This is a genomic window from Vibrio sp. 10N.261.51.A3 (assembly GCF_041471965.1).
In the GTDB taxonomy this organism is placed as follows: Bacteria; Pseudomonadota; Gammaproteobacteria; order Enterobacterales; family Vibrionaceae; genus Vibrio; species Vibrio crassostreae_C.
Genome location: NZ_JBFRPK010000044.1, coordinates 1 through 57,671 on the forward strand (window position 1 = coordinate 1; position 57,671 = coordinate 57,671).

Genomic DNA, 57,671 nt, shown 5'->3' on the forward strand with positions numbered 1-57,671 from the left:
GGCCTCCTCCTACTCGATTCATTGAATAGTTTGTACCACAGGGTGTGGTGCAAACCTTTTAGGGGCACAAATGGATTTGTCGATTACTTCTTCTTTGGCGTTAATTGGACTCTTGTCTTTAGCTTGTCAGCAGCTCGGCTGGCGTTTACGTCTTCCCGCCATTCTCCCTCTCCTTATCGTTGGCCTATTGTTAGGTCCCGGCCTGAATATTCTAAATCCCGATGCCATTTTCGGTGATGTGCTGTTTCCTATGATCTCCTTAGGGGTTGCCATCATCTTGTTTGAAGGAGCATTGACCCTAAATTTCAAAGAAATCAGAGGCCATGGCCGGATGGTGACTCACCTCGTGAGTTTCGGCATGTTGATTACATGGGCGTGTATCGTGGTGGGGGCATACTACTTTGTGGACTTCAGTTGGCCGTTAGCCGCACTGTTTGGTGCATTAGTTGTGGTAACTGGCCCTACGGTAATCGTGCCCATGCTTCGCAGTATTCAGCCTAAATCTTCGTTAGGCAGTATCTTGCGATGGGAAGGGATAGTAATTGATCCGATTGGCGCTCTGTTTGCGGTTCTCGTCTACGAGTACATTGTTTCTTCTGCCGACCCTACCGGACACGTTCTGTCAGCTCTGGGCCTGACGTTAGTCATAGGTTTAGGCTTAGGGATCATCGGTGGCCATTTGATTGCCAAGATGCTGCAAGGGCATTGGGTACCGCACTATTTACGTAATGTGGCTGTGCTGACGCTAATGTTGGCGGCGTTCTCGTTTTCTAATGATCTGAGTGAAGAATCGGGTTTATTAACCGTGACCATCATGGGGATCTGGCTTGCCAACGTGAAGGGCTTGGATATCGAAGACATCATCGAATTCAAAGAAACCCTGACCGTGTTACTTATTTCTGCGTTGTTTATTCTGTTAGCCAGTCGACTCGATTCGGGGGCTTTCCTTTCGATAGGTTGGGGCGGTATTGGGTTGCTAGCGGTGGTTATGTTGGTGGCTCGCCCGTTAAGCGTGTGGATCAGCGGGATCGGTACGGATCTTAATTCGGCGGATAAATGGTTTTTGAGTTGGATGGCACCTCGCGGGATCGTAGCAGCCGCGGTTTCTTCTCTGTTTGCGATAAAACTGCAAGAGAAGCAATTGATTGAAGGCGCAGATCTGCTCGTGCCCATGGTGTTCTTAGTCATTATTGGTACGGTTGTGATTCAGAGCTTAACCGCGAGCTGGTGGGCGAGAAGGCTAGGGGTCACTCAAGAGAAAGCGCAAGGGGTTATCTTCTTTGGCGCCACTCACTTTGCAAGACAATTTGCCAAGGTGCTAGCCACACACAACATCAACAGTGTGCTTGCTGATACTAACTGGGAAAGCATTCGCTTAGCTCGTATGGATAACTTGAATGTTTACTTTGGTAACCCAGCTTCAAGCCACGCGGAAAACAATTTGGAACTCGATGGGATAGGGCGTGCGATGATCGTCTCGCCTTATCGTCAAACCAACCCGTTAGTCAGCATGCATTACCAAGACGAGTTTGGTGCCAATAAGGTGTTTGAGCTTGAATCGTCAGAGACTAAGCATGAAAGACATCAAGTGAGCCGCAATGGCAATCGAAGTCTGTTCTCGGAAGGGATTACCTATTCTAAGCTTAACTCACTGATGGCTCAGGGTAGCCAAATTAAAAGTACAGGTTTGACCGAGGCATTTGATTTAAAAGAGTTTAATGCTTTGTATCCTAAAGCCATTCCTCTTGGGGTGATCACTGGCGGTGATTTCCGTTTAATGACACAAGGATCTGAGTTGGAAAAACTCATATCAACGGAGTGTGAGCTTATTAGTTTATTACCGCCTTCTGAACAGACGGAAAAAGTCGAGAATCCAGATAAGTAGCGAATAGCAGTGCATCAAAAGCGAGTCGCCCTGTTTCAAAACGAATGTCTAAGTATCAAAAAAGCCGCAGCGTTCATCACGTTGCGGCTTTCTAATTTTATTTATATGCGCTGCGGATTACTTCGAGTGAAATTGCTCACAAGCGATCATGGTGTTCTCGATTAGGCTCGCCACCGTCATTGGACCAACACCACCCGGTACAGGCGTGATGAAGCTTGCGCTTTCTTTCGCTACGTCGTATTCAACGTCACCCACTAGTTTGCCAGATTCCAAACGGTTGATACCCACATCGACCACAACAGCGCCTTTCTTGATCCAAGCACCTGGAATGAAGTTTGGCTTACCTACTGCAACTACAACAACGTCTGCTTGACGCACGTGGCCTTCAAGGTCTTTGGTGAAGCGGTGACATGTTGTCGTTGTACAACCTGCTAGAAGGAGCTCTAGCGTCATTGGGCGACCTACGATGTTTGATGCGCCAACGACAACCGCGTGCTTACCACGTAAATCGATGTTGTAACGGTCAAGCAGCGTGATGATGCCTTTTGGCGTACAAGAGCGAAGCTTAGGCATACGCTGAGCCAAACGGCCGACATTGTATGGGTGGAAGCCATCAACGTCTTTTTCTGGCGTGATACGCTCAAGAACGTGAGTGCTATCAATACCAGCAGGTAGAGGCAGTTGAACCAGAATACCGTCGATCTCTGGATCGTCGTTCAGTTGGTCTACAAGTGTTAACAATTCGTCTTCTGTCGCAGTGGCTGGCAAGTCGTAAGATTTAGATACGAAGCCAACTTCTTCACACGCTTTACGCTTACTTCCAACGTAAACCTGAGAAGCAGGGTCTTCACCCACTAAAACAACCGCTAGGCCCGGAGCGCGTAATCCAGCTTCAGTACGAGCTTTTACACGTGCAGCAACTTCGGAGCGAACCGTTTGAGAAATTAGCTTTCCATCAATATTTTGAGCAGTCATGAATTTCCTTAGTATTGATATTCAAGTTAGTGGCTGATGTTTTTGGCGCATTATTCCAGAAAATCTTTTTGATTACCATTAAGCAAACGTTTGCTTTGCTCTATTTTCCAACACTTATATGTTTGTTGGCCTTTTTTTGCCCACTTAGATCAGAATGTTACATAAAGCCGTTGCTTTACTGATTCGAATTCGTATAATTCGTTCCTGTAGCGCGCCCTTAGCTCAGCTGGATAGAGCACCTCCCTTCTAAGGAGGTGGTCGAAGGTTCGAATCCTTCAGGGCGTGCCATTATTTAAAGAAACCCGATAACTCTCCGAGTTGTCGGGTTTTTTGCTTTCTTACCATAATAAAAATACTCTTCTCAAAGCGCACTCATTTCCCCGCGTTATTCATTTCATTCGGCTCATGTAATAGAAAGTTAAAATTGTTCGTTTTTTGGGGTTTACATCATTTGGTAATAAAGCCACTATGAATTCACGAAGAATAGACAAGTAAAGCTGTTAGCCAGTCGGTTTCGGAATCAAACCTTCTGCTCAATAGCTGATTTAGAGGAAGTAATGGCAGGAAACAGTATCGGACAACATTTCCGCGTGACCACGTTCGGAGAAAGTCACGGTATCGCACTAGGATGTATCGTAGATGGGTGCCCACCAGGATTAGAAATTACCGAAGCAGATCTTCAAAGAGATTTGGATCGTCGTCGCCCTGGTACTTCTCGTTATACAACGGCTCGCCGTGAAGCGGATGAAGTGAAAATCTTATCAGGTGTATTTGAAGGCCAAACTACGGGCACTTCTATTGGTCTATTAATTGAAAATACAGACCAACGCTCTAAAGACTATTCCGAAATTAAAGACAAGTTCCGCCCTGGACACGCTGACTATACGTACCATCAAAAGTACGGTGTGCGTGATTACCGTGGCGGTGGTCGTTCTTCAGCTCGTGAAACTGCAATGCGTGTAGCGGCAGGTGCAATTGCGAAGAAATACCTAAAACAAGAATTTGGTGTTGAAATCCAAGCTTACCTTTCTCAAATGGGTGATATCTCAATTGATAAAGTGGATTGGAACGAGATTGAAAACAACGCTTTCTTCTGCCCTGATGCCGACAAAGTACCGGAATTTGACCAACTGATTCGTGACTTGCTAAAAGAAGGCAACTCGATCGGTGCGAAGATTCAAGTGGTTGCGACTAAAGTGCCTGTAGGCCTTGGTGAGCCAATCTTTGATCGTCTAGATGCAGACATCGCGCACGCTCTAATGAGCATCAATGCGGTGAAAGGTGTTGAGATTGGTGATGGTTTTGATGTGGTTAATCAACGCGGTAGTGAACACCGTGATCCATTAACTCCAGAAGGTTTCAGCAGCAACCATGCTGGCGGTATCTTAGGTGGTATTTCTACTGGCCAAGATATTGTGGCAAGCATCGCGCTTAAACCAACCTCAAGCATTACCGTTCCTGGTGACACGATCACTAAAGACGGCGAAGCAACGCAGCTAATCACGAAAGGTCGTCACGATCCATGTGTTGGTATCCGTGCGGTGCCGATCGCAGAAGCAATGTTAGCGATTGTATTGCTTGATCACTTGCTACGTCACCGTGGTCAAAACTTTGGTGTGACAACTGAAACGCCAAAAATCTAATTCTGCTTCTTTTTATTTAGAATAGAATTGATAGAAACAAAAAAGGGTTGCTTCGTAATGAAGCAACCCTTTTTCACATTAGCAGGATTATTCGTCCGGTTAGCGACTATCGTCATTAAAGACAGCTAGCAGCTAAAGGCTCTTAATCTATTAATGCACAGAGCTTTCAGGATCAAACTGGAACGAAGGCAAACGCCATTTGAATCTTACAGCCGCCATGCGCAGCAAGTAACCAACTACAAGCGTCACAATTGTCGCCGTGACGTCGTTGATGCCAAGCTCAAGCAAACCTAGGTACAAACCTGAAGCGACAAGTGCGACAGAGGCATACAGCTCTTCATGTAACACCAATGGTGTTTGACGACAGATAAGGTCACGTAACAAACCACCAAAGACACCTGTCACTAATGCCGATACCATGCAAATCATCGGGTGCAGACCCATGGTCATCGCTACTTTGGTACCAATGATACTGAATACGATTAGGCCTAAGGCATCCAAGCGAATAAACAAACCTTTTAGCTTGATAACCCATTTCGCCAACCCGGTTGTAATAACACCTGCGATACAGGTGATGGCCAGATACTGAGGGTTTTCAACCCAACCTAAAGGGTAATGGCCAAGTAAGATATCGCGTACTGTACCGCCGCCAATTGCCGTTGCGCTTGCAACCAGCATTACACCAAACCAATCCATTTTTTGTTTGCCTGCACTGAGAGCGCCGGTCATGGCTTCTGCCGTGATGCCGATGATATACAAAACACTTAGTAGCATTGCTGTAGCTCTATAATTTAGGTCTATAAACTCGAGTCTTATAGGCCTTAGGGATATAAAATGAAGCGCGAGTGTAGTAGTAAAAATGCTTGTTGACGAATGAATATTTGTACCGTGAATGGGCGTTTCAGATTAGCTAAACTAATCATTCACCTTAAAGTGGTGTAATCTGGGAATGGCAATCGATTGTCACTGCAAAGTATAATGGCGAACCCGATGTCATTACGCTTGATAGGGCTTTACCGAGCGCTTAAAAAAAAGCAAAATGCCCCAGTTATTTTTACTTAAATTTGATTTTATGACACACCAATACTCAGACATTATCGATATCTTCAATCAGACCTTTTTTGAAAGCTTTAATACCAAACTAGAGCTAGGGGCTGATGAGCCGATCTATTTGCCGGCTGATGATACTATCCCACACCATCGAATCGTGTTCGCACGTGGCTTTTACGCCTCTGCACTCCATGAGATCGCACACTGGTGCGTTGCTGGGTCTGAGCGTCGTTTACTGGAAGATTTTGGCTATTGGTATGAACCTGACGGTCGAACGGAATCGGTTCAAGCTGAGTTTGAAAAAGTAGAAATTCGCCCACAAGCGTATGAATGGATCATTGCGATGAGCGCAGGCTTTCCTTTTAATGTCAGCTGTGACAATCTACACGGCGATTTTGAGCCAGATCGTTTGGCCTTTATGAATAAAGTACACAGTGAAGTTATGGGTATCTTTGAAGTAGGCTTTCCGCCTCGCGTGAAAATGCTCTCTGAAGCATTACGCAGCTTCTACGATGTAGAACCTTTATGTGCTAGCCAATTTATTGTGAAATAAGAGAATATTATGATTATCGAATTTGAAGAAAAACTACTTGAAGTAATTGATGCTCGCATTGAAAACGCATCAGACGATGAACTGTTTGCTGGTGGTTACTTACGTGGTCATATTTCTCTTTCAGTGGCTTCATGTGAAGAAGAAGGCATTGAAGATGTGGCTGAAGTAAAAGCTCGTATTGAACAGAGCCTAGACGACGCTCGCTCTGAACTAACACCAGCAGACCGCACTATCGTTAATGACCTTTGGGTTGAGCTACAAAACCAAGCTTAATCTCGATGTATTAATACTATCCGCTCAGTCCCTTCCTTTCCCATTTTGCTGAGCGAACTGGTTTATTTGAGACTCGTTCGAAATTTTTGAATGAGTCCGTTCATTTCTTGTGATGGTTACATTTTCTTACTACGTTATTCTAATCCCACTTAACGGAATTACAGAAAGGTCACATCATGAAAGTTATCGCATTTGGCGCAAGCACAAGTTCTACCTCAATCAACAAAACACTAGCAACTTACGCAGCAAACTTGATTGAAGGTGCTGAAGTAAAAGTCCTAGACATCAACGATTACAATGTTCCTATGTTCAGTGAAGACACTGAAAAAGAGATTGGCCAAGCGGAAGGTGCTCAAGCATTCCTACGCGACCTAGCTGAAGCTGATGCGTTTGTTATCTCGTTCGCAGAACACAATGGTCACTACCCAGCAGCGTATAAAAACCTATTTGACTGGGCGACACGTATTGAGCGTTCAGTGTTTGGCGAGAAGCCGGCGGTTTACCTAGCGACTTCACCGGGCCCTGGTGGCGCACAAACGGTACTTGGTGCAGCGACAGGTTCTGCACCTTACTTCGGTGGCAACGTGCAAGCGTCAGTTTCAGTACCAAGCTTCTACGATAACTTTGATTTTGAATCTGGTTCTATCAGCAACGAAGAGATTGCTCTACAGATTAAAGACGCGGTTGCTAAGCTGTAAATACTGCTCCATTTAGAACATCAGTTTAGATCAACACGAATAACAAAAAGCCCGAGCGACTTAACTTAGTCACGTAGGGCTTTTTAGCTTTTAACTTATTAGTTTCAGATATTCAGAAATTTCAGATGTTCAAAATAGCTGAACTAGAAACTACGGCTTTGATTTAGAATGCTTGTCAGCAACCCATCCAGCCGTTAATGCCTTACCTTTACGCAGTCTGCGTACCCACATTCGACTTGGGTGAATCGCCTCAAGCACATCAACAGGCAAGGGCAGCGGATCGCCACAGATCTGTGATGCTAATACTTCAGCCAATAATGGTGCAGAGCTCAAACCACGTGAACCCAGTCCGATAAAGCAATAAAGGTTAGGGAAGCTTGTTACCGTTTCTACATCCTCAACCGAGTCACGCTGCGGGTTGAAGTTGTGGAGATCTTGGTACTGCTCCTTAATGGCTTCAAAGTCACCAACGTTTCCGACAAACGGAAGGTGGTCACGGCTTACGCTTCGGATACCTTGGCGCGCTAAGTTGTCACTGGTATCGACATCTTTTGTCCATGCTTGGTCTGGTAGTGACCCATGTAGGCGCTCGCCATTGTGCTGCTGAACCTCAATATCAAATTCTTGGTCGATATTGGTTTTGTCGTAGTTCGCACCAATACAGTGATGACCATTGTTGGGGTTCTGTGGCGTCAAATAGCCATCAAAGCACAACACGGTTTTTAGCTGGCTGAGATTTTCCGTGGTCGGAATATGGCTCACTTGGCCTTTAACCGGAGTCAGTGGTACTGGCTGAGTTTGTTCAAACTGAGTGAACTTGTGTCCGTTTGCGACAACTACTTGGTCGTGCTTGGTTTGAATCTCACCTTGAGGTGTATCCATCGTCAGTATCCATTGTTGTTCAGCTTCGAGCCACTCAAGTTGCGTTACTTGATGTTGATAGTGCGCGCTTACTTGGTTGTTCTCTTCTAACTTGCTAATCAAGCCTTGAGTCAGTTGCAGAGGGCTTAGCCAACCACCCAGCGGAAAGTAAACACTCTCTTTATCGACGGGTAAGCCAATCTTTTCGTTGGCTTGCTCTGGCAATAAACGCTGAATCAGGTCGGTGTGGAAGTTGCCTTCCAACATGCGATTGAGCTTTTTAGTGGAGCCTTGATCCCACATCAAGATGTTCACGCCACACCAACTGTGATCAAATTGAATAGACTGAGCCGCTTGATTAATAAATTGACGAGCAAACAGTAATCCCGGGCCAAACACGCGAGACACGTTCGAGGTCGCTTCGCTTAATAGCGGGTAAATCGCACCTTGGTTGTTACCTGAGGCATTGCCCGCAGCTTGTGGATGTTCACAATAAAGGGTGATGTTTTTACCACGACGGCTTAGCGTTTTGGCTAATGCAGCACTGGCGACACCACCACCAATGATCGCAATGTCTTGGGATTCAGTGTGTTGAGCGAGGCCATACCAAGGTTTGATGTTGGTGTGAGCGTGCTTTTCGCCAAGTCGGCCGGCGATCATTTCTCGCTTAGTACCAAAGCCTTTGACCTTTTTCATTTCAAAGCCAGCTTCAATTAAGCCACGGCGAACAAAGCCAGCAGCGGTGAAGGTGGCGCAGCTACAATCTTGCTTAGCGAGCTTAGCCATGCCGTTGAATAGGTTTTGATTCCACATCTCTGGGTTCTTGCTCGGAGCAAAACCGTCTAAGAACCAAGCATCAACCAAACCTTCACGCGGGGTTGGTACGTTGGGCATGCAATCTTTAATATCGCCAAACCACAAATCAAGCGTGATTGCACCGTCGCCCAGCACAATGCGGTGACATTCAGGTAGAGCAATAGGGTAGTGTTCTTGGAGTTGCGTCGCATACTCGGCTAATTCTGGCCACGATTGGTGTGCTTTGATCAGATCCTCTTTATTTAAAGGATATTTTTCAAAACTGATGAAATGTAACTCTTTGGTCATCGCTTGTGGGTTATCTTTAAGAAAAGCATCGAACCATTGCCAAACTGCAAGAAAGTTCAAACCTGTGCCAAAGCCGGTTTCAGCAATCACAAAGCGGCGTTGTTCATGTTCAAGCCAACGCTCTGGAAGGTGGTTTTGCTTTAAAAAGACGTAGCGAGTTTCTTCTAAACCGTTAACATTGGAGAAGTAAACGTCGTCAAATTGGTCTGAAACTGGCGTGCCAGACTCATTCCATTCCAGTTCTGCATTAGTAATTGAAGTCATAAAATCTATCATTTTGTGATTTGAAGCGATATGTTGGTAGGGATTGTACGAATTTCTAGGAAAGCTGACCACTTTTGTTAGGCTTCTTAGTTATCATCTAGCTGAATTTAGAATTATAGGAATGTCACATGAAACGAGTCGTAATCACCGGTATGGGTATTGTTTCAAGTATCGGTAACAACGTCGAAGAAGTTTTAGCATCACTGAAAGAGGGTAAATCTGGTATTACCGCTTCAGAGCAGTTCAAGGAAAATGGCTTGCGCTCTCAAGTATGGGGTAACCTAAAAATGAACCCTGCTGACCATATCGATCGCAAAAAAATGCGCTTTATGGGTGATGCAGCGGCATTCGCTTATCTTTCAATGGAGCAAGCAATTGCTGATTCTGGCTTAACTGAAGATCAAGTATCTAATGACCGCACGGGTATCGTTGCGGGTTCAGGTGGTGCTTCATCTCTAAACCAAGTAAACGCGGTAGACATCATCCGTGAGAAAGGCGTGAAGCGCGTTGGTCCATACATGGTTCCACGTACAATGGCTTCTACGGTTTCTGCTTGTCTAGCAACTCCTTTCAAAATCCGTGGTGTGAACTACTCTATGAGCTCTGCATGTGCGACATCTGCACACTGTATTGGTCACGCAATGGAGCTTATCCAACTTGGTAAGCAAGACGTTGTATTCGCTGGTGGCGGTGAAGAACTGGATTGGTCTCTGACTATGATGTTCGACGCAATGGGCGCACTTTCTACTAAGTACAACGACACGCCAGAGCTGGCTTCTCGTACCTACGATGCAGACCGTGATGGTTTCGTTATCTCTGGTGGCGGCGGCATGTTAGTTATCGAAGAGCTTGAGCACGCTGTTGCTCGTGGCGCAAAAATCTACGGTGAAATCGTAGGCTACGGCGCAACTTCAGATGGCTACGACATGGTTGCTCCTTCTGGTGAAGGTGCGGTTCGTTGTATGAAGATGGCGATGCAAAACGTTGATGGCGTTGATTACGTGAACACTCACGGTACTTCAACTCCAGTTGGCGACGTTAAAGAGCTAGGCGCTATCCAAGAAGTTTTCTCTCAAGGCAATGGCGGTGGCAACAGCCCAGCAATCTCAGCAACTAAAGCGATGACAGGTCACGCTCTAGGTGCTGCTGGCGTACACGAAGCTATTTACTCAACGCTAATGCTAGATAACGGCTTTATCGCTCCAAGCATTAACGTTTCGAACCTAGACGAAGCTGCTGCTGGCCTAGACATCGTAACTGAAGCTCGTGATCAAGAGCTAACTACAGTTATGTCTAACAGTTTTGGTTTCGGCGGTACGAACGCAACGCTAGTAATCAAAAAGTACCAAGCTTAACTTAAGCTTGAGTTACAGAGACAAGGTTAATCGTTAAAGGGTTGCGCTAGTGCCGATTCAACACGCACAGGTCACCCAGTAATAATGACCATCAGAACAAAGTTTTTAGACGCAGGTTGGTAAACGTGTTTTTTGAACATAGTTTTTAAATCTGGGTTTAGAGATTGAAAGGTTTCCAGAGCTTGACCAGTACTGACTTTGGTTAGTACTGGTTGAACAGACGCAAGACTCTGTCTCCTGGAGAGCGAGATAGGATCCTTTTGTTCTGGATGTTTGCCCGATTGTTTATTCAATCGGGCATTTTTCGTTTTAGCCGTTTGATCTTGGGTGTTCACTCTGGTTTCGGTTCTTGTCTGCCAAGGTTAGGTGATTCAGCCCTTTATTTATAATGTATTCCAATTGCTACTCGACACCGTGTGTGGAATTTTGCACAATCATTTCAATTCACATTTAGGTCGATAGACCCCAACAAAAGTACTCGCCAAATGAAAATCTTAATCGACGAAAATATGCCTTACGCTGAAGCGCTTTTTAGCCAGCTAGGGGAAGTGACAATGAAGTCTGGTCGCACATTAACAGCTGACGACCTAGTTGACGTAGACGCATTGATGATTCGCTCTGTTACCAAGGTAAACGAGTCATTGATCAGCAAAGCCAATAAGCTGAAGTTTGTTGGTACTGCGACGGCTGGCATGGATCACGTTGACCAAGAGTTGATGAAAGAGCGTGGTATTTTCTTTACTGCGGCACCTGGTTGTAACAAGGTGGGTGTTGCTGAGTACGCGTTCAGTGCGATGATGGTGCTTGCGCAGCAACAAGGCTTTTCTGTTTTTGATAAAACGGTTGGTATTATCGGCTGTGGTCAAGTGGGCAGTTACTTAGCGAAGTGCCTTGAAGGTATTGGTATCAAAGTTCTGCTGAACGACCCTCTAAAACAGCAAGAGGGTGATACTCGCGAATTTACTGAGTTAGAGACTTTGCTTGAACAATCAGACGTTATTACATTACACACGCCAATCACTAAGACGGGTGAGTATCCAACGCATCACTTGATCAGTGAGCAAGTGCTGAACAACTTACGTGCTGATCAAATCCTGATTAATGCAGCTCGCGGTCCTGTGGTTGATAACCAAGCGCTAAAAGCTCGCCTGCAAAAAGCCGATGGTTTCACTGCAGTGCTTGATGTGTTTGAGTTTGAACCTGAAGTCGACTTTGAGCTTCTTCCGTTACTCGCTTTTGCAACGCCTCACGTAGCGGGCTACGGTTTAGAAGGTAAAGCGCGTGGTACCACGATGATCTTCAACAGTTATTGTGAATTTTTAGGTACTGAACAGCGTGCCTATGCAAGCGACTTATTGCCGACAGCGCCTGTACCTCAAATGAAATTAGATAGAGCTTGGGATGAAGCAACACTGCACAATTTGACTCAGTTGATCTATGATGTGCGCAAAGACGACGCCTTATTCCGTCGCAATATCGTTACGCCGGGTTCTTTTGACAAGATGCGTAAAGAATATTGGGACCGCAGAGAGTACAGTGCAGTCGAGTTAACGGGCGACGAATCTTGTAATTTAACGCCGTTATCTAAACTCGGTTTTATGGTAAAGCCAACTTTATAAAAGAGAGAAACAATGAGCCAAGAATTTAATATTGCTATTTTAGGTGCGACTGGTGCGGTTGGTGAAACCATTCTTGAAGTACTTAAAGAGCGTAAATTCCCTGTCGGTGAAATGCACTTACTAGCAAGTGAACGTAGTGAAGGCAAAACTTCCCGTTTTAACGGCAAAACAATACAAGTACAAAACGTAGAAGACTTCGATTGGTCTCAAGTACATATTGCGTTTTTCTCTGCAGGTAGCGAGCTTTCAGAGCGTTGGGCTCCAATTGCGGCTGATGAAGGTGTGGTTGTCATCGATAACACATCACGCTTCCGTTACGAATACGATGTTCCTCTGGTTGTGCCTGAAGTGAACCCTGAAGCGATTGCTGAGTTCCGTAACCGTAACATCATCGCGAACCCTAACTGCTCGACTATCCAAATGGTAGTAGCGCTAAAACCAATTCACGATGAAGTGGGCCTTGAGCGTATTAACGTTTCAACTTACCAATCTGTGTCTGGTGCAGGTAAGCCAGGTATCGATGAGCTAGCGGGTCAAACGGCTAAGCTTCTTAACGGTATGCCAGCTGAAAACTCAGCGTTCTCACAACAAATCGCTTTCAACTGTATTCCTCAAATCGATGAATTTACAGAGAACGGCTACACGCGTGAAGAGATGAAGATGGTTTGGGAAACTCAAAAAATCTTTGCTGACTCTTCAATCACAGTGAACCCGACTTGTGTCCGCGTACCAGTATTTTACGGTCACGCAGAATCTCTACACATTGAAACTCGCGCACCAATCGGTGCAGAGCAAGTGGTTCAGCTTCTAGAGAACACAGAAGGTGTTGAAGTATTCCAAGCGCTAGACTTCCCAACTCAAGTTCGTGATGCAGGTGGTAAAGACCACGTAATGGTTGGTCGTATTCGTAACGACATCAGCCATCACAGTGGCGTAAACATGTGGGTTGTCGCTGATAACGTTCGTAAAGGCGCAGCAACAAACGCAGTTCAAATCGCTGAAGTTCTGATTCGCGATTACTTCTAAGCTTTATTGCTTTGATAAAAAAGCCTCACTCTTTAGTGGGGCTTTTTTAATCGATTAAAAATATTGTTAGTCAAATTGTGTGAAATTGCTGCGAATATTGTTGCTGCAACACATTTTTTGTTTTCATCTCTATAGTTTTACGTCATTTATCCGATATATTTAATAGATCATCACTTTTCCGAATTTAAGCACCTAGCTGAGCCTTTTATGTTTCAAATTTTCAAGCCGTGGTTAATGCCTTTTGCCTTTATCATTGCGACTCAGATTTCCGTTGTTCGTGCAGATTCCATTCGAGTTTTAGGGCCTAATGGCCAGATACAATCAGCGCCTACGTTTTCAGAACCACTTCAAAGAGCGCAATCAAATAGCGCTGAGCCTTCACGTTTCTATGGTCCAACTCGCGGCTCAGAAACATTGTGGTCTATTGCCTCAAAGTTACGCCCTGATAACTCCGTTTCAGTCCAACAAACTCTGTTGGCTATTTATCGCTTAAACCCACAAGCGTTTGAAAACCAGAATATCCATAGCCTGCTGCCTGCGAGCAATCTACGCGTGCCTTCTTTAGATCAAGCACGTGCAAGCTCGACGCAGCAAGCTATCAACATCATGAACTCACATCTTGCTAAGCTTGATGCTCCTGCAAGTAAGCCTGTCGCTTCAAAACCCAAAGCGCCGAGTTCTGATGCAAAAAATGTTACTCCTGCTAAGCAAGTAAGCACTACTGAAACTGCTAAAAAGCCATTGTCTCCAACTCAATCATCTCTAGCTCAATCTGCACCAACCCAAGAGATGAACAAGTTAGAGAAGCAGCTAGAGCTTTCAGAAACTGAACTGCTGTCACTTGAAGAGAAAAATCACCAACTTCGTTTGATGTTATCGAATGTTCAATCGGAAGTGGATGAGCTAAAAACAGAGCTCAGTGATGAAGACCGCATTCGTAGCGAAGTGGAAAAGCTGCTTGATGAAGAGCGCAGAAAGAACGCCGAAATTGAAAAGATGGCACCAAGTGTCATGGACGAACTGTTATCGAATGGTTGGTTAGTGGCGGCTCTTGCGATTATTCCAGGTCTGCTCATTGGTTTGATCGTTGTGATGCTGTTAGGCCGTCGTTCTAAAAATGATGAGCAACAGCAGACGACTCAAGAACAACCGCTCCAGCCAGAACCAAGTACCGTTGCACCTATTACATTGGGCGACGAGATGGACGACCTTAACGAGCTGTCTTTAGATGATGACTTGTTTGGTACGGAAGATGACGCCAACAAGCTGTTTGACGATCAAGCGCTAGCCGAAGAGGATGATGTCTTTGCTGGTTTAAATGAATCTGATCTCGATTTCAATCTAGATGGTGAAGACGATGACCCATTTGCGAGCATTGGCGAAAACGGTGATTTAGACACCAACTTCGACGATCTAGATTTAGACAGCAGCAACGGCATTAGTGTTAATGGCGAAGAGAAAGCGCTTGGCCTTGAAGAGATGGAACGTGCGCTAGACAAAACAGCGGAAAGCGCCGTCGATACTGATGATGTCGACTTTGATCTTTCTGATGATAACGCAATGTCTGCTGATGACATTGAAGCTTTACTATCTCAAGAGTCTGAAACTGAAGATCTCGGTTCCAACGAGCTAGACCAATCTTTATTAGATGATCTGTTTGCTCTTGATGACGAAGATGACGACAGCTTCGATATTGATGCTCTGATTTCGGAAGAGCAAAGTGATTCGCCTTCTAGCACTGAAACACCAGCAAGCGATGATTTTGACATCGATGCGCTTATCTCTGAGCAACAAAGTGAGACTAAGCCTGTTGATTTGAGCAATGACGATTTTGATATTGATGCTCTAATCTCTGAACAACAGTCCCCTGAGCCAGCTTCACCGACAGCGAATGATGATATTGATGACATCTTTGCCCAAGTTGCTGCTCAGAACGATCAAGCGAATGACCCTTTCAACCTCGATAGCGACGATGAGATTGCCACTAACCTAAACAGTGGTTTGGCGTCTGATGATGATATCGAAAACATTCTGTCTCAGTTCGATAAGCCCATCGTAAATGAAGAACCTCAAGACAGCGTTGATCTGCTTGATGAGCAACTGGCAGGCGATGACGTAGACCTAAGTAACTCGACAGACCTTCTTGATGAGATGCTAGGGGACGATTCGGATGATGAGTCTGAAAGCGAACCTCTTGGCTTTGATTCTCTGTCTGAGCTTGAAGAGCTTTCTGGTTTATCGACCGATGATGACATCAACATCGCAGAAGACAGCACGGAAACCTTGGATGAATTAATAGGTGACTCTGACGACGATGATTTCGAACTCGACGCCGAAAGTACCGACTTATTGGATGATTTCCTTGATAGTGAATTGTCAGATGATGAGCTTTTAGCGGATGCATCAAAATCAGAATCTCTAGACCCATTTGATGACTTACTGACAAGTGGCATTGAAGACGAGCTTGAATCTGAAGATAAGACGTTTGATAAAGAGTTAGACGCAGCCTTTGGTTTGGACAACGCCAATGAGGAGCCTAAAAAGGACTCAGACGTTGAGCTTACTCCGTTAACCTCTGAAGGTGAGCCTGAGCAAGATCCGGACATTAGTGAAACACTACAACCTGAAGTCGTTACTGATGAATCGTTAGATTCGGAACTGATTCAAGACAGCGCTGACGTTAAGCCAGAAAATGATGAAGCCTTTAATCGTGATGGTTTTATCGATGATTTGTTCGGTGTTGCACCAGCAACGGATGCTTTGCTTGATGACTCGCTAGAAACAACAGACGAAGCGTTGATTGATGAGTTAATGACTTCTGATGACAATGATTTGTTGTCAGCAATAGAAGAGCCTGTTGAACCATCAATTGAAAATACGGTTGAATCAGAGCAAGCGCCTCTTTCAAACAGCAACGAAGTATCAGCGCAAGAAACCGCATCATCGGTGGAGGATGATAAATTGGATATCGACTCGCTGTTATCTGAGAATTCTGATTTTGATAAACCAGATTTTGAAGAGCGAGTTCAAGAAGAAAGCGCACAACAAGAATCTGAGCCGAAAGGAACCGACGTCCAAGAACAGCGTGAAGACATTGCTGCTAGCTCTGAAGAGCAAGCTTCGCCATCCTCTTTAAATGATATCTCTGAAGATGATGAAGAGACGGTTGAAGACTGGCTAGCTGAGGCTATCGACGATGTAGAGTCGCCAGCTAACGTTACCTCTGATTTTGACTTTGAACCGAAAATCCAAGGTAGCGATCAGCTTGAAGATGTCGTTGAATCCTTGCCAGAGCCAGAGCCAGAGCCAGAGCCAGAGCCAGAGCCAGAGCCAGAGCCAGAGCCAGTTCGTGCTGCAAACATGCCAGAGATCATTCCAAATGAATTTGGTGTGCCAGAAGACGATGATTGGCTGATTGAAGATGAGGCGTCTGAACCAGAAGCATTAGCGGAAACTGACGTAACACCAGAGCTAGTGACACCTGTCGCTGAACCGAAAGTTGAAGCTACACCACAAGCGGAAGTAGCAGAACAAGCTGAAGTTCTAGGACAAGAAGGCGAAGAAGAATTCTCGTTTGATGACTTCGAATTGCCAGAGTTTAATGAAGAAGATGCACTAGCGGAAGCTGATGCTGAATCAACACCAGAACCAGTAACGCCAGCTATTGATGCTCAACCAAGTGTTGAGCCTCAAACTGAAGCCCAAGTTATAGCTCAGGCGCAAGACGACGAAGAGTTTTCGTTTGATGATTTCGACTTACCAGAGTTTAGTGAAGAAGACGCACTAGCGGAAGCTGATGCTGAATCAACAACAGAGCCAGCAACGCCTGCTATAGACTCTCAATCAAGTGTTGAATCGCAACCTACCGCTGAGCCTCAGTTAGATGCTGCACCACAAGTTGAAACTGCGAAACCAGAAAGCGAAGAAGAATTCTCGCTTGATGACTTCGAACTACCAGAGTTTGGTGAAGACGATGCGTTAGCGGAAGTGGTGAGTGAACCAGATGAAGCACAGTTAGAGCAAGACTTAGCGCCTGACACAGAGAAGTTCGAGTTCGATGACCTTGATCTTCCGGAGTACGATGAAGAAAGCGCAAAAGCAGACTCTGTTTTAGATGATATTGAGCAAAGCAATGCCGAGCCGGTGGCGGAAGCCCAAGGCGTAGAGTTCGATGAGTTTGATTTACCGGAATATGGTGAAGATGAAGCCATCTCTGATGCGTTTGCTGAGAAGCCAACACCACTGACTTCTTTCAGCCCACAAGGCGAAGAGCAAGATGCGTTGCATGATCTGTTCTCAAATCCGCAGAGCTATAGTCAGGCTGATGATTTCTCGAATGCTGAAGACTCTGAACCGGCTGGTTTTGCACAGCCAGAACAATCACTGAGCGCGGCTTCAGAGCCAAACTCAACGCCTGCAGCGATTCAAGACGAGCCACTAGAAGGCTTTGATGACTTTGATGAGACAGCATTAGCTGAGTTGCTTTCTGAAGATGTTCAAGACTCTGTCGACAACATGTTCGATAAGCCATTGGACGCAACTTCGATTGATAGCGCAGGGTTAGATATTGACGCCATGCTTGAAGTCGGCGGCGAAGACTGGAAAGGCTTTAACCTAGCGCCAGAACAACAATCGAGCATGCATAATGATGTGCCTGATGACCAACAAGAGATTTGGGCATCGGCTGAACAGCAAGCTGAACCGAAAATCAAAGAAGAGAATTGGGCTGAACAAGACAATTTAACCGAATCAGGCAACAGTCGTGATAAGCAGTACATGACGATTGATGAGCTAATGGCTCAAGTCGAGCAAGAAGGTGAAGAAGTCATTAATCCAGACGATGAAGAGCTTAAACTGGATGTGGGTCTTAACGAATTCCCTGATGTTATCGGTGATATTGGCAATTATGATGTCGACAGCAATGCAGAAGCTGCGGGTAAGCTTGATTTGGCCAAAATCTACATCGAGATGAGTGACTCGCAAGGGGCAATTAAGCTTCTAGAAGAGGCAATCGTTGACGGCAGCGATGATATTCGTCGAGAGGCAAAAAATCTTATCGATACGTTAAACGGTCGATAAATTTACAAATCAGAAAGGGTAGCGTTGGCTACCCTTTATTTTAAGGCGATACAGAGCGCTATCGTTTCATTTGGTTTTTCAACAGCATCGTCTCGGTCGATGCTGATTGTTTATTGAAGTTTTAGCCCCATCCTATTTGGGCTAGCACTGATTTCCGTATATACTTCTCGCCCATTTTCAAAGAGAACAAGAACATGAAAATTGCTTTAGGTATTGAATATAACGGTACCCACTACTTTGGTTGGCAGCGCCAACGAGACGTGAAAAGTGTCCAAGAAGAATTGGAAAAGGCTCTTTCAGTTGTCGCGAATCACCCTGTAGAAGTTATGTGCGCAGGTCGTACAGATGCCGGTGTTCACGGTACGGGACAAGTCGTTCACTTTGAAACTAATGTCGATCGTAAAATGGTGGCATGGACAATGGGCGCGAATGCCAACATGCCAAAAGATATTGCGGTTCGTTGGGCGACAGAAGTGAATGAGGATTTCCATGCTCGTTTCTCGGCTACTGCCCGCCGTTATCGCTACATTATCTTTAACCATGCACTACGCCCAGGCATTTTGAATTCAGGTGTGAGCCATTATCATGGTCATCTTGATGAGAAAAAAATGCATGAAGCGGGTCAGTACTTACTTGGTGAGAATGACTTCACTTCGTTCAGGGCAACACACTGTCAATCTCGTAGCCCATGGAGAAACATGATTCACTTGAACGTGACTCGTCATGGACACTACATTGTGATCGATATTAAAGCGAATGCGTTTGTTCACCACATGGTGAGGAATATTACGGGTAGCCTTATTGCCGTAGGTAAAGGTGAGCAGAAACCAGAGTGGATCCAGTGGCTTTTAGAAGCTAAAGATCGAAAAGTAGCCGGCGCAACTGCAAAAGCGGAAGGTTTGTATCTGGTGGATGTTGATTATCCTGAACATTTTGAGCTACCACGAGAGCCAATTGGTCCTCTATTTTTACCGGATAATTTGAACTAAATGTGAGACTTAGGTTCAAAAATTATTACGGTTTAGTGCGTAAGATAGTCCCAGGAAATAGGTACAACCAGTTTTTTATCTACAGTCGCTGTTTTATGTGCTTTAATTCCCACGCATAATTCCCAAATTTATTTCTTTCGCAATCAAGCGGAAGAATCGAAACAAAAAGGTCTTCCATGAGTTGGCTTGAAAAGATTTTAGAAAAAAGCAACATCGTAACATCTCGTAAAGCGTCTATCCCTGAGGGTGTTTGGACGAAATGTACTTCTTGTGAGCAGGTTCTGTACCATGCTGAACTAGAGCGTAACCTAGAAGTATGTCCAAAATGTGACCATCACATGCGCATGAAAGCACGTCGTCGTCTGGATACATTCCTAGACAAAGGTGAGCGTGTTGAACTAGGTGCTGATCTTGAGCCACAAGACAAGCTGAAGTTTAAAGACTCTAAGCGTTACAAAGAACGTATCTCTGCTGCTCAAAAGAACAGTGGTGAAACAGACGCATTAGTTGCAATGAAAGGCGAACTATTGGGTTTACCTATCGTAGCGTGTGCTTTTGAATTCTCATTCATGGGCGGCTCAATGGGTTCTGTTGTTGGTGCTCGTTTCGTGAAAGCGGTAGATGCTGCTATCGAGAACAACTGTGGTTTAGTGTGTTTCTCTGCAAGTGGTGGTGCTCGTATGCAAGAGGCATTGATGTCTCTAATGCAAATGGCGAAAACCAGTGCTGCGCTTGAGCGTTTATCTGCGAAAGGCCTACCGTTTGTTTCAGTTATGACTGATCCAACAATGGGTGGTGTTTCTGCAAGTTTGGCAATGCTTGGCGATATCAATATTGGTGAACCAAAAGCACTGATCGGTTTTGCTGGACGTCGTGTAATCGAACAAACGGTACGTGAAGACCTTCCTGAAGGTTTCCAACGCAGTGAGTTCCTACTAGACCACGGTGCTATCGACATGATTGTTGACCGTCGTGAGATGCGTCAGCGCGTTGCAAGCCTTGTTGCTAAAATGACCAACCAGCCTTCACCATTAGTAGTTTCTGTGAACGATTCACCGAATGAAGCTACTTATGAAGTACCAGAAGCGCCAGAAAAAGGGTAAAGTACCTTCTAACAAACCAACTTAATTATGGTTATGAGTTAGATGAGTCAACAACCTATTCCTCAAGCCACATCCTCTTTGGAGATGTGGCTTGATTATTTATTAAACATCCACACAAGCGCTATTGATCTTGGATTAGACCGAGTTCAGGCCGTCGCCTCTAAGGCAAACCTCACCAAACCTGCTCAACATGTTATTACTGTTGCCGGAACCAATGGCAAAGGCTCAACATGTGCACTGATGGAAGCGATTCTATTGGACGCTGGTTACTCAGTTGGTGTCTACAGCTCTCCTCACTTAATTCGCTATAACGAACGTGTTCGTATCAACGGCCAAGATCTATCTGATGAAAAGATGGTTCAGTCTTTCGATTTCATTGAGAAAGAGCGTGGCGAAATCAGCCTGAGTTTTTTCGAATATGGCACTTTAGCGGCGTTACGTGCATTTCAAACTGAAGCGGTTGATGTTGTGCTTTTAGAAGTGGGTTTAGGCGGGCGTTTAGACGCGACCAATATCGTTGAGCATGATGTTTCTGTGATTACTAGTTTGGCTGTCGACCATGTTGACTGGCTAGGTGATGACATCAATGTGATTGGTTTTGAGAAAGCGGGCATTTATCGTAGCGGTAAACCCGCTATCTGTGGTCAACCCAAGCCACCGGCTACGGTTGCAGCGCACGCTGATGACATTAAGGCTGAGTTCTACCAAGTCGGTATTCAATACACTTATGATGTTGACGGTGATACGTGGAACTGGCGCAGTGGTGCATTCCAACTAGAATCACTACCTATTCCAAGCCTGCCGTTACCTAACGCTGCAACAGCGTTGATGGCATTGGGCACATCAGAGCTTAGTATTAGCGACGTGAACGTGGTTAACGGCATGAAGAATGCGCAGCTTCCAGGTCGTATGCAGCAAATTAGCGAACAACCCGTGATTGTGCTTGATGTGGCGCACAACCCGCATTCTGCTGAGTACTTTGCGCAGCAAGTCGCGAAGAAGTATGCAGGCAAAAATTTACACGTTGTAGTCGCCATGCTTCATGACAAAGATATCCCCGCGACATTGGAAGTATTAGCGCCAATCACAACTCATTGGTATCCAGCTTCATTGCAAGGGCCACGCGCAGCGACAGCTGCTGAATTGTGTCAAGGCCTACCCGAAGGCGTAGAGCAGCATTCAAACCCTGTCACAGCTTTTGAAGCGGCTTTAGCTTCTGTTAAAGGTGACGATGTTGTGTTGGTTGTCGGTTCTTTCCATACAGTGGGTGAAGTGTTGGAGCATTGGCAGAAAAAAGGAAACTAAATGGCAAGTAAATTCCAAAGCCGGTTAGTCGGCACCATCATTTTAGTGGCCATTGGCGTGATTGTATTGCCCGATGTACTAGATGGTAAGAAGCTCCACTACAAAGAAGAGTTTGCAAGCATTCCAATTAAGCCTGAGCTTGATAGTAATGTTGAAGTGTTTGAAGTACTCGATCCCGTTGAAGATCAGATAGCGCTACCGGATTCTCCGGTTGAGCAAGTGGTTGAAAGTGGTCGTACTGATAATTCAAACACGCAAACCGCGTCTTCTTCTAATGATAAAGAAGCAGACAAAGTGGCAGTTGTGGTTAAGCCGGTACCTGAAAAAAATGAATACCAAGACAGTGCTTGGATTATTCAATTGATGGCTTTGAAGAATGCTGACAACGCAAAAAACGTTGTTAAGGATCTGCAAAAGCGCGGTTATCAGGCTCACACCAAGCAAGAAAAAACTTTTACGCGAGTAATTATTGGCCCGGATGTCTCTAAATCCAAACTTGAGCGACAAATTAAGGAATTAGAAAAAATTACGGGTTCAAAAGGCCAGTTGCTCAAATTTAAACCGTTAAATCCATAAGAAAACGTTTGCGTCAGCATTTTTTCTGTTAAAATGCGCGCCAACTTAAGATGAAGAATTCATGAATTGGTTAGATTTTGTCATTTTAGGCGTGATCGGCTTCTCTGCCGTGATCAGTTTAGTTCGTGGTTTCGCTAAAGAAGCCTTGTCACTCGTTATTTGGTTTGGAGCATTTTTTATTGCTAGCCAGTACTACGCTAAATTAGCGATGTACTTCACCAATATCGAAGATGAGATGTTTCGAAACGGAACTGCGATAGCAGCATTGTTTGTTGCAACGTTAGTTGTGGGTGCCTTAGTTAACTATGTCATCGGTCAACTAGTTCAGAAAACAGGCCTGTCAGGTACAGACAGAATCCTCGGTGTCGTCTTTGGTGGCTTACGTGGTGTTCTGATTGTGTCAGCAGTGTTGTTTTTCATGGATGCGTTTACTGCATTCCCAAGTTCTGAGTGGTGGAAGAATTCGCAATTGGTTCCAGAATTTAGTCGAATCATTGCGCCGTTCTTCGAGCATTTACAAGCAACATCTAGTTTCTTATCTGGCGCGCTCTAGCGCCAGTTAATGTCGAAAAATCGAGGATTAGGACATGTGTGGTATTGTTGGAATCGTGGGTTCAACACCTGTAAACCAGTCTATTTATGACGCTTTAACGGTATTGCAGCATCGTGGCCAAGATGCCGCTGGTATTTGTACCATAGAAAGCAATCGTTTCCGTCTGCGTAAGGCGAACGGTTTAGTAAAAGATGTTTTTGAAGCAAAACACATGCAGCGCCTACAAGGTGAAGTTGGTATTGGCCATGTTCGTTATCCTACTGCGGGTAGTTCAAGTGCGTCTGAAGCTCAGCCTTTCTACGTAAACTCTCCTTTTGGCATTACGTTGGCGCACAACGGTAACCTGACGAACGCAAACGAAGTTCGTGAGAAGTTGTTCGAAAAAGACCGTCGTCATGTAAACACAACCTCTGACTCTGAAGTTCTACTGAACGTATTAGCTCATGAGATCGATACTGTTAAAGGTAACGTAACTTCAGATGACGTTTTCCGCGCTGTGGCAAATGTGCATCGTACAATTCGTGGTGCTTACGCCGTAACGGCGATGATCATCGGCCACGGTATGATCGCATTCCGTGACCCACATGGTATTCGTCCATTGTGTCTTGGTAAGCGTGAAGTTCAAGGTAAAACAGAGTACATGGTTGCGTCTGAATCGGTAGCACTCGATGCTGTTGGTTTCGACTTCATGCGCGACGTAGCACCAGGTGAAGCTATCTACGCAACGTTTGACGGTGAGCTTTTCACTAAGCAATGTGCAGACAACCCACAACTAAACCCATGTATCTTTGAGTTTGTATACTTTGCACGCCCAGATTCATTCATCGACAAAATCTCGGTTTACAGCGCACGCGTTGAGATGGGTGAGATGCTTGGTATGCGTATTAAAGAAGAGTACGCAGACTTAGACATTGATGTAGTTATTCCAATCCCTGAAACATCAAACGATATTGCGCTACGAATCGCTCAAGCGATCAATAAGCCATACCGTCAAGGTTTCGTGAAAAACCGCTATGTTGGCCGCACATTCATCATGCCAGGTCAGCAACAACGTAAGAAGTCGGTTCGCCGTAAGCTCAACGCAATTCGCTCTGAGTTTAAAGGTAAGAACGTTCTTCTGGTTGACGATTCTATCGTTCGCGGCACAACATCAGAGCAGATCATTGAGATGGCTCGTGATTCTGGCGCAAATAAGGTCTTCATGGTTTCAGCTGCTCCAGAGGTTCGCTTCCCTAACGTTTACGGCATTGATATGCCGAGCGCGACAGAGTTGATTGCTCATGGTCGTGATAACGAAACGATTTGTAAGCAGATTGGCGCAGACGCCTTGATTTTCCAAACGCTACCAGATCTGATTTCTGCAGTGGGCATGGGCAATCAAGACATCTCTCGTTTTGATACTTCTGTATTTAACGGCGAGTATGTAACGGGCGATATCGACCAAGTGTACCTAGATTTCCTAGACTCTTTGCGTAATGACGACTCAAAGGTTCAGCGTGAGATTCAACAAGATCTTGCTAACTTAGAGTTACACAACGAAGGCGCTTAACTAGCGTTTCGTTAGTCATACAGAGTTTCGCTAGCGATAGAGAAAATAAAAAACCAGAGCATCGGCTCTGGTTTTTTGTTTATAGAGAAGGGGATTGACCTTAATGAATGTGGTATGCGATCACAAAATCAATAAACAATCTCACTTTCTCTGGTAGATGGTCTTTGTGGTTATAAAGCATGTAAATATCACGAGGGTTAGCGCTCCAGTCTTCTAAGACTTGCACTAAGCTGCCATCTTCAATGTATTCACGAATCATCACGTCAGGCATCAGGGTGATACCTAGGCCTTCTGAGCACGCTTGTCTTACGACATTAAGCGCATTGGCGTTGAAACGGCCTTTCTCGCTATTCACCACCGTCTCTTCATTCGAATTACTCAGCTGCCACTTAATCAGCGGGTAGCCTTTGAGTAGCGAATGGTTCGCTAGCTCTTCAGCATGGCTTGGAGCTGGGTTCTTCGCTAAGTACTCAGGGCTCGCGATAAGAATATCTTTGACTTCACTGATTTTTCGAGCGATTAGGCTTGAATCACGCTGAGGGCCGACTCGGAAAATTACGTCCCACTCCGTTGGATCCAGCTGATCCGCTTGGTTGTTCATCATCAGCTCAATATTGATATCAGGGTATTGAATCATGAATTCACTGAACATTGGCATCATCATGCGCTTGGTCAGGTTTGAGGGTGCCGTAATACGAATCTTACCGGAAGCGCCTTTGCACACGTCAGTTAACTCTTCTGCAGTAGAAGAGAGACGTTGCAACAGCGGAGAGCATTCATTGAAGAAACGTTCGCCTGCCTCTGTTAAAGAAAGTTTACGCGCGTGTCTATTGAGAAGCCTAAGGTTCAAAGAATCTTCTAAGGCTTGGATGCGTCGTGTGATGGTCGCAACCGGAATCATAGTCTTGCGCGATGTTGCGGTGTAGCTCCCATTTTCAACGACGAGTCGAAAGAGGTTTAAATCATCTAATTTCATAAATCCAGACACATTTGTTTACAATCTCATCTAATTTATACGTAACAGTGAGATCAATGTTTGCGTTACGTCAACTCGTTGCACTATTTACAAGTATTCCAACCCTCGTCACGAATTACCAGTAAAGAGTGCAAATTTGTGTATTTAGCATTTTATTACTAAGTTTTATATTAGTTCTTAGAACAGATAACAATAATAATTCGACTTAGTTTTGTGAGGTTATAGATTATGTACAAAACTCACAGTCAGCCAGTAATGACCTCGGCTCAGGAAGTAATTAACCAAAAATGCGTGATGTTGGTTGATGATGATCCTATTTTTCGCCGTATAACCAGCGCGTACCTAGACAAGGTCGGTTATAAAGTGGTTGAGGCTGAAAATGGACTGGACGCTTTGCAGAAACTTAGAGACTCAGCGCCAGATTTAATTGTGTTTGACTTATCAATGCCAATACTTGATGGCATAGAGCTTGTGGAAGAGCTCAGTTTAGAGTACCCGTCACTGCCTATGATCGTTGTGTCTGGCACTGATGACATGTCTGACGTGGCGAAAGCCTTGCGATTTGGTATTAAAGACTTCTTGGCGAAGCCGTTAGAGGATCACCGTCACCTAGGAAGTGCGATTGCGAATACATTGACAGATTCGTTCGATAACATTTCAGACCAACGAGATTTTTCGAGCCAATGGTTCTGTGTGGATGATGGGGGAGAGATCCCTGAAGACCAAGAACTGCATTGGCACCTGAATTACCTTCAAGATAACCCAAGCGCAGCAAAAGACTTACTGCATGCGCTGCTTCCAGAGAAAGATACGCGACAAGGCTCATGGCGTTGCAGTTACCGGTTACTGCAATCAACAGAGATGATGCCACTTGTGTTTGACTATGCGTGGATGATGAACGGGCAGTTTGCTTTTTACCTCGTCGATTCATCGTCGTCTGATAATGGCGGCTCCGCGACAACATTGTTAGTGAGAGCGCTGTTCCACGATTACATAAGAAACAGAAAAGATTTTAATGTTGATCTCAAAGATATTGCTGAAATCTTAGAGAAGGGGATTCGTTGCTCTAAATGCTCCACCCCAGTGAATGCCTTGTTTGGTGTTGCTGACCTTGCCGAGGGAACCATCTCCATTTTGCCTGCGGGTCTAGACGGGCAATGGTCGAATGGTTAATTGAATCAATATATTGCAGCAGGTGAGCGCTTGGGTGAGAACTGCAAGAAGAACTTTATTACGCGGGACCTTCCGATCGAACAGGGCTGCCAACTGTCGTTGAGCCTACTTGGAGCGGCAAGTTTTAGTTTAGACATACACCAAGGGTCTACTGATTAACCCTATATTTCCTCGGTTTTTGTGAATAATTGATTAAGGTATAGTTGCGCAAATGGTGTGGCTATGCCTTTTTTGTTAAATGTCGATTTAGCAAAGCGGGTTTGGTTCGCCGGATACTTACCTTCACTAACAAAAACAAGAAGCAATCATGGCAGATAACAAAGACTTTCAAGACCCGTTTAATGTATTCTACTTTTTAGGATTTTTAGCCGCATTTTTAATGATTCCATTGCTACCAGCAACACTTACGTTGATCCGTGTATTCAATGGTTACGCAACATTCTAGTTAAGCTGTCGTCGCCGATTGGTGATAGCTAACTCAAGGAGGCCACAATTAGCGTTCGAGTTTTAAGCCTCAATATTGCTGGTGGCCTTTGTATATTTCTCGCAGTTCTAGGGATAGTTTTGCCCGTTCTGCCAACCACTCCTTTTCTCCTTCTTGCCAGCGCATGCTTCATGCGAAGCAATCCGAAAGTTCATAAATGGATGCATGAGCACAAAACGCTGGGTCCTTTGCTGAACAATTGGTATCAACACGGTGCCGTCACCAAACAAGTTAAAACGCGTGGCGTATTCTTTATCTTGTTGAGTTTTGCGTTATCCATCTACTTTGCCCCTATCATTTGGGTCAAGGCTTTCCTAATTTGTGTACTTGTTATTCTTCTCACATGGTTTATGCGACTTCCAACCCATGAGTTGGTTGCTGACAGCAAAGAAAATCACTACCATTAAGCCAGTGTGCCTGCTTGTATAGCGGGCGTTTATTATTTCAGCAATCAGAGTTATGACTCTCGTTGCAATGAATACCAATCGTACCTTTCCTTAATTCCGAGCGTTGATGTTTGATTCGTTAACGAGAGTTTGGAAAGCGGCCTAATGAAGTGCATAAGATTATGAACACAGAAAAAATCTCTCTGATCAAAGCAAGCATCAAAAGCATTCCTGATTACCCTAAAGCGGGTATTTTGTTCCGTGACGTAACAAGCTTGATGGAAGATCCAGTAGCTTACAAAGCGACTATCGACCTGCTAGCGGAAACATACAAGGACATGGGCTTTACTAAGATCGTTGGTACTGAAGCTCGTGGTTTCCTATTTGGTGCGCCTTTGGCACTTGAGCTAGGTGTTGGCTTCATTCCTGTTCGTAAGCCGGGCAAGCTGCCTCGTCAAACTGTGGCACAATCTTATGAGCTTGAGTACGGCACCGACACTCTAGAAATCCATACTGATGCTATCGTTGAAGGCGATAAAGTGCTTATGGTTGATGACTTGCTAGCAACGGGCGGTACGATTGAAGCAACAACAAAGTTGATTCGTCAGCTTGGTGGTGTGGTAGAACACGCTGCATTTGTTATTAACCTTCCAGAAATCGGTGGTGACAAGCGCTTACAAGGCTTAGGTCTAGAAGTGTTTAGCATCTGCGAATTCGACGGTCACTAATCCTTTTCGGAATTATTCATGAGCTATCTTGCGTTAGCGCGAAAATGGCGACCAACCAAATTCAAAGAAGTGGTTGGTCAAGCCCATGTTTTAACAGCATTAGAGAATGCCCTTAGCCAAAATAGGTTGCATCACGCTTACCTATTCAGCGGTACACGAGGTGTCGGTAAAACGACCATCGGCCGTTTGTTTGCTAAGGGACTCAACTGTGAAACAGGCATTACTTCAACCCCTTGTGGTGAGTGTGCAACCTGCAAAGAGATCGATGAAGGTCGTTTTGTTGACCTGCTCGAGATCGATGCTGCCTCACGTACTAAGGTAGAAGATACCCGCGAGCTTCTGGACAATGTTCAGTACAAGCCTGCACGTGGTCGCTTCAAGGTTTACCTAATCGATGAAGTACACATGCTGTCTAGGCACAGTTTTAACGCGCTTCTAAAGACCTTAGAAGAGCCGCCTGAGTATGTGAAGTTCTTGCTCGCAACAACGGATCCGCAAAAGCTTCCTGTGACGATATTGTCGCGTTGTCTGCAATTCCATCTTAAGCCGATTAGCGTTGATAATATCCACGAGCAACTCGATCATATTCTTGAACAAGAAAATGTGACGTCTGAATCTCGTGCGCTTGGAATGATTGCTCATGCCGCTGATGGCAGTATGCGTGATGCGCTAAGCCTTACAGACCAAGCTATCGCATTGGGTAATGGCAATGTCGTAACAGATACTGTTGCTCACATGCTCGGAACACTGGATACCGACCAAGCTATCCACTTGCTTGAAGCGATTAGCAGTAAGCAGCCACAGCAAGCGATGGCGTGTATCCAAAGCCTTGCTGAGAACGGTGTTGAGTGGGATGGTTTGCTGAATCAGCTTGCGGCCCAACTGCATCGTCTTGCGATGTTCCAAGCTTTGCCATCTACATTAGATAAGGCACAGCCTGACGCTGAGAAGCTTGAACTACTGAGCAAAGCGCTTAGCCCACAAGACATTCAACTCTATTACCAGATCGTGTTGAAAGGTCGTGAAGACTTACCATTGTCGCCAACCGCTCGCGTTGGTATTGAGATGGTGGTTCTGCGTATGTTGGCATTCAGACCTGCTGAGCAAACTGTTGCTACGGCTATCTCGACTGAGTCGACTAGCCCAGCGCCTGCTCCTGCAGCTCAGAATCCGGTTCAGAACGTTGCTCAGTCAGTGAGTCAACCTGCGCCAATGGCAGCTCCGAGACAGCCTCAGATGCAACAACAGGCGCCTCAACAGCAAGCTATGCAGCAGCCACCCGTGCAACAGACTCCAGCACAGTATTCAGATTCGCAAGGTTACGCTGAACATTCAGGCAACCAAGGTTATCCTGAGCAGGATTACCCGCATAGCCAGTATGACGCGCCTCCTGCTTATGATGAGCGTCCAAGCTACGGTGCAGAGCAGCCTCAGCAGCAACAAACGAATTATCAAAACCAGAGTCCGGTTCAACAGCCAAGCGTTGCACCTTCTGCTCCGCAAGAGCAGCCAGCGCGTGCAACTTCGCCTGTGAGTGGTTTACGCCACCAATTACGTTCTCAACGTAGAGGCAGCGCGGCAACAGAAAACAAAGGCTCGGCGCCAAAAAAGGCTAAAGCGACACCAGCTAAAACTTCAGTTCTTGATCGAGTTGCTCAGCAACACGGTGGTTCTGAGCGGGTGTCGCCAGCTTCTTTATCAGCCTCTTCGACAGAAAATGTGACCAACGATAATGAACCTTATCGCTGGAAACCGTCTAAACCTGTAGTGAAAGAGGTGAGCAAAGAGCTTACACCTACTCAGATCAAGCGTGCGTTAGAGCATATTAAGACACCAGAAATGGTCGACAAATTGCTTCAAGAGTCGATTGCTCAAGATGAATGGTCCGCCACGATTCAAAAGCTAGAGACAGCCAAGCTTGTTGAACAGTTAGCATTGAACTCAGTGTTTGCTAAAAACGACACATCAATCACTTTAACGTTAAGAGCGAGCCAAGCTCACTTGAATACGGACCGTGCACAGAGTGAATTATTGCAGTCTCTCAATACTGTGCTTGGAGAAGAGTGTCATTTGAGTGTTGAAATCGGTGATGGTGGAGAAACGCCGCTAGAATTACGAGAAAGGTTGTACCAAGGTAAGTTGAAAGACGCGTTTACCGCTTTAGAAAACGATGCCAACGTACAGTTCATTGAAAGACGTTTTGCCGCTGAACTCGACAGAGACAGCGTTCGTCCTATCTAGAACGTTTTCTTGTTTAGTGACCGGCATATCATCCCAGATAAGCAAATCTGAGAACTGAACATCGAGGGGTTGAATCACACTGTTTTAACCCCCATTTAAGCTCGTATAGCTTAATTAATTTTAATAAACCAATTAGACCAGAGAGTATTAACATGTTTGGTAAAGGCGGTATGGGCAACATGATGAAGCAAGCCCAGCAAATGCAAGAGCGCATGCAAAAGCTTCAAGAAGAAATCGCAAATATGGAAGTTACAGGTGAGTCAGGTGCTGGCCTTGTAAAAGTAACGATCACTGGTAGCCACAGCGTTCGCCGTGTTGATATCGATGAAAGCCTAATGGAAGACGATAAAGAGATGCTTGAAGATCTTATCGCTGCTGCTTTCAACGATGCGGCTCGTCGCGTTGAAGAAACTCAAAAAGAGAAAATGGCTAGCGTAACTGGCGGAATGCAACTTCCACCAGGTATGAAGATGCCTTTCTAAGTAACTTATTCTTAAAGGTTAATTCAGGTGGTGGTTTGTGTTGAACAGGCTATTACTTGAACATTAGAACGGTTAAATATGCGTACCAGTCATATGCTGGAGCATTTGATGGAGGCCTTACGTTGTCTACCTGGGGTTGGCCCCAAGTCGGCGCAGCGTATGGCCTTTCATTTGTTACAGCGCGATAGAAAAGGCGGCCTACAATTGGCTGAAGCTCTTAGCCAAGCAATGACCGAAATTGGTCACTGTAATGAGTGCCGTACTTTTACTGAAGAAGATACTTGCCACATTTGTACCAATCCTAAACGTCAGGAAAATGGTCAAATCTGTGTAGTAGAAAGCCCTGCAGACATTGCAGCAATAGAAGCGACTGGCCAATATTCAGGCCGTTACTTTGTATTGATGGGCCACCTTTCACCACTTGATGGTATTGGTCCAAGTGACATCGGTCTCGATGTTTTGGACTACCGCCTGCGTCGTGGTGATATCTCTGAAGTAATCCTAGCGACTAACCCAACAGTTGAAGGGGAAGCGACAGCGCACTACATTGCTGAGCTATGTAATGCCCATGAAGTGAACGCTAGCCGTATCGCTCATGGTGTTCCCGTTGGTGGTGAGCTAGAGCTGGTGGATGGCACCACGCTTTCGCACTCCTTACTCGGTCGTCATAAGATCTAAAAAAGCCGCTTGGTGAAGCATCACTAAGCGGCTTTTTCTTTTATTGCTTTAGACGTTTTTCAGCGCTTAATCTGAACCTCTTACCGCTTTGTATATCATCGCGCCAATCACGGCACCAATAATCGGTGCAACCCAGAATAGCCATAATTGCGAAACGGCCCAGTCACCGACAAATACAGCCACGCCGGTACTTCGAGCAGGGTTCACAGAAGTATTGGTTACGGGAATACTGATAAGGTGAATCAAGGTCAAACAGAGACCAATTGCGATCGGTGCAAACCCAGCAGGGGCTTTCGAATCAGTCGCGCCCATGATCACGAACAGGAACACCATGGTCATGACCACTTCACAGACCAGTGCAGCGGTAAGTGAATAGCCGCCCGGTGAGTGTTCACCGTAACCATTTGAAGCAAAGCCAGATGCCGCAGCGTCAAAGCCTGCTTGGCCTGAAGCAATCACGAATAACACACCACCCGCGATAATACCGCCAATGACCTGGGCAATAATATAAGGTGCGACGTCTTTGGCATCAAAGCGACCACCGCTCCAAAGACCTATTGTAACAGCAGGGTTGAGATGACAGCCGGATATATGGCCAATAGCAAAAGCCATGGTGAGTACGGTTAAACCAAACGCGAGGGAAACCCCGAGTAAGCCGATACCTACATCGGGAAAAGCAGCGGCCAAGACGGCACTACCACAACCCCCTAACACCAACCAAAATGTACCGAACATTTCTGCAATATACCTATTCATAACGATCCTTATTAATCTGTACCAGTATCAACAAGATAGTTTAGATTTCGCAGAAGTGTGAAATCTTGTGTATATAGTTGAAAGAAAGAACAGAGAATCTTATGTAATCACTTCGAACTCGCACTAAAGATCGTTAAGGTCAGTCGTATTCTATCGCTATTTTAGCAAGTAAGAGTGACCTGATAATTAGCCGTATTTGTGTCAGTATTCTTTTTATTTAAACTACGATGAGTTGATAAAAATTAAGTAAGTTCTACTTCTACCAACACCCCAAAGTGATCTGATACAACCGGATAAAAATCGTGATTAAAAATCACCTTATGCTGCTTTACCACTACAGGCTGATTACTAAGTACTAAATCAATGCGTAACGCTTGGCTATTTTGCTCCCAACCATCAATGTTTTTAATGACAGTGGTTCCATCATCTTTGATTTCAGCAACTTCATAACAATCCATCAAACCGCGTTGTAATACGTAATCATAGCCTTCATTACGTATATGGCTTGGGTTGTTGAAATCGCCTAATAGAAAGCTCAACTCTGTTGGTAAAGTTGCCTTGATTCGGTCGAACTGCTCCTCAAATGAGTTCTCTGAGTCATTCCACCAGCCACAATGACAATTATAAAGATTAAAATCACCCTGTTGAGAGGTCACTTTAATACGCACTGCTCGCCGATGTTTCCAAAAGCTCACATCATAGTTATCACTTAAATCAATGACCTCATGTTCGACAATCGGTAGTCGCGTTAAAAATGAGAGCCCCTCTTGATATACTTCATAACTTTGATGAACGAAATCCCACGTAAGTTGGTAGTGATGGCCGTATTCCATGAGTTTTTTCTGTAATAAATAACCATAGTTATTCGCCAACACAGTGTGATTGGTTAATATATTGGCATCAACGGCCGGACTATCTTGATGTTGATTCACTTCCTGTAATGCAACCACATCGCACCCTTGCTCGATAATGGCTTGCGCGACCACATCTAACTTTTCTAGCTGTTTTTCTTCTTGCCAACTGTGGGTATTTAGTGTCATTAACTTCATTATTATTCACTTATTTATTCTAGTGAGATAAAACGCAGCGCAAGGCTGCGTTTCTCGAGGTTATTTGATCTAAAAAGAATTACGCAGGTTGTGCTGAATATTTCTCTATTAACTTAGATTTAATAACATCCACCCCAGGGCCATAAATAACTTGTACACCCTGTTCTTTAATCACAGCACCAAGAGCCCCTGTCGGCTTCCATGACGCATATTCAGCAACCAACTTCGGATCATTAACTGTAATACGCAAGCGAGTCATACAAGCATCAATCTCAGCAATATTGGCACGGCCACCTAAATTCTGAATAATAATGTTCATCTTCTCATCTTCTGACATCGATTCTGAGCTTTCATCCAGGTAGTTACCCATACGACCCGGTGTTGGTAACTTCAATTTCACGATTAGGAAGCGGAACAATCCATAGTTAATCACAAAGAAAATAATAGAAACTAATGCAAAGCGAACCAGATCACCACCGATGCCCGCTGAAACCATCATAGGTATACGAGTGAGTAACTCAATCAAACCAAAGGCATGTACACGTAGGTCCATCACATCGACCAACGCAAATGCAACTCCTGTTAACACAGCATGTGCAACATACAAAACGGGAGCGATAAACATAAACATGAATTCAATAGGCTCAGTCACACCGGTTAATAACACAGCAAGACAGGCAGATAAGAACATTGGCTTATATTGTGCGCGCTTATCACTATCAACACAGTGATACATCGCAAGTCCAATACCAATCAATGAAGAGGCTGCGATAATAACTTGGCCTGCTTTAAAGCGTGCTGGGTGCACCGTATCTAACAGGTGTTGGTAAGTTGTCGGATCGCTTAATTTAAGATTATTTAAATCGCTGACCCAAGCAAGCCATAATGGATCTTGACCATAAACACTTGAGCCCGCATTCATCCCAGTCAAAAGCTCATAAGTACCACCCAACTCGGTGTAATTCATTGGAATAGTTAAAGTGTGGTGTAAACCAAATGGCAGTAATAAACGCTCTAACGTACCATACAAGAAAGGAGCAGTGATCGGCGCAGTGTCTTTAGAGGTAGCAATCCATTGACCAAAATCATTAAGCGCACCTTGAATTAAAGGCCATATTACAGATAAACCAAACGCAATAATCAGCGAATAGAAAATAACAACAAAAGGTACAAAACGCTTACCGTTGAAAAATGCTAATGCCTGAGGTAAGCGAGCGAAGTCATGATAGCGGTTAAATAAGTTGGCACCTAAATAGCCAGACATAATACCGATAAACACACCCATATTTAGGGCAGGAGCACCCAAAATATTCGTGAAGAATTGAGAGACAGGTAACTCAGAACCAAATAGGCTCATCACAACCGCTTCTGGGTCACTGAGCATAGCGTTATCCACGCCCAATATAACCCCAGTGATACGGTTGATTAAGATGAAGGCAATTAGCGCGGCAAATGCGCCACCTGCACGCTCTTTTGCCCACGAGCCACCAATCGCGACCGCAAATAATAGGTGAAGGTTAACAATGATCCCCCAACCTATGTTTTCCATTATAGCGCCTAGTGTTTCAATGGCACCAAACCCACCCGCATACATTGCGACCACTTTACCTAGTGATATCATGATACCAGCGGCAGGCATCACCGCGATAACAACGATAAGGGACTTCCCAAATCGTTGCCAAAAATCAAACGATAGTAACTTACTCATAAATAGTTCCTTGATTTAAATACAGGCTAACGTTATCAGCGCCTAGCCATAAATATAATTTAGTGCTTTCTTGCAAATATATACGCGGCATAAGCGGGGGCTATTTGCGTTGTTATAAAATCTGAGCGAACGTGTTCATTGTTAATATTCTGATTATCAAGCATTAACTCGCCTAATTGGGTGCAGTCGATATCAACAACGCTCTCTTGTGGACTTAAATTGGTAATAATGGTCCATGTCATATCTTGAGCAACACGTTGATAAACATAGATATTAGGATCGTTAGCTAGCAGTAATTGATAACGGCCAACCACTAAGCTTTCATGTGACTTACGCAAAGCAATCAACTGCTTATAGAAACCTAAGATCGAATTTGGATCTTGCTGTTGTTGCTCAACATTGATATCTGCATACTGTTGATTCACCGAGAACCAAGGTTGCACCTCAGAAAAACCGGCAAAATCCTGGTCATTCCATTGCATTGGCAAGCGACTGTGGTCGCGGGATACTTGATTTAACAAGGCTAAGATATCGGCATCGCTCTGACCTTGTTGCGATAGCTTTTGAATTAAATTTCTCGCAGACACATCGTTAAATTCGTCAAGAGAAGTAAACTGATGATTTACCATACCAATCTCTTGGCCCTGATAAATAAATGGAGTTCCTTTCATCAAGAAATAACAACTCGCTAACGCGGTAGCACTGGCATACCTAGAGTTAGGATCGGCAAAAGTATCAATACTACGAGCTTGATCGTGGTTTTCTAAATAAAGCGCATTCCAGCCTTTACCTTCTAAGGCATCTTGCCAACGCGATAAAATGCGTTTGAACGCCACGAGATCGAAATTCTCGTTGCTTTGTTCTTCCGACCATAGCTTCATGTGTTCAAACTGAAAAATCATGTTAAAAACACCACCTTGATCGTGCTCGGTCGCTTCAGCAACCCAAGGCAATGCGTTGTCGGCCGTCACCCCATTGGCCTCACCAACGGTCACGATATCAAAAGGCGAAAACGCCTGCTCTTTTAACTCATACAGATGTTTTTCAATCCCAGCCACATTCATATGATAATCGAATGAAGAGACATAGTTTTCACCCTTTGGATTGGGTAAAGAGGGTAAACCAGCTTGTTTTTGAATATGGCTAATTGCATCGACACGGAAACCATCAATACCTCGTTCCAACCACCAATGAATCATTTTAAATAGTGCTTGTTTAACTTCAGGGTTTTCCCAATTAAGATCTGGCTGTTTTTTAGAAAATAGGTGCAAATAATATTGTGCAGTTTTGTCATCATATTCCCATGCACTACCATGAAAAATACTTTCCCAGTTATTTGGTTCGCAAGTCGGCTTTTCAGCTGTAGGCTCACAACCATCACGCCAAATATACCAATCACGCTTAGGGCTATCTTTGTTATCTCGCGATTCGATGAACCATGGATGCTCATCGCTAGTGTGGTTTATCACTAAATCCATAATAATGCGAATGCCACGTTCATGAGCAGCAGTGATTAATTTATCCACATCCTCAAGGGTTCCAAAGTCAGGATGAATCGCTTGATAGTCACTGATATCGTAACCGTTATCATCATTCGGTGATGCGTAGAATGGACAGATCCATATTAAATCAATGCCCAAATCAGCAAGATAATCTAGCTTAGCAATGATCCCATTGATGTCACCAATACCGTCCTGGTTTGTATCATAAAAACTACGGGGATAAATTTGGTAGGCAGTTGCTTTCTTCCACCACGCGAGTGGTTTTGAGTGTAGATTATTAGCGAGTGTCATCGGTTATACTATGTGTGTTATCGTTAACACATAGTGTTAAATGGAACCTATTTGGACTCAATACAATTTCAGAGAAACTGTGAACTTTCTCTCATTCTTATGTCGAATGTGCCTTCAACGGAACTGAAATCGCGCTTGAGCAATTTTTTGACAGCTTGGTAGCCCACTTGATAGTAGTTAAAAGCGACAGTAGTCAGGCTTGGGACTAACAAATCGCTGTAGTCATAGTCACCCATGCCTACAATCCATAAGTTATGACCAATCTTGAGTTGCTGTTCTTTGGCGCGACGATATAAACGAATAGCAATATTATCGGTGGCACAAAAGTAGACATGATTAGGCTGTAATTGAATTGCCTGGTAGCCGGCTTTGTCCTCCGAGTTGGCTAGAGCTTGTAGTGAAAAATTCAACTCAGGGACGGTGTCAGTAATGGTGGCTTGCATCAACTTAGTACGGCTGGAAAGCATACGCTCATCATAAATATAATGTACGGCTGCCAGCGGTGCCTGCTGTTGTTTTAACTGAGTGATGGTTTGGGAAACGAGTGCTTTAATTGCAGCATGGTCGGGGTAATATAAACAGCAATGGTGGGGGGTGTTTTTACCAATAAATAACACATTGTCTAAGGTTTGATAAAACGTCTCTTCGACACTGTGCTTTGAAGCAATAATAATAGTGCCCAATGCATTTAAGCCATTAAACTCTCTCACAGCTTGGCATTCTGACTCATGGTTAAACCCTGAGGCATGAAAAAGCATTCGTACTTGTGATTCATTGGCAGCCGCCAGTGCCCCTTTGATTACTAAACTAGTTGTATATGACTCAATGCGAGGAGCAACGAAACCAATAATATTAGATTGGCTACGAATGGAACGAGCAAATATATTAGGGGTATAATGATTTTCTTTGACGATAGCATCAATTTTAAGGCGATTTTCAGCCGAGACATAACCGTCATTAAAGTAACGTGACACGGTCATTGTTGAAATTCCAAGCTGTCTTGAAATCTCCGCCATGGTCATTTTTTTACTCATCACATTTTCCTTCCATAATGTATTATTGCCATATTATCCAATATATTGGCTGACAACAAAGTAAATAAAAACGCTACCTGATGATATACACATAGTACTTCAAGTTTATAAGATATTGTCCACTTCTTGACCTGAACTGAATACCCGTAGTTACGGCCTTGCTCGCTCAGGTCTTCAGTGCAACGACTGCTAATTTAAAAATGGGCAGGAGATATCACCGACGTAGCTACAAACAAATATTGGCTATAATTAGTTGCCATTATTGACCTTTATTCAAGGCAAGTTATTGGTTGGTTTATGGGTACGAGAATAAAGGCCTCATTGATCTGTGATGTCTTATCGATGGCTTTATTTCGCCGAGAGTTTCCTGAAACGGTTATTACTCATAGCGAGGTAGTCAGTATTGTTTGAAAGACTATTGAGGCCTCATAAGCACCTATAACCTAAAGCAAAGTATGAGTAGGAAAAGAAATTGCTGGGATATAGAAAAGGGCTAATACGCTTAGGTAATAGCTTCTAACTCGATCAGGTTATCAAGGGCTTCTTGGTCGGTTTTACCACAAATGACAGGGCAAGCTTTGAATTGGTGACATACCTTCGGGCGTGAAGGTTGACCAAATAATTTGCAGAGATCTTGCTCATTTAATTGGATGCAGCGTACCCCAGCAGGCTTACCATTAGGCATTCCAGGAATAGCAGATGTAATACTTGGAGCGATACAGCATGCTCCACAACCTAGGCGACATTCCATCAAATTAAACTCACTAAATAACAGGGTGCGCGATAGTAGCAAAAAATGATGAGAGTGACAGCTGTTGATTGAATCAAAGAATGAACAATTATTATCCTTGAACTTTTTATGGGCTAGCGGTATAACACGCACCCCAGTAAAAGAGTAAGAAGTAATCCTATGACGAATCCATTTTGGCAAGAAAAGACACTAGAACAGATGACCGAGAATGAGTGGGAATCACTTTGCGACGGTTGTGGTAAGTGCTGCCTACATAAACTAATGGATGAAGATAGCGATGAAGTTTACTACACCAATGTGGCGTGTAGCTGGTTAAACGACAAAACATGTTCGTGTAAAGATTACCCGAACCGCTTCACTTCAGGTGAAGAGTGTTTGAAGCTGACTCGTGACAAGATCGATGAGTTTCACTGGCTACCAGACACTTGTGCTTACCGCCTTTTATCAGAATCTAAGCCGATTCCTGAATGGCACCCGTTGATCACCGGATCAAAAACAGAGATGCATGCAGCAGGTGAAAGCGTTCGTAACAAAGTGGTATACGAAATCGATGTTGTCGATTGGGAAGATCACATTTTGAACCACCCGAACCGCTAGTTAACGAAGACTAGTCAATCACCCGAATAAAAAAAAGGCTCACATTTCTGTGAGCCTTTGTCGTATTTAGGAGGGTCCAAATCAATGGACTGTGTCATGGCTAATGTCAAGCAAGCGGTAAGTCTGCAACCACCTGATTGAACGTGATACGAGCATTCTGAGCTTGCTCAGATAACTCGATCTTTTTCGCTTGTGCGGCACTAAGATTACTCTCGGCCTGCTCAAGTGCTTGTTGTAGGTTCTCTGGTAACTCGTGAGTTTCCATTTGTGAACCTTGTTCTAACACATAAGCGCGAATTTCTTTCTTCACTGCGGCAAGTTCTGTGTAAGCAACACGCTCAAGTTCTGCGGCTTCTTGTGCTGCATCTCTTTCTTTCTCAAACTGAGCCAACGCCATACCTTCAGCAGACCAAGGGTCCATGTCTGGCAGTTCTTCGATGTTGATCGTTGGCTCGATATACGCATCTTGATGGCGTAGGTCGAGGTTAGTCGCACGAACCGCTGAAATCATCAGCATCACAGAGATAGCAAGCAGTGGTAAGCCACCAACAATCGCCGCCGTTTGTAGCGTACTTAGACCGCCTAAGAACATTAGAATCGTTGGTAAGAACGACAGAGTAAATGCCCAGAACATACGGTTCCAGCGCATTGGCTCTTCGGTCACGTTATTTTGTACAACAGACGCTAGGATGTATGAGATAGAGTCAAATGTTGTTGCCGTGAAAATGATACACAGCATTGTAAATACAGCGATAACCAGCGTGCTCATTGGCAATTGTGCAAGCATCGAGAAGATAGCTTTGGTTGCGCCTTCCGCATTCAAAATGGCAACGACATCTAGCTCACCAGAAAGCTGCAGTGATAGGCCGTAGTTACCTAAGATCATGAAGAACAGGAAACAACCTAGAGAACCAAAGAAGATCGACCCTGACACCATTTGTTTGATGGTTCTGCCGCGAGAGATACGCGCAACAAACAGACCCATACTCGGTGCAAATACTAGCCACCATGCCCAGTAGAAAATCGTCCAGTCTTGTGGGAAGTGAGTGTTTTCGAATGTACCGTAACCACCAAATGGTTCAGCCCACGTTGCCATCACGAAGAAGTTAGACAGTAGACGACCAATTGAGTCTAAGCCTGTTTCTAACATGAAGATTGTTGGACCCGCGATCAGAACGAAAGCCAGTAGACCCATCGCACCCCAGAAGTTGATGTTACTTAGGATCTTGATGCCTTTTTCCAATCCAGCATAAGATGAGTAAGCAAAAATCGCAGTACACACTAAAAGCACCATCACTTGCGTTAGGTTATTTTTAGGTAGACCAAATAGGTGATTTAGACCTTCAGTGATCAGAGGAGCGGCTAAACCTAATGTTGTTGCAGCGCCGCCTAATAGACCGAAAATGAATAGGATATCAACGATCTTTCCTGGTACGCCTTTACTACGGTGTTCACCAAGAACAGGCATTAATGCGCTTGAAATCTTTAGAACAGGTTGTTTACGTACGTAGAAGAAGTAAGCGATAGGAATTGCCGGGATTAGGTAGATAGACCATGCGATTGGTCCCCAGTGGAATAGGCCGTAGGTCGCAGCCCAGCGTACTGCTTCTTCACTGCCAGGTTCTAGTTGGAAAGGCGGTGATTGGTAGTAGTAAGCCCACTCAATACAGCCCCAATACAAGATACTTGCACCGATACCGCCACAAAATAGCATGGCAGCCCATGATGCAGTTTTAAACTCAGGCTCTTCATCAGCTTCGCCCAGTTTAATTTGTCCCATATCACTGAATACTACGTACAACATAAATGCACAGGCTGCGAGACCTAGAGCAAGATACAGGAATCCGAGTTGATCAGTCATGAATGTTTTCGCAACCGCAATCCAGTCTGCGCCCTGTGCAGGGAACAAAATGAGCGGGAAAACTATCGTGAGTAGGAGTGCTATAGCACCAAAAAAGGTTGGCTTATCGATAAGCTCAAAAGTGTTTTTCACGAGTATTATTCCATTAAAATGAGAGCGGAATTATGGAATGAACTCGTTTTTTAGACCTAATCGGGTCTATTGTCGTAACGATAAATCGCTTTTATTCTAGAGAATGCGATAGGTTGGCAAGGCTAAATGAGTGCGAGAAGAATACCGCCTACGGTTGCCGCTGCGGACAGGTATTGCCCCGCTGAATAAGAACCATCATCTTCTTCTTCAATCTTATCTGGGTGATCCATACCCAAGGCACCATGAGCGAATGACTCAACTTTATCGGTAACTGTCGCGTTTTCTGCTTCGACTTTCTTCGCTTCTTTATCAATTTCTTTTAGGGCAGATAAGAGTGCTTTGCCTTCATCAGAAAGCTTAACCGTATTTTGCTCAACCTTAAGCGGTGTAGGCTTTTCAGCTTCGTTAGCTGAACTCTTAGCGTTCATCTGCGAAGGCGAATACAGCTGAGTATTACTCGTTCCTACTGGCGTCATATAGCTCTCCTTACCTATCCTTAAATATAGTATCGGCAGAGGTGTGAAAAACTTGTGCAATTAATCATCGATAGTGATGTTTTTTATTCGCACATTACATTTTCGTCTGCTTGGTTAAATCGTCTATTTACTAAGCAAGTCTTGTGCCGATAAGAATGTTTGATTTTAGATAGAGTTAGGATGAATGACGGGAACGTGATCAAGTTGTGACGATGGGCTAATTATCTAGGATTAGCCCATCGACTCTTTAGCTTAGAAGAGTGGATCAACAGATCCTACTCACACTCTAGGCTAGCGCTACGTTTTGACAGATGCTTGTATGCCTTCATTCGGTTCTCTTTCTTTACAAAGCGAGCCGGCGGCGAAAGCACTTCAAGCTGATAATCACCGCTATCCGATGAGATCGCTTCAACCGGGCTGATGATGGCGATTTTTAAATCAGGGTTACGACGTAGAATTGATGCCGCCGTCCCTAAACCACCCTCGGTGTGGAACTTGCCAGCCACGTGAATCACTTGTTTATCAGGGTTTGATGCTAGGTAATCCACAATCGACTCAGCCATGGTTTCGTCCCAGGTAACCTGAGCGGCAAACTGCTTTTCTGTTTGCTCTGGCGTACCGTGATGCATAGAAGCCATGAACTTTTCTTTGTAAGGGCTATCGCCAGTATCCACTTCGGCAGCAATCCATTGGCGTTGCTCGGTCGATAATTGGTCTAGGTAAGGCAATCCTTTACGGCCAATACACTGCACGAATGGCTTTGGTGCATTTGCCGCAATAACATCGACGTCGTTGGCTTTTGCGAACTCAACTAACGCGCGGTAATCACTTTCGTAATTTGGCCAAGCTGCCGCTTGAGACATGAGAATTTGTTCGCCAATTTCGCCGTTTAAGTATTGGTCAAGTGTGGCTTGGTGCTCTCGAGTGAACTGTTCCATTGAAAGCGCAATGTTTGATGTTGCGTTGCGGCGCGCTTTTAAGAAGTCGGTTTGGAAGCGGTGAATGGCAGAATGCGTGTGCCATTCGCCAATTAGAACCACATCAGCGTCAATCAGCTGCTCGGGTAATGCATCGAGAGAAAGTGTTTCGCCTTGTGGAGAAGCGAACTGGTAGTCATAGAATGTGGAAACGGATTCCGTTTGAGCCACTTTTTGAGAAGTGTCTTTTGCAGGTTGACTAGCACAAGCCGTGAGAAGAGTAGCTAATCCGATAAGAATAATACGTTGCATGAAATGCCTCCTTGAAGAACACGCATACTAAAGGAGGCAAGATAAGATTTCAATGCAAACGATAATCAATATCAATTAAATTTGTTTGCGGTACACTCGCAGCATAAAGTCAGCTTCACAGTTGAATTGCTCTGCCTCGGTGAGTTGTAGTTTAAACTCTTCACTCGCCTTCCAAGCAAACGGCGTCATCTGTAGCAGGTCGAATGCATCTGACCCCGATAGTTCCATCATATAGTTTAGTTGCTCTTGATGCTCAAGCGTAAAACCTTCGATCACTTCTGGATCTTCGTCGTGCAAGCGAACGCCATCATAAATTGCATCACGCAGTTGATACAGGTGTCGGCTAGCTGGTGTCACGGTGATCACCACACCATTATCTTTGATGGTGCGTTGTAACTCTTCAGCCTTGCAAGGCGCGTAAATGCGTAGAATTCCGTCTAAGCTGTTTTCAGCAAAGGGTAGGCGATGGCTTGATGCAACTGAGAAGTCGACAGTAGGGTAGCGTTTAGCGGCGTATTTGATAGCAATCTTAGAAATGTCTAGGCCAAAAGTAGCCCCTTTCTTTTCTTGAAGATTCACAGCAATTTCGTTGGTGTAATAACCTTCGCCACAACCAATATCCAATAGGCTAGGCGTCTCTTCTGGTAGATAGCGAGAACACAACGTCACCACCGCTTGGCGCATTGGGTCATAGTGGTTACCTTCAAGGAAGCGACGACGTGCCTGCATCATCTCTTTGTTGTCACCTGGATCTTTTGAGCGTTTGTGGTGCGCAGGCATCAAATTGACGTAGCCTTCTTTCGCTAGGTCGAACTGATGGTTCTTTTCACACTTAAACGTACGATCGTTTTGAGATAAAGGTTGGTGACACAAAGGGCATTGGTAAGTCATGGAGACCTCTAAAGGAGAATAGACAGCGCAAGTGTAACGAGCTAAAACCAAAAAGTAAAAGAGCGACATAAAGCCGCTCAAAAATCGTTTTTTATAACTGTATTTATACGGTTATTGGGCACTAATCACAGTGATCAGTTGGTGGTTTTCACCCGGCCGGAGCGTTTTACCGGCTTCTAGGCTTGGTGCGTGCAGTGTTGATTCAACACATAGCATGGTTAGGTAACCGTCGTCTTGCATGTCGCCCATACTTGCAGCGCCTTCTGCCCACGGGTTCCACAGTACTGCAGAGTTATGACCGTGGTTTTCAACTGTTAGCGTGCGATCCAGCTTCTTGTCAGCAACAAAGATTTGCGCTTCTGGTTGCGTGTAAACGCGGTCAATCGTGTCGGTCAGTACCAGTTCAGATCCACCTTGGCAGATCTTGCCACCTTGCAGGCTATCAATGTACTCAGCACCCATACCAGTGGTGGTTGTGTTGTGGATATCGCCAACGTTTAGGTAAGTGTGTAGTGCACCAGAGAAAGTCCATGGCTGAGAATCAGTGTTCTTCACGTCCAGCGTTACTTTTAGTTGTTCGCCGATCTCAACATTCAAGCGAGCATCAAACTGATGAGGCCATACTGCTAGCGTCTCTTCGCTTGGCTTCAGACCTAAGCTAACAATCACGCCAGCTTCGCTTTCACGGTGTTCAACCAATTGCCATTCACTTGAACGGGCAAAACCATGTGCTGGTGCTGCAATGCGACCAAACCAAGGCCAACATACTGGAATACCACCACGCAGAGCCGTTTTACCATCGAACTTAGCTTGTTGGCTCATCCAAATTAGGTCTTCTTGACCTTGCGGTTGGAATGACACCACATGGCCGCCAAACAGTGAAATCGCTGCGTTTGCTTTATCGTGGATAACGCGAACCAGTTTTACACCTTCGTGTTCAACGATAGTGACGTTGTCAGAAAGTACCGCCAGTGCAGGTAGAGTAGATAAATCCATTACATGATCCTTCTAAGGAAATTGAATTCAAATGCTGACTAGAGTGATGCTTGTGTTTTCATGAGTAACAAGCAGAGTCAGTATTAGAATTGAATTTTGCGTTTGGGCTATCTTGATGAGCTTAGACAGACGCGGTTTAAAAGATAGCAGGCATTAAAAAGGCGACACTAAGGTCGCCTTTTTCAAAGTCTGCTCAAAACAGTCTTCGCTAATGCTTATCTAAAGCGATTTCTAAAAAGAAATTACTTAGAGATGTGAGCGATTAGGTCTAGAACTTTGTTTGAGTAACCGATTTCGTTGTCGTACCAAGATACAACTTTAACGAATTTGTCAGTTAGAGCAACACCAGCTTTAGCATCGAATACTGAAGTTTGAACTTCACCGATGAAATCTTGTGATACTACTTGGTCTTCAGTGTAACCAAGAACGCCAGCCATTTCGCCTTCAGAAGCTTCTTTCATTGCAGCACAAATTTCTTCGTAAGATGCAGCTTCTTTTAGGTTAACTGTTAGGTCAACTACAGATACGTTAGCAGTTGGTACACGGAAAGCCATACCAGTTAGAAGGCCGTTTAGTTCTGGAAGAACAACGCCTACAGCTTTAGCAGCACCAGTTGAAGATGGGATGATGTTTTGAGAAGCACCACGGCCACCGCGCCAGTCTTTAGCAGAAGGGCCATCTACAGTTTTTTGAGTTGCTGTAGTAGCGTGAACTGTAGTCATAAGACCAGACTCAATGCCCCACTTATCGTTAAGTACTTTAGCGATAGGTGCAAGACAGTTAGTAGTACAAGAAGCGTTAGAAACGATGTCTTGACCAGCGTAAGATGCTTGGTTAACGCCCATTACGAACATTGGAGTTGCATCTTTAGAAGGACCAGTAAGAACTACTTTCTTAGCGCCAGCAGTGATGTGCTTACGTGCAGTCTCGTCAGTTAGGAAAAGACCAGTTGCTTCAGCAACTACGTCTACGTCGATAGCATCCCACTTAAGGTCTTCTGGGTTACGCTCAGCTGTAACACGTACAGTTTTACCGTTAACGATTAGGTTACCGCCTTCAACTTCAACAGTACCGTTGAAACGGCCGTGAGTTGAGTCGTACTTAAGCATGTATGCCATGTACTCTACGTCGATTAGATCGTTAATACCTACTACTTCGATGTCTGCACGCTCTTGAGCTGCGCGGAATACGAAACGGCCGATACGGCCAAAACCGTTAATACCTACTTTGATAGTCATTGTAGTTGCTCCACAACTTAATTTCTGATTAAAGATAACTGGTAGTAAAATTACAGAATCCAGTATACATCTGCAATAGATAATCCGACTTAACTTGTTTAATGTCAAAAAAAAGCGACGCTTTTCTTAACAATTGGGTGTAAGTGATTGAAAATTGACCATTGCAAGTGGCTCTGTACCCTTCCAGTTGGGTAAAATACCCCTAAATGATGATTCACTTATGAGTGTATATGTACAATGTTTCCTGGTGAGAAAGTATGTGCTACAAAACGACTCATATGCAAGCCTTTATAGAAAAAAGTAAATATAATAACTGAGAATGTGGAGAGATATTAACGTGATTCAAAAGGGAGGAAATATGATAAAGCCTGATGAATACTGGCGTGAGCGCCTAACGGACGACGAATTTTCAGTGTGTCGTGAGCGTGGTACTGAAGCCCCATATAGCGGCAAGTTACTGCACAACCATAAGACTGGCGTCTATAGCTGCACATGCTGTGAAAGCCCTTTGTTTCTGTCGGATAACAAATATGACTCTGGGTGTGGTTGGCCAAGCTTTGATGCCCCAGTGAATGATGAAGCAGTACGCTATATAGAAGATCTAAGTCACGGAATGAAGCGTGTAGAGATCCGTTGTACCGCCTGTGATAGCCATTTAGGTCACGTTTTTCCAGATGGCCCGAAGACCACAGGTGAACGGTTCTGTGTTAATTCAGTGTCGTTAATTTTCAACAAAAATGACGAAAGTACGAAATAACTTGTAACTATTGTCTAATCCTTACAGGTCGCATTTGTCGATTTAGGAATGCTGAAACGCCCAAGATTTCAGATTTAACTCTAGTACAAATAAAAACAGCTACCAAAAAGGTAGCTGTTTTTATTTGAAAGCAGGTGAATAAGAAGCTTAAGTAAGAACACTATAAATGAAGCGATCAGTAACTCGGGACGATTGAAGGGCTGTAAATTCCATCCTCAATCGCTTCGACGATGTTATCTGCGTCTTTATTTAGCTTCTTATAGGTTGCCTTGTCGAAATGGTACAACACCGTGAGCTCGGCTTCAGAAGCAATCGGCACGTCAAAGTCTTTGGCAACCATTGCCCAAGCGTACGCTTTTTCCATATGTCCCAGGCTGTGGTTGATACTGGCCATCGACTTGAAGATTTCAGTGTTGGCTACCGAGCCATTAGAAAGCGTTAGCGCATTATTGAGTAGCTTAAGTGTCTTTATATGATTGCGGGTGGTATAGAAGGTTGCCAAGGCATATTGCATCTCAGCTGTGTTTAACGCTTCAGAGCCTTCTAGTTGTAGGAAACTGCGTCTGGCATTGGTGTCCCCAGTTTGCGACCACAAGAAGTAAAGCGTTTCCGGTGTATCAGATTTCGATAGCTCATCAACAATGCGCTCAGACTCTTCGATACTGTGCATTAAAGAGGTAAAGCGACGCTCTTGCAGCTTAGATTGATCGATCGTTTCGATCTGTGCCGCGAGCTCTAGGCACTTTTTGTAGGCAGTGACTAATTCGAATTCTTTAATTTTGTTGATTTCGGTGGGTTGCTTCTGAACTTCAAATCGATGCCAGATGAGGTCGGTACGTGCGACACGACATTGCCCATCGTTCATGTTCAATTGTTCACACTGAAGACCCGGATTGCTTTGGCACAGTTGATCGGTATTTTTGTTCCCTTCAAGACACCCAACCAGAGTGAAAGGCAATAGGCTAATCGCCAACCATTTCATAATTTTCATATTCCTTCACTTGTGATCAGATGCACTTATTATTGGTCAGGTTCTTGACTCAATTCTGTTACGGGTTATTTTCTGGTGAAAATTGTTAAAACTAAGGCTTTACCATGGATGCAGAACAACTTCTTAGCGCAATGACACCCGAGGTCTACGAACGTTTAACCTACGCAGTTGAAACGGGTAAATGGCCAGAAGGTACGGCGCTCTCAAAAGAACAGCGCGACTCGTGTATGCAAGCGGTTATGTTATACCAATCTAAACATAACTCTGAAGCTCAACATATGACAATTGCAGCTGGTGGTGAGATTAGCTTTAAATCTAAGTCTGAACTAAAGAAACAGTTTAAGTCAGATCAAGAAGACATTGTTAGGGTTAACCCGAATCATTAAGCTTAAATTACAACAAAGGGGTGGCAATGTGCCACCCCTTTTAGTTTAACTCGTTTATTTATAAGCAATAAAACGATTTAGTTCACGTTAAGCCGCCGTTACTTTCATAGAATAACTGGCTTTAACGTGAATCCTTGAACAGGTTATAAGCTCATCTCACCGCGCAATACTTGTTGCATCTGAGCCTTCACTTCTTCGTAGCCTAGGTTTTGGCTTAATAGATAATGCAACTTCGCCAGTGCCGCTTCTGGTGTCATATCGTAACCACTCACCACGCCCGCTTCTGCTAGTGCACAACCTGTCGCGTAACCACCCATGTTGACTTTACCAGCCAAACATTGAGTTAGGTTCACCACAATAACACCGCGCTCTGAGGCATCTTTCAGGTGCTGAAGCAGTTCTGGGTTTTGTGGTGCGTTACCCACACCGAAAGTAAGCAGAATCATCGCGTTAACAGGTTGTAATAGCGTGTTACGGATAACTTCGTGTGAGATGCCTGGGTACATTGTGATTACGCCGATAGGTTGCGGAGTAATGTTATGAACCTTGAAAGCACCTTTAGGTTGTTCGTTTACCTTTACGTTATTGCTAAGTTGGATATTGATACCCGCTTCTAGCAATGGATTCAGGTTTGGAGACGTAAACGCATTGAAGCCATCTGCGTGTGATTTTGTGCTGCGGTTACCACGCATCAACTTGTTGTTGAAGAACAGTGTCACTTCGTTGATAGGGTAGTTTGCGGCAATGTGTAGCGCATTCAGCAGGTTTGCTTGTCCGTCTGAACGAAGCTCTGCTAGTGGGATCTGAGAGCCCGTAACAATCACAGGTTTGCCGAGGTTTTCAAGCATGAAAGACAGTGCAGAGGCAGTGTAAGCCATAGTGTCTGTGCCATGCAGGATAACGAAACCATCGTACTTATCGTAGTTCGCGCGGATGTCATCAGCGATAGTCTGCCAATCAAGTGGCGTCATATCTGAAGAGTCCATTAATGGAGAGTATTCGTGAATGGTGTACTTAGGCATCTCTGGGCGATGGAATTCAGGCATGCCAGCTAGCTGCTTATCCATGAAACCTGCGACTGGAACATAGCCGTGGTCAATAGACTTCTGCATGCCAATTGTGCCGCCGGTGTACGCGATATAGATGTGTTTTCTTTCCATGGCGATTAATACTTAGTGTGATGTAGGGAACAGGGGGGCGATTATAGCGAATTATCATGCAATAAAAAGAGGCACCTCACACAGAGGTACCCCTTAGTCATTGAGTTATTGGCTCAACTTATTGAACTTGGCAATTTAAGCAGAAAGCGTATCGGCCTTGTGGGTCGTTAAAGCTGCCTAACAGCTGGCTATCTTGAGCTAACTGCTGAGTAACAGGCTGTAAACTGCTTGGTATCATCGATTGAATATCTAGGCCTATCGACATCTGAACTTGGTTCATAAATTCTTGAATAAATTGTTCAGTGGCCGAAAGTGGCTCTTCTACCCAGTAGATGTTGTAGCTTTCAAGCTCTGCAAGTGAAGCCGCAGCTGCAACCGCATCATCGAAATCACCAATCTCATCGACTAAGCCTTTCTGAATCGCATCTTGACCTGTCCAAACTCGACCTTGAGCAATCTTGTCGACAGCATCGACTTCCAGACCGCGATTTTCTCCAACTAGGCTGATGAATCGGCGGTATCCGTTTTCAATGCCCATTTGGAACGCGTCTTTCGCGCCATCGCTAAGTCCAGTTGTAATACCAAGACCTGAGAAAGGTGAGGTGCCAACGCCATCAGTGTAAACACCAATATCGTTCAACCCTTTTTCGAAGGTGGTGATAACACTGAAGATACCAATTGAACCCGTTAGTGTGGTTGGCTGAGCTAGGATCTTATCCGCACCCATCGAGATCCAGTAACCACCCGAAGCAGCAAGGCTCGACATCGACACAACAACCGGTTTACCCGCTTGCTTGATCGCTTCTATTTCATTACGGATAACTTCAGAAGCAAAGGCACTGCCACCTGGGCTATCGACACGAAGTACAACCGCTTTCACTTTATCGTCGTTACGTGCTTGGCGCAGTAGGGCTGCTGTGGTATCGCCGCCAACGGTGCCACGTGGTTGCTTGCCATCCATAATTGCGCCGCTCGCTACAATCACGGCAACGTCGTGTGATTCACTAGTCATGTTTGGAAGCATGGTTGTACGGTATTCGTAGTAACCAAACGCGTTGTAGCTGTCTTGGCCGTCACTGCCGAAAACATCGGCAAGCTCTAGTCGAACTTGCTGGCGTGTCGCTAGCTCATCCACTAAGCCAAGTTTCTCGGCCAGTTTTGCAATGTCACCGTCCACAGACTCAAGTTCTTTCAAGAAGGTGTCCATGCTTGGGTTCAGTGTCTTAGCGTCTATTTGACGGTTGTTGCTGACGTCATCAACGTACGCACCCCATAGTTGGCTTAACCAACGAGAAGCGGACTCTTTCGCTGCGTCTGACATGTCATCACGAATGAAAGGCTCAATAGCTGACTTATAAGTGCCCACACGGAACACGTGCGTGTTTACGTCTAGTTTCTCTAACAACGTTTTGTAGTAAAGCGAGTAAGCGCTATAGCCTTTAAGAAGAACCCCACCATCTGGTGATAGGAAGACCTTAGTTGCGTAGCTGGCTAGATAGTATTGGCTTTGGTTGTAAAAGTCACCCACCGCATAAATCGGTTTGCCTGTTGCTTTGAACTCATTCAATGCTTTAGCAATGTAGCGTAGCTTGGTCAGGTTGGTTTCTGGCAGCTCTTTGAGAGCTAAAACGATACCAGTAACCTTGTCATCGTCTTTTGCGTAGCGAATCGTTTCAACGATATCAAACAGGATGTTCTCTTTTGGAAGGTCTTTGCCAAGTAGTGAACCTGTGACCGAATCCATCGGATTGATATAGCGGCTTTGTTCCACAATAGGGCCAGACAGATTAAGCACTAAAGCCGAATCCTGAGGAACCGTCGGTTGAGCCGTATCTGAATGGAAGTACACAAAGTAGATGATGGCGATACTGAGTAAAAAGACTAGGTTAACCAGCGCAAGACGTACAAACGTAATGAGCTTCCAAATCCCTTTAAAGAACATGCCTATAAATTTGAATATTTTTTTCATTCTGTCTCCGCAGTGAGATCACGTCGCTTTAACAAGCCGTAGTACCATTAATCTCAATAATATGAACTGCTTAGTATCCTACGATAATTCCCAAGCTCAAACTACACCAAGAATTGTTAATCGATATATATTCTCATTAAGTGTAGTCAAATTAAGGGCTTCTGAACGATTAATACGTGCAGCATTATGATCGGTGTTACAAAAATGTAAACGGTTGTTTGAACTTTTGGTGATTGAACTATACTGTGGTCAGACCACAAGGATAAAATAATAGAAGTGATGTCTGCCATGTACCCACATTTACTTGAACCACTCGATCTTGGATTTACCCAGTTACGTAACCGTGTATTGATGGGATCAATGCATACAGGTTTAGAAGAAAATAAAGAAGGTCTCCACAAACTCGCCGCGTTTTATGAAGAGCGAGCAAAAGGAGGCGTTGGCCTTATTGTTACTGGTGGTTTCTCTCCTAATTTACGTGGCAGATTAACCCCATTCAGTGCTGAATTCAGTAAAGTAAAGCACGCTAAAGCGCACCAAGTTGTTACCGAAGCCGTCCACAAGCACGGCGGTAAAATTGCGCTTCAATTGTTGCATGCAGGTCGTTATGCGATGCACCCATTTGCGCAAAGTGCGTCTGGCATTAAAGCGCCTATCGCTAAGTTCGCTCCAAGTGAGATGAGCCCTCGTCAGATTAAAAAGACCATTGGTGCCTTTGCCAACAGTGCCGAACTCGCCCAAGTCGCGGGTTACGACGGCATTGAGATTATGGGATCTGAAGGTTACTTGATTAACCAATTCATCTGTAAACGTACCAATATGCGTTACGACGAATGGGGCGGTTCTTATGAGAAGCGCATGCGTTTCCCGCTGGAGATTGTTAAATCGATTCGCGAAGCAGTGGGTGACGACTTCATTATTATTTTCCGACTGTCGATGCTGGATTTGGTTGAGCAAGGCAGCACCTTTGAAGATGTTGTTCTATTGGCTCAAAAGCTGGAAGAAGCAGGCGTGACTATTATCAATACCGGCATCGGTTGGCATGAAGCGCGTGTTCCGACTATCGCGACACAAGTACCACGTGGTGCATTCTCTTGGGTGACGGAAAAAGTGAAACCATACGTGTCGATCCCAGTGGTGACATGTAACCGAATTAATACGCCAGAAGAGGCCGAACGTATTCTTAGCTCTGGGCAGGCTGATATGGTGTCTATGGCGCGTCCATTCTTGGCAGACCCGGATTTTGTTAATAAAGCAGCTCAAGACCAAGCTCAGTTCATCAATACCTGTATCGGTTGTAACCAAGCTTGCCTTGATAACGTGTTTAAAGGTAAACGTGCGAGCTGTTTGGTGAACCCACGCGCTTGTTACGAGACTGAAATTGTTGTTCAGCCAGCGCAAGCGACTAAGACCATTGCGGTTGTTGGCGCAGGCCCAGCCGGTTTAGCTTGTGCGACGACACTAGCCCAGCGTGGACACAAGGTTGACTTGATTGAGAAAAATGACCGTATCGGCGGCCAGTTTAGATTAGCAATGCAGATACCGGGCAAAGAAGAGTTCAGAGAAACGATTCGTTATTTTGCTAACCAAATCGATGCATCCGGCGTGAATCTGAAACTGGATACGGAAGCAACGTTTGAGATGTTGTTGAAGTACGATGAAGTGGTGATGGCTGCTGGCGTAGAGCCAAGAAAGCTCGATATTGAGGGCATTGACCAAGAAAACGTGGTCGATTACCAAACCTTGATTCGCGAAAAGACACCAGTAGGCGAAAAGGTCGCGATTGTTGGTGCTGGTGGTATCGGTGTCGATGTGGCAACCATGCTCACCGAGCCGGCGTCACACAGCCTAGATGATTGGCTGCATGAGTGGGGCATCGATAAGAACATGGAACACCCAGGTGGTTTGTATCCTTACCCGGATTCATTCAGCGACAAAACGGTTTGGGTGATGCAGCGTAAAGCGGGGCGCGTTGGTAAAGGTCCGGGCAAAACAACGGGCTGGATTCACAAACGCACGCTAGAGAAACGAGGTGTGAATCTACTGGGCGGTGTAAGCTACAACAAGATTGATGACCAAGGTCTGCATATCAGCGTTGGTAAGAAAGAGCAGGTGCTGGATGCTGACTCGGTTATCGTATGTGCAGGTCAGGTGTCAGTTCGTCCATTCGAAGACATGTGGCAAGAGTTTGGTGGTAAACTGCATGTGATAGGCGGCGCCGATTACGCGGGTGAATTGGATGCAGTACGCGCAATTCGTCAAGGTGTTGAGCTAGCGATTAAGTTATAGAATCAGCTATCAAACTGTAATCTTATCAGTAGATATTGTTACTTAATTTGCTGAGTTAGATTTTGAACAAGGCTCCTAAGTCATAGATTTAGGAGCCTTTATTGTTTCTAATCTAGCCTAAATGGACAGCCGTTGAGATTTATTATCGTTTGTATTCTGTGCTAAAGTTCAAGTATACAAATAATAAAGAAATAGTAAGGACTTCAAATGGATGCTTTGGATCTATTGCTCAACAGACGCTCAATCGCAAAACTCTCTGATCCGGCACCTGAAGGTGTGGCGTTAGAAAACATCATCAAAGCAGGGCTGCGTGCTCCAGACCACGGTGCACTAACACCATGGCGCTTTGTTATCGCGCAAGGTTCAGGCCTACAAAAGCTTTCAGACATCTTGGTGCGCGCCGCTGAAGCGGATGACAGCGAAGAAGCGGTTATCGAGAAAGTAAAAAAAGCGCCGTTCCGAGCTCCGATGGTGATTACTGTGATTGCCAAAGTAACTGAGCACGAGAAAGTGCCTGCTATCGAACAACATCTGTCTGCGGGTTGTGCTGCACAGGCGATGCAAATGGCCGCAGTCGCACAAGGTTTCCAAGGCTTTTGGCGCTCAGGTAAATGGATGTTCCACCCAGAAGTACACCAAGCATTTGGCCTAGAAGGCGACGATGAAATTGTTGGCTTCCTATACCTAGGCACTCCAGGCTGTACACCAATGAAAGTGCCAGAGCGCGACTTCTCTAAGTTCGTTGAGTTTTTATAAAGAAAGCTGAAGCTTGAATAGTGGAATGCTAACTGTATAAACAACCAGTTTTTCTTGATTTATTAGAGCCACATTAGATAATGTGGCTCTAATTGTTTGTAGCATCTGGAAAAACATGTCTCGCCTTATTATTGCTGAAAAACCAAGCCTCGGCCGCGCTATCGCCGCCGCACTACCGAATCCACAGAAGAAAGACCAAGGGTTTATCAAATGTGGTAATGGAGATGTGGTGACTTGGTGTATTGGACATTTATTGGAGCAGGTTGAGCCAGATGCTTATGATGATCGTTATAAGAAGTGGAATTTAGCCGATCTTCCTATTCTGCCAGAGCAATGGCAACTAAGACCTCGTAAGACGTCAAGCAAACAGCTCACGGTGATCCGAAAGCTATTGAAGGACGCCACTCAAATTGTTCACGCCGGAGACCCGGATAGAGAAGGGCAGTTGCTGGTTGATGAAGTGATTGATTACTGCAAAGTCTCTAAGGCTAAGAAAGAGTCGATGGACAGGCTACTGATCAGCGACTTGAACTTACCTGCCGTAAAACGTGCACTTTCTCAAATGCGCAGCAACCGTGACTTTATTCCGCTTTCTATTTCCGCATTAGCGCGCTCTAGAGCCGATTGGCTGTATGGCATGAACATGACTCGTGCTTATACCTTACTCGGTCAAAAGGCTGGCTACCAAGGTGTGTTGTCGGTCGGGCGAGTACAAACGCCTGTACTTGGTTTGGTGGTAAGGCGCGATGAAGAGATCGAAAACTTTATTCCGAAAGATTACTTCACTTTGCACGCTTTGATCCCTTATCAAAATCACGGCCAGAGCTTTGATATTCGTGCGCGTTGGAAGCCAAGCGAAGCATGTAAACCATGGCAAGATGAAGAAGGGCGCGTGCTCAATCGAAAGCTGGTTGAGAATGTGGCTAACCGAATTGCGAATCAACCCGCGACGGTGACGGAATCAGAGCAAAAGCAAAGTAAACAAGCTGCGCCACTGCCTTACTCGCTGTCAGCTTTGCAGATTGATGCGTCTAAGCGTTTTGGTATGAGTGCTCAACAGGTGTTAGATACGTGTCAGTCATTGTACGAGAAACATAAACTCATCACTTACCCACGTTCTGACAGTCGCTATCTACCTAAAGATCACTACTCACAAAGAGAGTCGGTCGTGGATGCTATCGCTAACAATGCCAAAGAGCTGCAAAGTGGTGCTCAAGGCGCGGATCTTTCACTTAAATCAAAAGCATGGAACGACAGCAAGGTTGATGCTCACCACGCGATTATTCCTACTCCGAAGAAATCATCGGTGAATGGTTTGTCTGCTAATGAGATGAAGATCTATCAGCAAATCGCTCGCCAGTATCTAATGCAGTTTTACCCACCTGCGGTTTTTGCTGATGCTAAGCTGGTCTTTGATATTGCTGGTGGTGTGTTCATCGCAAAAGGGCGTCAGCTTATCAACCCGGGTTGGAAGGTGTTGATGGGCAAAACAGATACCGAAGAGAAAGGTGATGGCACGGATACGGTTCCTCCATTGGATAAAGGTACCGTGTTGACGTGTCGTGAAGGCGTGATTGGCGATAAGAAAACCGAACCACCAAAGCACTTCACGGAAGCTACATTGCTTCAAGCGATGACAGGTATCGCGCGTTTTGTTGCGAACAAAGACCTTAAAGCCATTTTGAAAGAGACCGATGGCCTTGGCACAGAAGCCACCCGTGCGGGTATTCTCGATACTTTATTCAAAAGGCAGCTGCTAACGCGCCAAGGTAAGAGTATTCACAGTAGCCCTGCGGGCAGAGGCTTGATTCATGCCTTACCTGAGGATTCTACCTTTCCAGACATGACAGCGCACTGGGAGCACCAGTTGCAAGGCATGGCAGAACGCAATCAAGCGTATCAACCTTTTATGCAAGCGCTGGAAAGCAAAATTGATGGTTTGATGGGCAAGGTAAAAACGGGAGTAGTTCCTGAATCACTTCGCCACCTTCCTAAAGTCGAAAGACCAGCGTTTAAACGTCGTAAAGGCGGTGGTGCAAAGAAGTCTTATGCCAAGACAGGTTCGTATGCTAAGAAAGGTACTTCCGCTAAAAAGAGCACCAAAAGCTAAGACTTATTGAGGTTAGGATTAACGACCGACTTTACGCCCACAACGTTTAAACAGTTGCTGCCAATAGTCAACATGGCGACGAGTGGATGATCGAAAAGCTTGATGTGCATCTTGGATGGGAAAGTAATAACTGTGCAGTTCAGGTTGCGCGTCAAACATTCCTAGTTGCGGGGCTATGTGCTGATAGTAGCCATCCAGTTGCGCCATGTAAGGCTGAACCTTACCTATGTATTGTTGCTCGAACACATTGTTGAGATAACGAAACTTGGTCGTGTCTCGTTGTTTACCACAGATGATATTGTCATCAAAAGTTGTCAGCTGTTTGGTGATGGTATCAAGCTCGGCTGAAGCTCGCGTGAGCGAGTAGTATAAATCCCCGAGCGTAGAGCTCTTCTCTAATACTTCTTGAACCTCAGTAGTCTTTCCCGAAACGAGCGGAACGTTTAACGCTTGATTGATATGTTGTAAGGCATCACTGGTTTGTCGTACCTGATCGCCGATATCAGCGTGTAACCACTGACTACCCCGCATTTGTGACTGCATCGCATCGCTGGCATAGATTAGATTCCACTGGTGCCGCGGAAACTGTGCGAGCTTCTGCTGCTCGATTTCTTTCAGTAGCTCTACGACCTCAGGGTCTAATTCGCTACCGGATAAGCATCTCCCGACACCTGCAAGTAGGGCGACTTGATAATCGTAATTACGAAACTCATCCGCGACTTTCCCAAGAACCGAATTTCTTTCTGCAATCAGATTGAACAATCCACACTGACGAAGCTGGTAACTGTCGATGAGACCGATAGAAAGCGAGGGCACGTCAAGCAGCAGTTCTCGTTTTCTCGGTAGGCTTTCAAATTCCCATTCCTCTTTTATCTCGTCAGCATCTTGTACTCTGGCTATCTTGGTTTGGTAGTCGTCGAATAAGTCACCAGGGCCATCACTAAAACAGCCAGCTAGCATCACCGTCAGACAAAACAGTGTTGAGTGCTTAACTAGGTTTGAGAGAGGGCTATAATTCATCTGCGGGTTACCAGTCTATTTTGCTGCCATCGAAATTGAAGAAGTGACCACTTACTTCGGTATTCGCGGACTCGATGACTTTTATAAGACCAGAAGCTGAGGTGTCGGTGTCGA

The 57,671-nt window shown here is 44.9% G+C and carries 48 protein-coding genes, 1 tRNA gene and 2 pseudogenes (1 of these 51 running past the window's edge); 30 read left to right on the forward strand and 21 right to left on the reverse strand.

Going from position 1 to position 57,671, the window contains the following annotated elements; genetic code table 11:
• Positions 1-70: 70 nt before the first annotated feature.
• Positions 71-1,885, forward strand: coding sequence for a cation:proton antiporter (locus tag AB4371_RS11575; protein ID WP_372149775.1), 1,815 nt, complete (start codon positions 71-73; stop codon positions 1,883-1,885).
• Positions 1,886-2,002: 117 nt separating this feature from the next.
• Here AB4371_RS11575 and folD read toward each other — a convergent pair whose 3' ends face one another.
• Positions 2,003-2,860 (reverse strand): bifunctional methylenetetrahydrofolate dehydrogenase/methenyltetrahydrofolate cyclohydrolase FolD, encoded by an 858-nt coding sequence (gene folD, locus AB4371_RS11580; RefSeq protein WP_017062367.1) that lies wholly within the window; start codon positions 2,858-2,860, stop codon positions 2,003-2,005.
• A gap of 211 nt (positions 2,861-3,071) precedes the next feature.
• Between folD and AB4371_RS11585 the strand changes: the two genes are divergently transcribed.
• Together AB4371_RS11585 and aroC are read left to right on the forward strand one after the other, a co-directional pair.
• Positions 3,072-3,148 (forward strand) — tRNA-Arg (locus AB4371_RS11585).
• 269 nt (positions 3,149-3,417) lie between these two features.
• Positions 3,418-4,503: a chorismate synthase gene (gene aroC / locus AB4371_RS11590; protein WP_004734182.1), complete on the forward strand. Its 1,086-nt coding sequence runs from the start codon at positions 3,418-3,420 to the stop codon at positions 4,501-4,503.
• Positions 4,504-4,653: 150 nt separating this feature from the next.
• Here aroC and AB4371_RS11595 read toward each other — a convergent pair whose 3' ends face one another.
• A complete protein-coding gene (locus tag AB4371_RS11595; RefSeq protein ID WP_372149777.1) occupies positions 4,654-5,277 on the reverse strand; it encodes a trimeric intracellular cation channel family protein in 624 nt (207 codons plus the stop codon).
• Positions 5,278-5,575: 298 nt separating this feature from the next.
• On the opposite strand from AB4371_RS11595, the gene AB4371_RS11600 reads away from it, so the two are divergent.
• The 3 genes from AB4371_RS11600 to AB4371_RS11610 all read left to right on the forward strand — a co-directional run bounded on the left by AB4371_RS11600 (position 5,576) and on the right by AB4371_RS11610 (position 7,077).
• Positions 5,576-6,106: an elongation factor P hydroxylase gene (locus tag AB4371_RS11600; RefSeq protein ID WP_372149780.1), complete on the forward strand. Its 531-nt coding sequence runs from the start codon at positions 5,576-5,578 to the stop codon at positions 6,104-6,106.
• A 9-nt stretch (positions 6,107-6,115) separates the two neighbouring features.
• Complete coding sequence (locus tag AB4371_RS11605) at positions 6,116-6,379, forward strand: YfcL family protein (protein ID WP_017063425.1); 264 nt, start codon at positions 6,116-6,118, stop codon at positions 6,377-6,379.
• Positions 6,380-6,555: 176 nt separating this feature from the next.
• Entirely contained in the window at positions 6,556-7,077 is a 522-nt protein-coding gene (locus tag AB4371_RS11610; RefSeq protein WP_017070306.1) for an NADPH-dependent FMN reductase, read from the forward strand.
• A gap of 150 nt (positions 7,078-7,227) precedes the next feature.
• On the opposite strand, the gene mnmC is transcribed toward AB4371_RS11610, so the two are convergent.
• On the reverse strand, positions 7,228-9,306 hold the full coding sequence (mnmC, locus tag AB4371_RS11615) for a bifunctional tRNA (5-methylaminomethyl-2-thiouridine)(34)-methyltransferase MnmD/FAD-dependent 5-carboxymethylaminomethyl-2-thiouridine(34) oxidoreductase MnmC (RefSeq protein WP_372149783.1): 2,079 nt from the start codon (positions 9,304-9,306) through the stop codon (positions 7,228-7,230).
• Positions 9,307-9,434: 128 nt separating this feature from the next.
• Between mnmC and fabB the strand changes: the two genes are divergently transcribed.
• The 10 genes from fabB (at position 9,435) to purF (ending at position 24,460) form a co-directional block, all read left to right on the forward strand.
• Positions 9,435-10,661, forward strand: coding sequence for a beta-ketoacyl-ACP synthase I (gene fabB / locus AB4371_RS11620; protein ID WP_017070308.1), 1,227 nt, complete (start codon positions 9,435-9,437; stop codon positions 10,659-10,661).
• A 485-nt stretch (positions 10,662-11,146) separates the two neighbouring features.
• Entirely contained in the window at positions 11,147-12,280 is a 1,134-nt protein-coding gene (locus AB4371_RS11625) for a 4-phosphoerythronate dehydrogenase (RefSeq protein ID WP_017062351.1), read from the forward strand.
• 12 nt (positions 12,281-12,292) lie between these two features.
• Positions 12,293-13,306, forward strand: a complete 1,014-nt coding sequence (locus AB4371_RS11630) for an aspartate-semialdehyde dehydrogenase (protein ID WP_017062350.1) — start codon at positions 12,293-12,295, stop codon at positions 13,304-13,306.
• Positions 13,307-13,513: 207 nt separating this feature from the next.
• Positions 13,514-18,385 carry a FimV/HubP family polar landmark protein gene (locus AB4371_RS11635; protein WP_372149786.1) on the forward strand — a complete coding sequence of 1,624 codons (4,872 nt, stop codon included), beginning with the start codon at positions 13,514-13,516 and terminating at the stop codon, positions 18,383-18,385.
• Between the two features lie 194 nt (positions 18,386-18,579).
• Positions 18,580-19,374 carry a tRNA pseudouridine(38-40) synthase TruA gene (gene truA, locus AB4371_RS11640; RefSeq protein ID WP_004734161.1) on the forward strand — a complete coding sequence of 265 codons (795 nt, stop codon included), beginning with the start codon at positions 18,580-18,582 and terminating at the stop codon, positions 19,372-19,374.
• 176 nt (positions 19,375-19,550) lie between these two features.
• The gene (gene accD / locus AB4371_RS11645; RefSeq protein ID WP_017062348.1) at positions 19,551-20,477 is read left to right on the forward strand and encodes an acetyl-CoA carboxylase, carboxyltransferase subunit beta; all 927 of its coding nucleotides are present in this window, start codon (positions 19,551-19,553) and stop codon (positions 20,475-20,477) included.
• Between the two features lie 42 nt (positions 20,478-20,519).
• Positions 20,520-21,782, forward strand: coding sequence for a bifunctional tetrahydrofolate synthase/dihydrofolate synthase (folC, locus tag AB4371_RS11650; RefSeq protein ID WP_372083699.1), 1,263 nt, complete (start codon positions 20,520-20,522; stop codon positions 21,780-21,782).
• Positions 21,783-22,358 carry an SPOR domain-containing protein gene (locus AB4371_RS11655; protein WP_017063432.1) on the forward strand — a complete coding sequence of 192 codons (576 nt, stop codon included), beginning with the start codon at positions 21,783-21,785 and terminating at the stop codon, positions 22,356-22,358.
• A 61-nt stretch (positions 22,359-22,419) separates the two neighbouring features.
• Entirely contained in the window at positions 22,420-22,911 is a 492-nt protein-coding gene (locus tag AB4371_RS11660) for a CvpA family protein (protein WP_009848678.1), read from the forward strand.
• A 34-nt stretch (positions 22,912-22,945) separates the two neighbouring features.
• Positions 22,946-24,460 carry an amidophosphoribosyltransferase gene (gene purF / locus AB4371_RS11665; protein WP_017062345.1) on the forward strand — a complete coding sequence of 505 codons (1,515 nt, stop codon included), beginning with the start codon at positions 22,946-22,948 and terminating at the stop codon, positions 24,458-24,460.
• 100 nt (positions 24,461-24,560) lie between these two features.
• On the opposite strand, the gene AB4371_RS11670 is transcribed toward purF, so the two are convergent.
• A complete protein-coding gene (locus AB4371_RS11670; protein ID WP_017062344.1) occupies positions 24,561-25,436 on the reverse strand; it encodes a LysR family transcriptional regulator in 876 nt (291 codons plus the stop codon).
• 228 nt (positions 25,437-25,664) lie between these two features.
• On the opposite strand from AB4371_RS11670, the pseudogene AB4371_RS11675 reads away from it, so the two are divergent.
• The 7 genes and pseudogenes from AB4371_RS11675 to recR all read left to right on the forward strand — a co-directional run bounded on the left by AB4371_RS11675 (position 25,665) and on the right by recR (position 31,608).
• Positions 25,665-26,768 (forward strand): annotated as a pseudogene (locus AB4371_RS11675) (response regulator).
• Between the two features lie 148 nt (positions 26,769-26,916).
• The gene (locus tag AB4371_RS11680) at positions 26,917-27,054 is read left to right on the forward strand and encodes a hypothetical protein (protein WP_017067606.1); all 138 of its coding nucleotides are present in this window, start codon (positions 26,917-26,919) and stop codon (positions 27,052-27,054) included.
• Positions 27,055-27,128: 74 nt separating this feature from the next.
• Positions 27,129-27,500: a YbaN family protein gene (locus tag AB4371_RS11685; RefSeq protein WP_029225617.1), complete on the forward strand. Its 372-nt coding sequence runs from the start codon at positions 27,129-27,131 to the stop codon at positions 27,498-27,500.
• Positions 27,501-27,661: 161 nt separating this feature from the next.
• Positions 27,662-28,207: an adenine phosphoribosyltransferase gene (apt, locus tag AB4371_RS11690; RefSeq protein ID WP_017062340.1), complete on the forward strand. Its 546-nt coding sequence runs from the start codon at positions 27,662-27,664 to the stop codon at positions 28,205-28,207.
• Between the two features lie 18 nt (positions 28,208-28,225).
• Positions 28,226-30,448, forward strand: a complete 2,223-nt coding sequence (dnaX, locus tag AB4371_RS11695) for a DNA polymerase III subunit gamma/tau (protein WP_372149788.1) — start codon at positions 28,226-28,228, stop codon at positions 30,446-30,448.
• 152 nt (positions 30,449-30,600) lie between these two features.
• Positions 30,601-30,930: a YbaB/EbfC family nucleoid-associated protein gene (locus AB4371_RS11700; RefSeq protein WP_017062338.1), complete on the forward strand. Its 330-nt coding sequence runs from the start codon at positions 30,601-30,603 to the stop codon at positions 30,928-30,930.
• A gap of 78 nt (positions 30,931-31,008) precedes the next feature.
• The gene (recR, locus tag AB4371_RS11705) at positions 31,009-31,608 is read left to right on the forward strand and encodes a recombination mediator RecR (RefSeq protein WP_019823189.1); all 600 of its coding nucleotides are present in this window, start codon (positions 31,009-31,011) and stop codon (positions 31,606-31,608) included.
• Positions 31,609-31,674: 66 nt separating this feature from the next.
• Here recR and aqpZ read toward each other — a convergent pair whose 3' ends face one another.
• The 5 genes from aqpZ to AB4371_RS11730 form a co-directional block, all read right to left on the reverse strand.
• On the reverse strand, positions 31,675-32,364 hold the full coding sequence (aqpZ, locus tag AB4371_RS11710; protein ID WP_048610468.1) for an aquaporin Z: 690 nt from the start codon (positions 32,362-32,364) through the stop codon (positions 31,675-31,677).
• Between the two features lie 242 nt (positions 32,365-32,606).
• Complete coding sequence (locus AB4371_RS11715) at positions 32,607-33,413, reverse strand: endonuclease/exonuclease/phosphatase family protein (protein WP_372149790.1); 807 nt, start codon at positions 33,411-33,413, stop codon at positions 32,607-32,609.
• A 79-nt stretch (positions 33,414-33,492) separates the two neighbouring features.
• Positions 33,493-35,121 carry a PTS transporter subunit IIBC gene (locus tag AB4371_RS11720; RefSeq protein ID WP_372149792.1) on the reverse strand — a complete coding sequence of 543 codons (1,629 nt, stop codon included), beginning with the start codon at positions 35,119-35,121 and terminating at the stop codon, positions 33,493-33,495.
• 59 nt (positions 35,122-35,180) lie between these two features.
• Positions 35,181-36,914, reverse strand: a complete 1,734-nt coding sequence (locus tag AB4371_RS11725; protein WP_102320046.1) for an alpha-glucosidase — start codon at positions 36,912-36,914, stop codon at positions 35,181-35,183.
• A 68-nt stretch (positions 36,915-36,982) separates the two neighbouring features.
• The gene (locus AB4371_RS11730) at positions 36,983-37,948 is read right to left on the reverse strand and encodes a LacI family DNA-binding transcriptional regulator (RefSeq protein WP_017070321.1); all 966 of its coding nucleotides are present in this window, start codon (positions 37,946-37,948) and stop codon (positions 36,983-36,985) included.
• Between the two features lie 140 nt (positions 37,949-38,088).
• On the opposite strand from AB4371_RS11730, the pseudogene AB4371_RS11735 reads away from it, so the two are divergent.
• A pseudogene (locus AB4371_RS11735) lies at positions 38,089-38,430 on the forward strand (DDE-type integrase/transposase/recombinase); the annotation flags it as partial.
• A gap of 20 nt (positions 38,431-38,450) precedes the next feature.
• Here AB4371_RS11735 and AB4371_RS11740 read toward each other — a convergent pair.
• Positions 38,451-38,699, reverse strand: a complete 249-nt coding sequence (locus tag AB4371_RS11740) for a YkgJ family cysteine cluster protein (protein ID WP_017059389.1) — start codon at positions 38,697-38,699, stop codon at positions 38,451-38,453.
• Between the two features lie 159 nt (positions 38,700-38,858).
• On the opposite strand from AB4371_RS11740, the gene AB4371_RS11745 reads away from it, so the two are divergent.
• A complete protein-coding gene (locus AB4371_RS11745) occupies positions 38,859-39,296 on the forward strand; it encodes a YcgN family cysteine cluster protein (RefSeq protein ID WP_017059388.1) in 438 nt (145 codons plus the stop codon).
• 106 nt (positions 39,297-39,402) lie between these two features.
• Here the strand turns inward: AB4371_RS11745 and AB4371_RS11750 are convergent, their stop codons facing one another.
• The 6 genes from AB4371_RS11750 to gap form a co-directional block, all read right to left on the reverse strand.
• Positions 39,403-41,289 (reverse strand): BCCT family transporter, encoded by a 1,887-nt coding sequence (locus tag AB4371_RS11750; protein WP_372149794.1) that lies wholly within the window; start codon positions 41,287-41,289, stop codon positions 39,403-39,405.
• A 122-nt stretch (positions 41,290-41,411) separates the two neighbouring features.
• On the reverse strand, positions 41,412-41,765 hold the full coding sequence (locus AB4371_RS11755) for a hypothetical protein (RefSeq protein ID WP_017070749.1): 354 nt from the start codon (positions 41,763-41,765) through the stop codon (positions 41,412-41,414).
• A 275-nt stretch (positions 41,766-42,040) separates the two neighbouring features.
• Positions 42,041-42,994 (reverse strand): ChaN family lipoprotein, encoded by a 954-nt coding sequence (locus AB4371_RS11760; protein WP_017059385.1) that lies wholly within the window; start codon positions 42,992-42,994, stop codon positions 42,041-42,043.
• A gap of 75 nt (positions 42,995-43,069) precedes the next feature.
• Positions 43,070-43,885, reverse strand: coding sequence for a 23S rRNA (guanine(745)-N(1))-methyltransferase (rlmA, locus tag AB4371_RS11765; RefSeq protein ID WP_372133124.1), 816 nt, complete (start codon positions 43,883-43,885; stop codon positions 43,070-43,072).
• Between the two features lie 111 nt (positions 43,886-43,996).
• The gene (locus AB4371_RS11770; protein WP_017070751.1) at positions 43,997-44,881 is read right to left on the reverse strand and encodes a D-hexose-6-phosphate mutarotase; all 885 of its coding nucleotides are present in this window, start codon (positions 44,879-44,881) and stop codon (positions 43,997-43,999) included.
• Positions 44,882-45,123: 242 nt separating this feature from the next.
• Positions 45,124-46,119 (reverse strand): type I glyceraldehyde-3-phosphate dehydrogenase, encoded by a 996-nt coding sequence (gene gap / locus AB4371_RS11775; RefSeq protein ID WP_017059382.1) that lies wholly within the window; start codon positions 46,117-46,119, stop codon positions 45,124-45,126.
• A gap of 319 nt (positions 46,120-46,438) precedes the next feature.
• Between gap and msrB the strand changes: the two genes are divergently transcribed.
• The gene (gene msrB / locus AB4371_RS11780) at positions 46,439-46,876 is read left to right on the forward strand and encodes a peptide-methionine (R)-S-oxide reductase MsrB (RefSeq protein ID WP_080582205.1); all 438 of its coding nucleotides are present in this window, start codon (positions 46,439-46,441) and stop codon (positions 46,874-46,876) included.
• A 175-nt stretch (positions 46,877-47,051) separates the two neighbouring features.
• On the opposite strand, the gene AB4371_RS11785 is transcribed toward msrB, so the two are convergent.
• Complete coding sequence (locus AB4371_RS11785) at positions 47,052-47,858, reverse strand: DUF2989 domain-containing protein (RefSeq protein WP_136979116.1); 807 nt, start codon at positions 47,856-47,858, stop codon at positions 47,052-47,054.
• Positions 47,859-47,971: 113 nt separating this feature from the next.
• Between AB4371_RS11785 and AB4371_RS11790 the strand changes: the two genes are divergently transcribed.
• Positions 47,972-48,253, forward strand: a complete 282-nt coding sequence (locus tag AB4371_RS11790) for a YeaC family protein (RefSeq protein WP_010437067.1) — start codon at positions 47,972-47,974, stop codon at positions 48,251-48,253.
• 143 nt (positions 48,254-48,396) lie between these two features.
• Here the strand turns inward: AB4371_RS11790 and ansA are convergent, their stop codons facing one another.
• Positions 48,397-49,413 (reverse strand): asparaginase, encoded by a 1,017-nt coding sequence (ansA, locus tag AB4371_RS11795; protein ID WP_017063439.1) that lies wholly within the window; start codon positions 49,411-49,413, stop codon positions 48,397-48,399.
• Between the two features lie 118 nt (positions 49,414-49,531).
• Positions 49,532-51,382 (reverse strand): signal peptide peptidase SppA, encoded by a 1,851-nt coding sequence (gene sppA, locus AB4371_RS11800; protein WP_029235699.1) that lies wholly within the window; start codon positions 51,380-51,382, stop codon positions 49,532-49,534.
• Between the two features lie 279 nt (positions 51,383-51,661).
• Here sppA and AB4371_RS11805 point away from each other — a divergent pair, with 279 nt between their 5' ends.
• From AB4371_RS11805 to AB4371_RS11815, 3 genes are all read left to right on the forward strand, one after another.
• A complete protein-coding gene (locus AB4371_RS11805) occupies positions 51,662-53,671 on the forward strand; it encodes an NADPH-dependent 2,4-dienoyl-CoA reductase (protein ID WP_170967980.1) in 2,010 nt (669 codons plus the stop codon).
• 207 nt (positions 53,672-53,878) lie between these two features.
• Positions 53,879-54,427: an NAD(P)H nitroreductase gene (locus tag AB4371_RS11810; RefSeq protein WP_017059376.1), complete on the forward strand. Its 549-nt coding sequence runs from the start codon at positions 53,879-53,881 to the stop codon at positions 54,425-54,427.
• A gap of 115 nt (positions 54,428-54,542) precedes the next feature.
• A complete protein-coding gene (locus AB4371_RS11815) occupies positions 54,543-56,537 on the forward strand; it encodes a DNA topoisomerase III (protein ID WP_137001177.1) in 1,995 nt (664 codons plus the stop codon).
• Positions 56,538-56,555: 18 nt separating this feature from the next.
• Here AB4371_RS11815 and AB4371_RS11820 read toward each other — a convergent pair whose 3' ends face one another.
• Positions 56,556-57,557: a DUF3080 domain-containing protein gene (locus AB4371_RS11820; protein WP_137001176.1), complete on the reverse strand. Its 1,002-nt coding sequence runs from the start codon at positions 57,555-57,557 to the stop codon at positions 56,556-56,558.
• A gap of 7 nt (positions 57,558-57,564) precedes the next feature.
• Positions 57,565-57,671 carry the 3' portion of an SDR family oxidoreductase gene (locus tag AB4371_RS11825; protein ID WP_108111417.1) on the reverse strand. Its footprint extends 580 nt past the window's final position, so 107 of the gene's 687 nt are visible here — the last part of the coding sequence; the start codon falls outside the window, past its right edge — the gene reads right to left on this strand; the stop codon is at positions 57,565-57,567.

Excerpts from the sequence above, each read along its gene's own strand:
- AB4371_RS11720 (WP_372149792.1), bottom strand. The coding sequence starts at position 35,121 with ATGAGTAAGTTACTATCGTTTGATTTTTGGCAACGATTTGGGAAGTCC.
- AB4371_RS11635 (WP_372149786.1), top strand. The coding sequence starts at position 13,514 with ATGTTTCAAATTTTCAAGCCGTGGTTAATGCCTTTTGCCTTTATCATT.
- AB4371_RS11715 (WP_372149790.1), bottom strand. The coding sequence starts at position 33,413 with ATGAAGTTAATGACACTAAATACCCACAGTTGGCAAGAAGAAAAACAG.
- rlmA (WP_372133124.1), bottom strand. The coding sequence starts at position 43,885 with ATGACTTACCAATGCCCTTTGTGTCACCAACCTTTATCTCAAAACGAT.
- aroC (WP_004734182.1), top strand. The coding sequence starts at position 3,418 with ATGGCAGGAAACAGTATCGGACAACATTTCCGCGTGACCACGTTCGGA.
- AB4371_RS11610 (WP_017070306.1), top strand. The coding sequence starts at position 6,556 with ATGAAAGTTATCGCATTTGGCGCAAGCACAAGTTCTACCTCAATCAAC.
- AB4371_RS11770 (WP_017070751.1), bottom strand. The coding sequence starts at position 44,881 with ATGGATTTATCTACTCTACCTGCACTGGCGGTACTTTCTGACAACGTC.
- AB4371_RS11785 (WP_136979116.1), bottom strand. The coding sequence starts at position 47,858 with ATGAAATGGTTGGCGATTAGCCTATTGCCTTTCACTCTGGTTGGGTGT.
- sppA (WP_029235699.1), bottom strand. The coding sequence starts at position 51,382 with ATGAAAAAAATATTCAAATTTATAGGCATGTTCTTTAAAGGGATTTGG.
- gap (WP_017059382.1), bottom strand. The coding sequence starts at position 46,119 with ATGACTATCAAAGTAGGTATTAACGGTTTTGGCCGTATCGGCCGTTTC.
- AB4371_RS11805 (WP_170967980.1), top strand. The coding sequence starts at position 51,662 with ATGTCTGCCATGTACCCACATTTACTTGAACCACTCGATCTTGGATTT.
- AB4371_RS11660 (WP_009848678.1), top strand. The coding sequence starts at position 22,420 with ATGAATTGGTTAGATTTTGTCATTTTAGGCGTGATCGGCTTCTCTGCC.
- AB4371_RS11820 (WP_137001176.1), bottom strand. The coding sequence starts at position 57,557 with ATGAATTATAGCCCTCTCTCAAACCTAGTTAAGCACTCAACACTGTTT.
- AB4371_RS11755 (WP_017070749.1), bottom strand. The coding sequence starts at position 41,765 with ATGACGCCAGTAGGAACGAGTAATACTCAGCTGTATTCGCCTTCGCAG.
- AB4371_RS11790 (WP_010437067.1), top strand. The coding sequence starts at position 47,972 with ATGGATGCAGAACAACTTCTTAGCGCAATGACACCCGAGGTCTACGAA.
- AB4371_RS11740 (WP_017059389.1), bottom strand. The coding sequence starts at position 38,699 with ATGGAATGTCGCCTAGGTTGTGGAGCATGCTGTATCGCTCCAAGTATT.
- recR (WP_019823189.1), top strand. The coding sequence starts at position 31,009 with ATGCGTACCAGTCATATGCTGGAGCATTTGATGGAGGCCTTACGTTGT.
- AB4371_RS11815 (WP_137001177.1), top strand. The coding sequence starts at position 54,543 with ATGTCTCGCCTTATTATTGCTGAAAAACCAAGCCTCGGCCGCGCTATC.
- purF (WP_017062345.1), top strand. The coding sequence starts at position 22,946 with ATGTGTGGTATTGTTGGAATCGTGGGTTCAACACCTGTAAACCAGTCT.
- mnmC (WP_372149783.1), bottom strand. The coding sequence starts at position 9,306 with ATGACTTCAATTACTAATGCAGAACTGGAATGGAATGAGTCTGGCACG.
- AB4371_RS11575 (WP_372149775.1), top strand. The coding sequence starts at position 71 with ATGGATTTGTCGATTACTTCTTCTTTGGCGTTAATTGGACTCTTGTCT.
- apt (WP_017062340.1), top strand. The coding sequence starts at position 27,662 with ATGAACACAGAAAAAATCTCTCTGATCAAAGCAAGCATCAAAAGCATT.
- accD (WP_017062348.1), top strand. The coding sequence starts at position 19,551 with ATGAGTTGGCTTGAAAAGATTTTAGAAAAAAGCAACATCGTAACATCT.
- AB4371_RS11760 (WP_017059385.1), bottom strand. The coding sequence starts at position 42,994 with ATGCAACGTATTATTCTTATCGGATTAGCTACTCTTCTCACGGCTTGT.
- aqpZ (WP_048610468.1), bottom strand. The coding sequence starts at position 32,364 with ATGAATAGGTATATTGCAGAAATGTTCGGTACATTTTGGTTGGTGTTA.
- AB4371_RS11625 (WP_017062351.1), top strand. The coding sequence starts at position 11,147 with ATGAAAATCTTAATCGACGAAAATATGCCTTACGCTGAAGCGCTTTTT.
- AB4371_RS11700 (WP_017062338.1), top strand. The coding sequence starts at position 30,601 with ATGTTTGGTAAAGGCGGTATGGGCAACATGATGAAGCAAGCCCAGCAA.
- folC (WP_372083699.1), top strand. The coding sequence starts at position 20,520 with ATGAGTCAACAACCTATTCCTCAAGCCACATCCTCTTTGGAGATGTGG.
- folD (WP_017062367.1), bottom strand. The coding sequence starts at position 2,860 with ATGACTGCTCAAAATATTGATGGAAAGCTAATTTCTCAAACGGTTCGC.
- AB4371_RS11630 (WP_017062350.1), top strand. The coding sequence starts at position 12,293 with ATGAGCCAAGAATTTAATATTGCTATTTTAGGTGCGACTGGTGCGGTT.
- AB4371_RS11730 (WP_017070321.1), bottom strand. The coding sequence starts at position 37,948 with ATGAGTAAAAAAATGACCATGGCGGAGATTTCAAGACAGCTTGGAATT.
- AB4371_RS11680 (WP_017067606.1), top strand. The coding sequence starts at position 26,917 with ATGGCAGATAACAAAGACTTTCAAGACCCGTTTAATGTATTCTACTTT.
- AB4371_RS11810 (WP_017059376.1), top strand. The coding sequence starts at position 53,879 with ATGGATGCTTTGGATCTATTGCTCAACAGACGCTCAATCGCAAAACTC.
- fabB (WP_017070308.1), top strand. The coding sequence starts at position 9,435 with ATGAAACGAGTCGTAATCACCGGTATGGGTATTGTTTCAAGTATCGGT.
- AB4371_RS11655 (WP_017063432.1), top strand. The coding sequence starts at position 21,783 with ATGGCAAGTAAATTCCAAAGCCGGTTAGTCGGCACCATCATTTTAGTG.
- AB4371_RS11745 (WP_017059388.1), top strand. The coding sequence starts at position 38,859 with ATGACGAATCCATTTTGGCAAGAAAAGACACTAGAACAGATGACCGAG.
- truA (WP_004734161.1), top strand. The coding sequence starts at position 18,580 with ATGAAAATTGCTTTAGGTATTGAATATAACGGTACCCACTACTTTGGT.
- msrB (WP_080582205.1), top strand. The coding sequence starts at position 46,439 with ATGTGGAGAGATATTAACGTGATTCAAAAGGGAGGAAATATGATAAAG.
- AB4371_RS11670 (WP_017062344.1), bottom strand. The coding sequence starts at position 25,436 with ATGAAATTAGATGATTTAAACCTCTTTCGACTCGTCGTTGAAAATGGG.
- AB4371_RS11605 (WP_017063425.1), top strand. The coding sequence starts at position 6,116 with ATGATTATCGAATTTGAAGAAAAACTACTTGAAGTAATTGATGCTCGC.
- AB4371_RS11595 (WP_372149777.1), bottom strand. The coding sequence starts at position 5,277 with ATGCTACTAAGTGTTTTGTATATCATCGGCATCACGGCAGAAGCCATG.
- dnaX (WP_372149788.1), top strand. The coding sequence starts at position 28,226 with ATGAGCTATCTTGCGTTAGCGCGAAAATGGCGACCAACCAAATTCAAA.
- AB4371_RS11725 (WP_102320046.1), bottom strand. The coding sequence starts at position 36,914 with ATGACACTCGCTAATAATCTACACTCAAAACCACTCGCGTGGTGGAAG.
- ansA (WP_017063439.1), bottom strand. The coding sequence starts at position 49,413 with ATGGAAAGAAAACACATCTATATCGCGTACACCGGCGGCACAATTGGC.
- AB4371_RS11600 (WP_372149780.1), top strand. The coding sequence starts at position 5,576 with ATGACACACCAATACTCAGACATTATCGATATCTTCAATCAGACCTTT.